The organism is Pseudanabaenaceae cyanobacterium SKYG29 (assembly GCA_025055675.1).
Taxonomy (GTDB): domain Bacteria; phylum Cyanobacteriota; class Cyanobacteriia; order Pseudanabaenales; family Pseudanabaenaceae; genus M5B4.
This window is the reverse complement of the sequence record JANWWT010000001.1, coordinates 171,992-229,662: the sequence shown is the minus strand read 5'-3', so window position 1 is coordinate 229,662 and position 57,671 is coordinate 171,992. Positions and strand designations below refer to the sequence as shown.

General features: G+C 46.4%; 40 protein-coding genes and 2 tRNA genes (2 of these 42 running past the window's edge). 25 read left to right on the top strand and 17 right to left on the bottom strand.

The genetic code is table 11. The annotated features are described in order from the left end of the window. On the bottom strand, window positions 1-65 hold the start of the coding sequence (csx18, locus tag NZM01_01070) for a CRISPR-associated protein Csx18 (GenBank protein ID MCS6958627.1). Its footprint begins 238 nt before the window's first position; only the first 65 of its 303 coding nucleotides appear in the window; the start codon lies at window positions 63-65; its stop codon lies beyond the left edge, outside the window. 96 nt (window positions 66-161) lie between these two features. Here csx18 and NZM01_01065 point away from each other — a divergent pair, with 96 nt between their 5' ends. The 11 genes from NZM01_01065 (at window position 162) to NZM01_01015 (ending at window position 10,171) form a co-directional block, all read left to right on the top strand. Next, complete coding sequence (locus tag NZM01_01065; GenBank protein MCS6958626.1) at window positions 162-1,292, top strand: putative CRISPR-associated protein; 1,131 nt, start codon at window positions 162-164, stop codon at window positions 1,290-1,292. After that, window positions 1,276-2,757, top strand: coding sequence for a CRISPR-associated protein Cmr2 (locus tag NZM01_01060; protein ID MCS6958625.1), 1,482 nt, complete (start codon window positions 1,276-1,278; stop codon window positions 2,755-2,757). Before NZM01_01065 ends, NZM01_01060 begins: the two co-directional genes overlap by 17 nt. Further along, window positions 2,742-3,680, top strand: coding sequence for a type III-B CRISPR module-associated protein Cmr3 (locus NZM01_01055; protein MCS6958624.1), 939 nt, complete (start codon window positions 2,742-2,744; stop codon window positions 3,678-3,680). The genes NZM01_01060 and NZM01_01055 overlap by 16 nt, the downstream gene beginning before the upstream one ends. A gap of 12 nt (window positions 3,681-3,692) precedes the next feature. Then, window positions 3,693-3,932 carry a hypothetical protein gene (locus NZM01_01050; GenBank protein ID MCS6958623.1) on the top strand — a complete coding sequence of 80 codons (240 nt, stop codon included), beginning with the start codon at window positions 3,693-3,695 and terminating at the stop codon, window positions 3,930-3,932. 18 nt (window positions 3,933-3,950) lie between these two features. After that, window positions 3,951-4,778, top strand: coding sequence for an RAMP superfamily CRISPR-associated protein (locus NZM01_01045; protein MCS6958622.1), 828 nt, complete (start codon window positions 3,951-3,953; stop codon window positions 4,776-4,778). Further along, window positions 4,765-5,163 carry a hypothetical protein gene (locus NZM01_01040; GenBank protein MCS6958621.1) on the top strand — a complete coding sequence of 133 codons (399 nt, stop codon included), beginning with the start codon at window positions 4,765-4,767 and terminating at the stop codon, window positions 5,161-5,163. Before NZM01_01045 ends, NZM01_01040 begins: the two co-directional genes overlap by 14 nt. Window positions 5,164-5,169: 6 nt before the next feature. Next, window positions 5,170-5,775: a hypothetical protein gene (locus NZM01_01035; GenBank protein ID MCS6958620.1), complete on the top strand. Its 606-nt coding sequence runs from the start codon at window positions 5,170-5,172 to the stop codon at window positions 5,773-5,775. Window positions 5,776-5,869: 94 nt separating this feature from the next. Further along, entirely contained in the window at window positions 5,870-6,973 is a 1,104-nt protein-coding gene (locus tag NZM01_01030) for a putative CRISPR-associated protein (GenBank protein ID MCS6958619.1), read from the top strand. 16 nt (window positions 6,974-6,989) lie between these two features. Further along, window positions 6,990-8,633, top strand: a complete 1,644-nt coding sequence (locus NZM01_01025; GenBank protein MCS6958618.1) for an RAMP superfamily protein — start codon at window positions 6,990-6,992, stop codon at window positions 8,631-8,633. Between the two features lie 45 nt (window positions 8,634-8,678). Next, entirely contained in the window at window positions 8,679-9,722 is a 1,044-nt protein-coding gene (gene tsaD / locus NZM01_01020) for a tRNA (adenosine(37)-N6)-threonylcarbamoyltransferase complex transferase subunit TsaD (GenBank protein MCS6958617.1), read from the top strand. A gap of 2 nt (window positions 9,723-9,724) precedes the next feature. Next, complete coding sequence (locus NZM01_01015) at window positions 9,725-10,171, top strand: GxxExxY protein (protein ID MCS6958616.1); 447 nt, start codon at window positions 9,725-9,727, stop codon at window positions 10,169-10,171. A gap of 5 nt (window positions 10,172-10,176) precedes the next feature. Here NZM01_01015 and msrA read toward each other — a convergent pair whose 3' ends face one another. Then, window positions 10,177-10,836, bottom strand: coding sequence for a peptide-methionine (S)-S-oxide reductase MsrA (gene msrA, locus NZM01_01010; GenBank protein MCS6958615.1), 660 nt, complete (start codon window positions 10,834-10,836; stop codon window positions 10,177-10,179). A gap of 156 nt (window positions 10,837-10,992) precedes the next feature. On the opposite strand from msrA, the gene moeB reads away from it, so the two are divergent. Together moeB and NZM01_01000 are read left to right on the top strand one after the other, a co-directional pair. Next, window positions 10,993-12,138, top strand: coding sequence for a molybdopterin-synthase adenylyltransferase MoeB (gene moeB, locus NZM01_01005; GenBank protein MCS6958614.1), 1,146 nt, complete (start codon window positions 10,993-10,995; stop codon window positions 12,136-12,138). 39 nt (window positions 12,139-12,177) lie between these two features. Beyond that, window positions 12,178-12,579 (top strand): SaoD/DsrE family protein, encoded by a 402-nt coding sequence (locus tag NZM01_01000; protein MCS6958613.1) that lies wholly within the window; start codon window positions 12,178-12,180, stop codon window positions 12,577-12,579. A 45-nt stretch (window positions 12,580-12,624) separates the two neighbouring features. Here the strand turns inward: NZM01_01000 and NZM01_00995 are convergent, their stop codons facing one another. Both NZM01_00995 and NZM01_00990 read right to left on the bottom strand, forming a co-directional pair. Continuing rightward, a complete protein-coding gene (locus tag NZM01_00995; GenBank protein MCS6958612.1) occupies window positions 12,625-13,341 on the bottom strand; it encodes a 15,16-dihydrobiliverdin:ferredoxin oxidoreductase in 717 nt (238 codons plus the stop codon). Window positions 13,342-13,416: 75 nt separating this feature from the next. After that, window positions 13,417-13,490 (bottom strand) — tRNA-Arg (locus tag NZM01_00990). Window positions 13,491-13,561: 71 nt separating this feature from the next. Between NZM01_00990 and pyk the strand changes: the two genes are divergently transcribed. Beyond that, window positions 13,562-15,316 carry a pyruvate kinase gene (pyk, locus tag NZM01_00985; protein ID MCS6958611.1) on the top strand — a complete coding sequence of 585 codons (1,755 nt, stop codon included), beginning with the start codon at window positions 13,562-13,564 and terminating at the stop codon, window positions 15,314-15,316. On the opposite strand, the gene rlmD is transcribed toward pyk, so the two are convergent. The 5 genes from rlmD to NZM01_00960 all read right to left on the bottom strand — a co-directional run bounded on the left by rlmD (window position 15,302) and on the right by NZM01_00960 (window position 21,929). Then, window positions 15,302-16,666, bottom strand: coding sequence for a 23S rRNA (uracil(1939)-C(5))-methyltransferase RlmD (gene rlmD / locus NZM01_00980; protein MCS6958610.1), 1,365 nt, complete (start codon window positions 16,664-16,666; stop codon window positions 15,302-15,304). The two genes, pyk and rlmD, sit on opposite strands and share 15 nt — an antisense overlap. A gap of 246 nt (window positions 16,667-16,912) precedes the next feature. Continuing rightward, the gene (locus NZM01_00975; GenBank protein ID MCS6958609.1) at window positions 16,913-18,352 is read right to left on the bottom strand and encodes a cobyric acid synthase; all 1,440 of its coding nucleotides are present in this window, start codon (window positions 18,350-18,352) and stop codon (window positions 16,913-16,915) included. Next, a complete protein-coding gene (locus NZM01_00970) occupies window positions 18,318-19,526 on the bottom strand; it encodes a bifunctional folylpolyglutamate synthase/dihydrofolate synthase (GenBank protein ID MCS6958608.1) in 1,209 nt (402 codons plus the stop codon). The genes NZM01_00975 and NZM01_00970 overlap by 35 nt, the downstream gene beginning before the upstream one ends. Continuing rightward, window positions 19,523-20,983 (bottom strand): ATP-binding protein, encoded by a 1,461-nt coding sequence (locus tag NZM01_00965; GenBank protein ID MCS6958607.1) that lies wholly within the window; start codon window positions 20,981-20,983, stop codon window positions 19,523-19,525. The genes NZM01_00970 and NZM01_00965 overlap by 4 nt, the downstream gene beginning before the upstream one ends. Window positions 20,984-21,038: 55 nt before the next feature. Continuing rightward, window positions 21,039-21,929, bottom strand: a complete 891-nt coding sequence (locus tag NZM01_00960; GenBank protein ID MCS6958606.1) for an alpha/beta fold hydrolase — start codon at window positions 21,927-21,929, stop codon at window positions 21,039-21,041. A gap of 117 nt (window positions 21,930-22,046) precedes the next feature. Here NZM01_00960 and NZM01_00955 point away from each other — a divergent pair. The 3 genes from NZM01_00955 to NZM01_00945 all read left to right on the top strand — a co-directional run bounded on the left by NZM01_00955 (window position 22,047) and on the right by NZM01_00945 (window position 24,294). Beyond that, a tRNA-Thr gene (locus NZM01_00955) sits at window positions 22,047-22,118 on the top strand. A gap of 420 nt (window positions 22,119-22,538) precedes the next feature. Further along, window positions 22,539-23,585 carry a serine/threonine protein kinase gene (locus tag NZM01_00950; GenBank protein ID MCS6958605.1) on the top strand — a complete coding sequence of 349 codons (1,047 nt, stop codon included), beginning with the start codon at window positions 22,539-22,541 and terminating at the stop codon, window positions 23,583-23,585. Continuing rightward, window positions 23,515-24,294 (top strand): substrate-binding domain-containing protein, encoded by a 780-nt coding sequence (locus NZM01_00945; protein MCS6958604.1) that lies wholly within the window; start codon window positions 23,515-23,517, stop codon window positions 24,292-24,294. Before NZM01_00950 ends, NZM01_00945 begins: the two co-directional genes overlap by 71 nt. A 51-nt stretch (window positions 24,295-24,345) precedes the next feature. Here the strand turns inward: NZM01_00945 and NZM01_00940 are convergent, their stop codons facing one another. From NZM01_00940 to NZM01_00930, 3 genes are all read right to left on the bottom strand, one after another. Further along, window positions 24,346-25,197 carry a DNA-formamidopyrimidine glycosylase gene (locus NZM01_00940; protein ID MCS6958603.1) on the bottom strand — a complete coding sequence of 284 codons (852 nt, stop codon included), beginning with the start codon at window positions 25,195-25,197 and terminating at the stop codon, window positions 24,346-24,348. A gap of 77 nt (window positions 25,198-25,274) precedes the next feature. Continuing rightward, window positions 25,275-25,469: a photosystem I reaction center subunit IV gene (locus NZM01_00935; GenBank protein ID MCS6958602.1), complete on the bottom strand. Its 195-nt coding sequence runs from the start codon at window positions 25,467-25,469 to the stop codon at window positions 25,275-25,277. Between the two features lie 56 nt (window positions 25,470-25,525). Next, on the bottom strand, window positions 25,526-27,085 hold the full coding sequence (locus tag NZM01_00930) for an NAD(P)H-quinone oxidoreductase subunit 4 (protein ID MCS6958601.1): 1,560 nt from the start codon (window positions 27,083-27,085) through the stop codon (window positions 25,526-25,528). A gap of 280 nt (window positions 27,086-27,365) precedes the next feature. On the opposite strand from NZM01_00930, the gene NZM01_00925 reads away from it, so the two are divergent. From NZM01_00925 to NZM01_00905, 5 genes are read left to right on the top strand one after another with little or no spacing between them, the layout of a single operon-like run. Further along, window positions 27,366-38,453 carry a DUF4347 domain-containing protein gene (locus tag NZM01_00925; GenBank protein ID MCS6958600.1) on the top strand — a complete coding sequence of 3,696 codons (11,088 nt, stop codon included), beginning with the start codon at window positions 27,366-27,368 and terminating at the stop codon, window positions 38,451-38,453. A 51-nt stretch (window positions 38,454-38,504) separates the two neighbouring features. Then, a complete protein-coding gene (locus tag NZM01_00920; protein ID MCS6958599.1) occupies window positions 38,505-39,131 on the top strand; it encodes a class I SAM-dependent methyltransferase in 627 nt (208 codons plus the stop codon). Window position 39,132: 1 nt separating this feature from the next. Next, window positions 39,133-40,644, top strand: coding sequence for a class I SAM-dependent methyltransferase (locus NZM01_00915; GenBank protein ID MCS6958598.1), 1,512 nt, complete (start codon window positions 39,133-39,135; stop codon window positions 40,642-40,644). A gap of 9 nt (window positions 40,645-40,653) precedes the next feature. Further along, window positions 40,654-41,346 (top strand): Uma2 family endonuclease, encoded by a 693-nt coding sequence (locus NZM01_00910; protein ID MCS6958597.1) that lies wholly within the window; start codon window positions 40,654-40,656, stop codon window positions 41,344-41,346. Between the two features lie 32 nt (window positions 41,347-41,378). Continuing rightward, window positions 41,379-50,813 (top strand): tetratricopeptide repeat protein, encoded by a 9,435-nt coding sequence (locus NZM01_00905; protein ID MCS6958596.1) that lies wholly within the window; start codon window positions 41,379-41,381, stop codon window positions 50,811-50,813. Here the strand turns inward: NZM01_00905 and mnmA are convergent. Together mnmA and NZM01_00895 are read right to left on the bottom strand one after the other, a co-directional pair. Then, a complete protein-coding gene (gene mnmA / locus NZM01_00900; GenBank protein MCS6958595.1) occupies window positions 50,800-51,855 on the bottom strand; it encodes a tRNA 2-thiouridine(34) synthase MnmA in 1,056 nt (351 codons plus the stop codon). The two genes, NZM01_00905 and mnmA, sit on opposite strands and share 14 nt — an antisense overlap. A 26-nt stretch (window positions 51,856-51,881) precedes the next feature. Next, window positions 51,882-52,694 (bottom strand): DUF4333 domain-containing protein, encoded by an 813-nt coding sequence (locus NZM01_00895; GenBank protein ID MCS6958594.1) that lies wholly within the window; start codon window positions 52,692-52,694, stop codon window positions 51,882-51,884. A gap of 61 nt (window positions 52,695-52,755) precedes the next feature. Here NZM01_00895 and NZM01_00890 point away from each other — a divergent pair, with 61 nt between their 5' ends. Then, window positions 52,756-54,372: a serine/threonine protein kinase gene (locus NZM01_00890; protein MCS6958593.1), complete on the top strand. Its 1,617-nt coding sequence runs from the start codon at window positions 52,756-52,758 to the stop codon at window positions 54,370-54,372. On the opposite strand, the gene NZM01_00885 is transcribed toward NZM01_00890, so the two are convergent. Then, window positions 54,365-55,534, bottom strand: a complete 1,170-nt coding sequence (locus NZM01_00885) for a glycosyltransferase family 4 protein (protein MCS6958592.1) — start codon at window positions 55,532-55,534, stop codon at window positions 54,365-54,367. The genes NZM01_00890 and NZM01_00885 overlap by 8 nt on opposite strands. Window positions 55,535-55,664: 130 nt before the next feature. On the opposite strand from NZM01_00885, the gene NZM01_00880 reads away from it, so the two are divergent. Next, window positions 55,665-56,612, top strand: coding sequence for a hypothetical protein (locus NZM01_00880; protein ID MCS6958591.1), 948 nt, complete (start codon window positions 55,665-55,667; stop codon window positions 56,610-56,612). Between the two features lie 6 nt (window positions 56,613-56,618). Next, on the top strand, window positions 56,619-56,891 hold the full coding sequence (locus NZM01_00875) for a DUF3288 family protein (GenBank protein MCS6958590.1): 273 nt from the start codon (window positions 56,619-56,621) through the stop codon (window positions 56,889-56,891). Here the strand turns inward: NZM01_00875 and NZM01_00870 are convergent, their stop codons facing one another. Then, the gene (locus NZM01_00870; protein MCS6958589.1) at window positions 56,892-57,239 is read right to left on the bottom strand and encodes a hypothetical protein; all 348 of its coding nucleotides are present in this window, start codon (window positions 57,237-57,239) and stop codon (window positions 56,892-56,894) included. Beyond that, on the bottom strand, window positions 57,236-57,671 hold the 3' portion of the coding sequence (locus NZM01_00865) for an LL-diaminopimelate aminotransferase (GenBank protein ID MCS6958588.1). The gene runs 737 nt beyond the window's last position; only the last 436 of its 1,173 coding nucleotides appear in the window; its start codon lies off the right edge, out of view; the stop codon is at window positions 57,236-57,238. The genes NZM01_00870 and NZM01_00865 overlap by 4 nt, the downstream gene beginning before the upstream one ends.

Genomic DNA, 57,671 nt, shown 5'->3' with positions numbered 1-57,671 from the left:
AGCGTAATGTTTCTTAACAAACACTGCTTGGCAGTAACCGCATAGAGAAAGTTCGATCGAGTCATAGAAATAAAGGGGTGGAAGTGAAGTAATTTAAGATTTTCTTCCACTAAATTATACAGCAAAATCAGTATTATTAAGTTATAGAGAAGTGAGAGCTTATGCGACAGCGACTTATATGTACTGTTGGTACAAGCTTGTTAAGTAACTTAAACAATAAAGTAGGACTAGAAACTGGGTCAATTAAGCAGCCAGAGAGTTGGCGAAACGTATCTCTTTTTCTACTGGAGAAATCTAATAAGGATAAAGTTTGTGGGGCAGAGATTAACTCGATCGCTAGTATATGCCAAAAAGGTTTCTTGGATAGATTAACAGAACTGACTTTTTTAGTGTCAGACACAGAGGAAGGAAAAGTTACGGGACAAATTCTGAAGCTATACTATGAAAATCAAGTAAATCCCATTAGATTTGATAACGTAGAGGTAATTACTCTAGCAGGTCTAAACGGCAAAAGTTTCAGAGAATTTCAGGTTAGGGGTCTGAAGAGTCTGGTTAAAGAAATTAGCAATAAAGCAAGAATTTTTACCCCTGAAACTATTGCCATCAATGCTACTGGGGGCTACAAGGCGCAGATTTCCTTTGCAGGGATCATCGGACAGGCGTTAGACATCCCTGTCTATTACATGTTTGAAGAATTTCCTGAAATTATTGCTTTACCTGCCCAGCCTGTAGATTTGAATCTTACTTTTTGGTTTGAACACTATCCCTTCTTTGAACAATTGTATGAGGAAGAAACCATAGCAAAAGATGACTTAGTTGATCCCTACCAAGGCGAATATTATGATGCTTTAGTTGATGAAGTAGTAGTAGATGGCAAATCTTTAGTTAGCCTAACTCCCATAGGACTGTTATTCCATGAGCGATGTAATTTACACTTTCAAAGAGACCAGTCTGTACTCATCCAACATATCCACAAAGACTATACTAAACCGAGCCAAAAGAGAATTTGTATTAGGCATGATCACGGAGAGGAAATCCTGGGGCAAGTAGCAAGAAAATTATGTCAATCACCCTATGTCAAAGAGATTATTAACTCTTTACCATTTAATACCAGGTGGGTTAATCCAATTAGAAGAATTTATGACAATGGTAAGTTGGAATTAGTTCTAACTAGAACAGATCAAGGCTTAGGTTTATGTGTACAAACAACAGGAAAAAATAAAGCAGAAACGGGAGCGATCGCTCGCTTATTAGTTGAGGAGTACTTACAGGACTATGTTCACGGCAATTAGTTTTGCACCTGTCCAAGGATTTATCGAAAGGTCGCGGAAGCTGCGGGACTTATACGGTGGTTCATTTATTCTCTCCTATCTAGCTAAGTCGATTTGTGAAAAGGCAAAAGAAAGGGGATGTGAAGTTGTTTCCCCCGCCTTGCTAAATGTGGTACAGGGAACGCCCAATCAAATTATCTTGCGCGGTAATTATCCCCGTCAATTAGCAAAGGAAGAATTCATCAACACATGGAAGACTATCTGTCGTGTCTGTCGGGAATGGATTGAGGCGCGTCTACCGCAGTATACTTATTCCTGGAAGCGGGACTGGGACTTGTGGGGAAATTATGCCTGGGAATTTTTCTGGGGACAGGGGGATACAATCAGTCAAGCACGACAAAACCTCACAGATAACAAGAGAAAAAGAGATTGGGTAGGGATTAACTGGAAGGGGGAGAGTTCAACTCTCTCGGGAGCAGACGCGATCGCTTGGTACGGTATGGGGAGTGTGTCTCCGACAAGCAGATTAGGAGAAATAAATGACAAGGTTGTGGTTTTCTACAAAAGATTGGCAGAGACTGCGCTAGGGGAGTCATTTATTGAACCAGAGGGGAGAGAACAACTGAGTATTCCCGAATTGATTAAACGCATGGTAACTTATTATCCGATCGCTAACAAATTAGGAATTGACAGATTAGATATACCCAGTTCTTTTGCTGATTTAAGTCGTTGGGAAGAGAATGTTTGGACAGGATGGTTTCAGGGAGATGGCGATCGCATCGGTGAGTTTTTGCAGAAAGGGATACCAAAAGATAGGGAAGCAGAAGGATTACATGAATTTAGTCAAGCCTTGATGGATTGGGGGGATAAAGTTCTACGTCCTAGCTTGGCTGAAGACCAGGGGAGAATTATTTACGCCGGTGGAGATGATTTTCTAGGAGTTATCTTCCCAGAAAAGACAAATAAAAAGGAAAGTAAATCCACAGATATTGGTAAAGTTGCTTTGACTTGGTTCTACGAATTTCCTAACCTCTGGCGCAAACACGGAAAGGATATTACTGTCAGTGTGGGTTTAGTAGTAGCAGCGGGAGGAGTACCCCAAAGAGATATTATCCAACATTGCCGAGAAACAGAAAAATATGCCAAAGACAAGGGGAAAGACCGCCTAGGAATCAGGGTGTTATTCAATGGGGGAAACTATTTACAGTGGCATTGCCCTTGGAACTTGCTGCAATCTACACTCACCAGTTATAGGGACAGACAGGGGGGAAAGAACTGGAACCATGTATATGAAGACATTGCAACTTTGGAGAGTCGTCATGCCTTCCAACGGGGAGGGGAGCAAATCAGCAAGGCACTACTTTCTGTCTATTTCCCTAATACAGATATTCTGTCACGAGTAGAAAAGCAAATTAAACCAGCAGATTTGACTGATTGGACAATTAATCTGGCAAAGGTAGGGTGGCATCTATGTTCAGATACATAATCTCAATAAATCCCCTAGGCTTCCTCTATGGTAGTCGGGGACGATTTCTCTCACCTGAAAATTTGGTAGGGAGGTCAGGGGCTGCCTTTCCCCCCCTTGCTGTAGCCATTACAGGTCTATTTGCCCACAGGGAGTCTATGGCTCTAAAAGATAGTAATTTTGCAGTGGCAGGTCCATTTTGGGCATACGATAATGATTTACAGAATTTCTTTGTGCCCACCCCTTTCCATTTATTGGTTGAAGGCAACAAGGTAGTCCATCGCTTGGTCTGGAATGGTACTAAATGGGTTGACAGTGAAGGGGCAAAAATCAGTGGTAAATTTACAGAAAATACATGGCTACCAATCAAACAATGGCAAAATCCACAAACAGTAGAAGCAGCTCCCTGGAAATTCATCCCTCATCTCCATCCTCGCTTGGCAGAAGAGGAGAGAACTGTTAGGCAAGATAATGAAGAGGGAAGTTTATTTTTAGAAAATGCAGTGCAAATGCCCCCTAATTGTCGTTTAATTTACCTTGCTACGGACAGGCTAGACAATGGCTGGTATCGGTTTGGGGGAGAAGGACATCTAGTAAATGTAGAATGTGTGGAAATTTCTGCCGCTGTGCAAGCAATTCTCGATCGTCCTGTGGGTGGTAATTTTGCTCTGATTACTGCGGCTGTGTGGGGGTCTAACCGCCAATCTTTACGCTATCCTGAAGAATGGGAAAGAAAGTTGGAAGCTTTGCTAACCGCTCGTCCTATCCCTTTTCGTTACCGCTTAGGAGGTAGATTATCTAGGGGGCATTACGCCACACCTCCAGGCACTGTGTATGTATTAAATGAAGGGTTAGAAAGTTGGTATGCATGGGATGAGAATATTTTCCCCAAATCTGCTTATAGTTACAAGCGATGGGGCTGCGGATTGGCATTGGCAGTTTAGGGGGAGATGATTATGGTTTATAGTGATTTTACCTTGGAGATGGTGATTAATAAATTTGAGTTAGAACTAAACGATCGCCCCCACCTGCTACGGGAAACACCACCCAAAGCATCCAGTCAATTTCTAGGCAATTTATTAGCAGAAACTACACCCCTAGCTCTTGCCAGTGATAGGGAAAGAGCCCGATCGGATGGGACGAATACTATGTTAACGAAGTTGACAAAATTCTGGACATCTTACATCAGTTTGTAAATTAGTTGGGAGGTACGTATGTATTACAAAGCCTACGGTATCATTGAAACTCTCGCCCCTTTGCACGTGGGAGCAAGCGCAGGGGAGGAAACAGGCAACCTTAATCTCATCTTTTGTGATCAATTTACACGCACGGGGATTATTCCTGGCAGTTCTATTCGCGGTAGATTTAGGGCTGATATGCGCAATGGGGATAACAAAGGTCATGTCAACAAATGGTATGGCAGCGAGGCAGGGAATGAGCAAACTACGGAAGCACTGGTGAAGTTTGAATATGCATCTTTGGTGTGGTTACCTGTGTTTTGTCCTGGTCAACCTGTGGTGTGGATTTCCTGTCCTCGGTTGCTAGCAAGATATAAAGCGATCGTGGGTATTAGAGCAGAAATTCCCCCACCCTACTGTGCCGCACGTAGCTTAAGGGCAAGACAGATCGATACCCAAGGTCAAAACAGAAGAAAAATTCTCTTTTTTAACTTGGGCTTCCTGGAAATTGAGCACGAAAGTTCTCTACAAGAATGGATTCCCCCAGGCACAAACCTAGCAGAAGGTAGCCTGGTTGTAGTAGGAGACAATGACATCGCTTTGCTCCATGACATGGCTCTTTATCGCCAGAGTCGAGTGAAATTAGCAGACAGTGAGAAAAAAGTGGAAGGGGGAGCATTTTTCAATGTGGAAGCAATTCCCGAAGGGAGCGTCTTTGTTTTCCCTATAGCTATCAAAGAAAAGGGATGGGAACCGTTCATTGACACCAATACCTGTGAAATGTACTTCGGTGGTTTAGAGTCAGTCGGTTTTGGTAGATGTAAAGTTACTCTAGGAGGAGAATACTACAATGGCATGGCGTAGTTACGAACTCGATCGGAGGGCACAAAAACTGGTTTTGGATGCCAAGCAGAGAGACCCTGACAGTCTTAATCAAGCCTACAAGATGCGGATGACCACTGCCTATGGCTTAGAAAGGTTTTGGGGTGAACATTTGCGTTTGCAGGGGCATCATGGGACGCAAGCAAAAGCCACTTTTTGGAGGGAAACATGGACAGCCTTAGTGGAAATTATGAGACAAGCTGGGATCACTGTTCCGAATGACCAAGTACAACCAAACAACACTACAAGTATCAGGAATATGGCACAAAGGTTGTGGTCTTTAAGTTTAGATGACCAGCGAGTAACTTTGGCAGTGCTTACCCAACTGTGTGATGCGATCGTGTGGTGGACGCAAAGATATAAGTAGCTAGATATGAAGATTCTTGACCAAAACAGTACCTACACTTTTCGCTCCTACTTTGAACTGCCAAACGACACCGATGAAATTTTGGCAGAGTTTAATTACAGGCTAGTGAAAACTAGAGTGAAGCTGCCTAAAACTAATCGACATCTTGAGAATATTGAGCAACTTAAACATAATCTGGAGGAAACTTTGCCCTATGTAATGCTCAACAGTGAATTAGCAAGGAGGGAAATTTTAGTCGCTCCCATACTGAGTCGAGTAGCTGTAATTTGTCAAAAGATACTGCGTATAGAATATCCCCTAAAAGTTAATAACCTTTTACAAGGTAGTTTAGATTATTTGCTCAGGGGTGAGAACACCTTGATTGTAGTGGAGGCAAAGCGGGATGATTTAACACGGGGGTTTACTCAATTAGCAGTGGAAATGATTGCCTTATCCATGTGGGAAGAGAATAATAGAGTGATATATGGAGCAGTAACACTAGGTAGTGCCTGGCTATTCGGAATTTTAGATGCCCACAATCAAACAATTACAGAGGATATCTCTATTTACACCGTGCCCGATAATGTGATAGAGTTAGTAAAAATTCTGGTCGGTATTTTGGAGGGAGCATGATTCAATGACTTGCCGAACCAAACTACAGGTCAGATTTCAAATTCAACGCCTCAACTCTCACCATCAGGGTAAATAACAGGAGGAGGAAATTAGTATGAAACCAAGGTTTATAATTTCTCCCTGTGGTACTAGCATCCTCACAAATGGTGCTACAGAAGAACAAAGACGACTATGTATTTGCCATGCCAATGTTAGGAAACCAGAAGAAGTATCAGAAACCGATCGGCAGGTTCTCCTCAGTAGAATAGACGAAGTGCAACAGAAGTTGATTGGAGCAGATGTAGAGACAGCAGCAAAAATGTCAGCTGAATTAAATGGTATCATCACTTTCTACAGCAGAAAGGTAGAGCAAAAGCAAGACTTTCACTACTTAGTCTGTACTGACACATGGCTAGGGGAAGTTACAGCAGAACTTGTACAGACATGGCTGTTGGATAAAGTTACATCCCAAGTGCAGATTTATCGCCAAAAGGATTTACGCACTGCCAATCTACTAGAGTTTCAATTTGCACTGTCTGAGTTAGTGGGATGGATAGATGAAACGGTCACAGGCTATAGAAACAGTAATTATCAGATAGTCTTTAATCTTACAGGTGGGTTCAAGAGTGTACAAGGATTTCTCCAGGCTTTAGCAAACTTCTATGCCGACGAGACAATCTACATTTTTGAGAATGCCACTGAACTCCTGCGCATACCGCGCATGCCTGTACGAATGATCGTTGAGGAAGAGATAAAAAACAACCTGCAGACTTTCAGACGCTTAGCAGAAAATTTACCAGTGACAGAACAGGAGGTAAGCAGTATCCCCGATATACTTCTATTAGAAATAGACGGCAGGTATGGTTTCTCTGCGTGGGGGGAGCTACAATGGCGACAAATCAAAGATTCTATTTACAGTCAAGAAATACTACCTTCACCCAGTCCCAAGATCAGGTATGGAGATAGATTTTTAGACAGTACAAAAGGTTTGATGACCGATCGGTATGTCATTCTCAATTGCAGGATAGATCAACTAGCTTGTTATTTAGAAAGACCAGATCAGCCTAATCCAAATTCTTTGGATTTCAAACTTATCAAAAATCCCTATCCCCCTTCTACCCATGAAATGGATGCTTGGTCAGACCTAGATGCTAAGCGTCTATATGGACACTTTGAAGATAACGTTTTTGTCCTAGACAGACTTGATAAACACTTGTAGTAAATGTGGAGGCAATATGCCAGTACCTGATCCCTTGAACAAAATCCCGATGGCTTACCGAGCCCAAGTGCAAGGTAGATGTCAAATTCAGCGCCTTGACCCCCACCGCCAGGGTAAACAAGATGCAGAATTGTGGGCAGAGGAACTGATAAGGGAAATACATCCGCAACCGCCAGCGTTCCCAAACCTACAAACCCGTACGTATCAGATTACCTGGCGATTTGTAACTAATTCAGGGCAAGACGAAGGTGTTATTCGTCCTGTGCTTGGTGCGCGGGGCTATCCTTTCTACCCTGGCAGTAGTATGAAAGGGGCGTTCAGAAGAGCTTGTACTAGGGAACAAGCAGTGCGTTATTGTGGTAGTCCAGCCAATAGTAGAGAGTTGCATCCAGGTATTTTGCGATTTCACGGGGGCTATCCTACCAGTAATAATTGGAGAAATAAGTTAGTTGATATTGTCCATCCTCAACAACAGAGACAAGTAATTAGCAGGAATCAAAGTCAAGGGAGTTCAGCTTTTGTCCAAATCTCTCTTTATCAACCAGAGTTACGGTTTGCTATCTCTAGCACAGAACCTCTGAGTGATGAAGAATGGGAAACTATTTGGAAGATATGGGAAAAAGCTTTTGCTAAAGGAATTGGTTGTCGTGTCAGTGCAGGTTATGGTCATGCTAAAGCCGTGGCAGGAGAGAGGCTGTATGTTGTGCATTCACTTAAGGGTCAGGGGATGGCCAGTAAGTTGCTAAGTGGAGAGGGAGAATTTCGTCCCAACATGTTCCGTGCAGCTCTGCGGGGTCATGCCATGCGCATATTTGGTGGGCTAACAGATGAAAGAACTGCTACCAGGGAAGTGGAAAGACTCTTTGGCGGTGTCAGCGGTCATGGGACGGTGGGACTCCTACTGATGAACTTCACAACTCATAGATTAGAGATGGGGAGATTTGGCAGTGGTAATTGGGAAGTCCCTACCTACAAGGTAGAAGGTGACCTGGAATGGTTGTTAGCTAAGTCGGTGGATGATCCTAGGAAGAGAAACGTCTTGCAACAACTAATTGAACAGCTCAATATATTTGCTGTAACCTTTGGTGGATTTGGCAAGTCCTGGCGCAGAGCTGACCATCGCTTGTTTTACAAAGAATACTATCAAGCTAACAATAGACCTCTAATCGGTTGTCATTGGCAGTGGTTGGAAAATCCCCTCAAAAGTAAGTTAGCTAGATCGGGTCTGGCGACAATCACTAACTTTTTGGACACATTACAAAACACAGCGAGGGAATGGTTGAGTATGTACAATGTCCAGTTTAGTAACAGTTGCAATTGGCGGGAAGCATGGCGTAGGGGCAATGTGCGGGTTTGGGGTAGATTGGCAGAAAATAGAGAAGATTCTCTGGCTATTGATTGGCTGCATAGAGAGTATGCCAGAGGCAAGTCAATTAAAAGAACTTTTCTTACTGGCAGGATGGGCACGATCGGGCGGCTGTGGCATCGGATGTTTCCGGTTATAGACATGGTGGACGGCAAACGACAAACCCTCAAGTTGAATGGTCAGAGCGTGGAATACATCGAACTCCTAACTATTTTCCCTGATAACTCGCCTGAATGCCGTGATTTTTTGCAGTTTCTGACCGATCGGCGGGAGTTCCAAAAATTGTGGGGATAGTTGTCCGTCTTGATAATATAAGGTACGACCCTTGCAGAAGTTTTGATGGCAGTCATATTGGGTATAGAAACCAGTTGTGACGAAACCGCTGTAGCTGTGGTTAGCGATCGGGTTTGCCTTAGCAATGTAGTAGCATCCCAGATTGACATCCACCGCGAGTTTGGGGGAGTGGTGCCGGAGTTAGCTTCTCGCCGTCACCTAGAGTTAATCAACCCCGTTTTGGACCAAGCCCTGGCACAAAGTGGGTTGCCGTGGTCAGCCATTGATGCTATTGCTGTTACCGTTGCGCCGGGGTTAATTGGCGCTCTTATGGTGGGGGTAACTTGCGCCAAGACTCTGGCTCTGATCTATAGAAAACCCCTAATTGGTATTCATCACCTGGAAGGGCACATTTGTTCCTGTTTTTTGGAGGAACCAAATTTAGAACCACCGTTTTTATGTTTGATGGTTTCGGGCGGACACAGCAGCTTGATTGTAGTGCAAAACTATAGCAACTACCAAATTGTGGGCAGAACTAGGGATGATGCGGCAGGGGAAGCCTTTGACAAGGTAGCACGACTGCTCAACCTCGGTTACCCCGGTGGACCAATTATCGATCGTGTAGCCCAAACAGGTAATCCCCATGCCTACACTCTACCCCAGGGCAAAATTAGTGATGCTCCCTACGATTTTAGTTTCAGCGGACTAAAAACAGCTGTCCTGCGTCTAGTGGAAAAACTGCCTGCTCCTCTGCCCATTCCTAACATTGCTGCTAGTTTTCAACTCACAGTGGCTGAAACCCTGGTTTCCCGCACCCTTGCCTGTGCCCTGGAATACGGTATGAAAACAATTGTAGCAGTGGGGGGAGTAGCTGCTAACAGTCTCCTACGCCAGCGTTTGATCAGCCAGGGGCAACAACACCAGATTAAGGTAATATTCCCTCCCCTTCGCTATTGCACTGATAATGCCGCTATGATTGCCTGTGCTGGTGGTATAAGATTGCGCCAAGGATGCCTTTCCCCACTGACGATCGAGGCACGTTCTCGCCTTAGTTTAGAGGAATGCGAACAACTTTACTATAATGGGGCGGAAGAAGTACTAGAGGCATAGCTGTGGATAGTACAGAAATAGCTGCTTGGCGAGACCTAATACAGGAACTGGCAAATGAGGTTTACAGTCATCTAGGAGCAGGTTTTGATGAAGCTATTTACCAGAGCGCTCTGGCGTACGAAATGAGAAAAAGACAGGTGAGTTTTCAAAGAGAGATTAATATCGAAATTGTTTACAAGGGGGTAGCCCTTGGTTTAGACCGACCTGATTTCGTCATCAGACCCTGTAAGTTAGGGGAAATAGTTTTATCTACTCCCATCGTACTAGAGTTAAAGACGGTGGACTCTTTATCTGAGAACCACAGAAACCAGGTCAAAGCCTATCTTGTTTCTATGAAGCACTCTGCCGACCCCCAACTGCAATCCTGCAAAGTTGGCTTTCTAATAAACTTTCCCAAGAAAGAGGGCAAAACACCCGTCTTGGAAGTAGTTCCTGCTGCGAGTGATTAGCACCTCTAGGAGACCACTACAGCCTCCTCTGGCAAACCAACACCACACCCCCCTAACCCACAGTAGCCATTGGGATGCTTGGCAAGATATTGCTGATGGTAGGTTTCGGCGTAGTAAAACTCAGGTGCAGGCAGAATCTCCGTCGTAATTTTCCCGTAACCAGCCTGGGTGAGAACTGCTTGATAGGCATCTTTTGTTTTTTCTGCTAGTTCTCGCTGCGCCTCCGAATAGTAGTAGATACCCGATCGATATTGCGTGCCCACGTCATTTCCTTGGCGCATACCCTGGGTGGGGTTATGATTTTCCCAGAATACTTTCAGCAACTGCCCATAGGCAATCTTTTGCGGGTCAAACACCACTAACACAACTTCATTGTGACCAGTCAAACCCGTGCAGACTTCCTCATAGAGAGGATTAGGGGTATAACCCCCTGCGTAGCCAACCGCCGTCACATAGACACCAGCCAACTGCCAAAACTTGCGTTCTGCACCCCAGAAACAACCCATACCGAACATAGCTTGCTCCATCTGGGGGGGGAAGGGGGGCTTGATGCGATTGCCATTGACATAATGAAAATCAGTAACGGGAATTGGGTTTGGTCTACCAGGTAGCGCCTCCTGGGGAGAAGGCATAGTTAATTTTTTACCAAAGCCAAACAAGCCCATACATTTCCCTCTTGCCTACACTTCTAGGATAACGAATAATCCGCAGCTGCCCTTACACCTCCAGGGGGACAATGCCAAAGTTTATCTGTAGTTAAGTCTACTCACCCTGCCAATCGGTTAAACTAAAACACCAGCAATTATTACAGTTATTAAGTAATGGACGCAGTAACCCTCAGCAAAGACGAGTACGAAAGGTATTCCCGCCACATCATCCTGCCCGAAGTTGGTTTAGAAGGACAGAAGCAACTGAAAGCAGCTAAAGTTTTGTGTATTGGCACAGGGGGGCTGGGTTCTCCCCTCTTGCTCTACCTGGCAGCGGCTGGGGTGGGGCGCATAGGCATTGTCGATTTTGATGTTGTCGATGCTTCCAACCTGCAAAGGCAGATTATTCATGGCACTTCCTGGGTGGGTAAACCTAAGATTCAATCGGCTAAGCAACGTATCCTGGACATCAATCCCTATTGTCAAGTTGACCTCTACGAAACTCGCCTTACTGCTGCTAATGCCCTCGATATTATTGCTCCCTACGACATTGTAGTCGATGGCACTGATAACTTCCCCACCCGCTATCTGGTTAACGATGCCTGTGTGCTCCTGGGTAAACCAAATGTCTACGGCTCTATCTTCCGCTTCGAGGGGCAGGCTACAGTCTTTAACTACCAGGACGGACCTAACTACCGCGATCTCTATCCCGATCCACCCCCCCCTGGTCTTGTGCCTTCCTGTGCCGAAGGTGGCGTGTTGGGCGTGCTGCCTGGAGTAATTGGTACTATCCAAGCTACGGAAACGATCAAAATCATTCTAGGCAAAGGTACAACCCTGAGCGGTCGCCTCCTCCTCTACGATGCGCTGCAGATGAAGTTCCGCGAGCTAAAATTGCGTCCCAACCCTGTCCGCCCCGTGATAGAAAAACTGATAGATTATGAACAGTTCTGCGGTATTCCCCAAATGCAACAGTCCTCTAGCGATGTCCCTGAAATAACGGTGCGGGAACTCAAGGAGATTCTCGATCGCAATACGGGCGAATATGTCCTAGTGGATGTCCGTAATCCCAATGAATATGAAATTGCGGCGATTCCTGGTGCCATTCTTGTCCCTCTGCCAGAAATTGAACAGGGTCCTGGCATCGAAAAAATCCGCTCCCTCGCTGCGGGTCACAAATTGCTCGTCCATTGCAAAGCAGGAGGACGATCGGCTAAGGCAGTTAAAATCCTGCAACAGGCAGGCATCCCAGGCATAAATGTCAAAGGTGGTATCCTAGCTTGGGCGCAAGAGATTGACCCCTCTGTACCCCGCTACTAAAATTGATAACGATTATCATCCTCTTGAGGAAAGGTAGGGATGAAAGTAGCCTATGTCTTCACTCACCCCCGCTGTGGGACATACAAGTTGGGGCAGATGATCCTACCTCAGTTAGAGGCAGGGGTGCATGGGGTGCAGGTGGTGGGGATGTTTTTCTTTGATGACAACTGCTTTGTCCTGCGCCGGGGAGACCCGATCGGGGAGCGTCTGGCTAAAGTGGCTAAGGAGCAAAACATCCTGTTGATGATGTGCGATATGTGTGCTTTAGAGCGCAAATTAGCAGTGGGTGAACCCCGTTGGTGTAATCCTGATGGGACGGGGCGCCAAGAACCAGCTACTTGTACAGTCAAAGACGTGGTGGAGGGGGTGACAGTGGGTTGTTTTCCCGATCTATACACAGCATTGGCGGCTAATCCCCCCGATCAAGTGATCTCTCTGTAGGCTAGCTTGGGGCAAAAGTCCGTTAATTACAACCCCTGCAGCTAATCAGCGGGAGACAGATAAGGCTCTGGCATCTTCGAACAAAAATTCGTAGAGGAACCTTTCTGCCCACTCGTGCCCAAAATAACTACTAAATAGCCCAGAGGCAGGGTCCCGATCGGCGCTGTATTGGTCGTAATCTCTCTGGGCTTGCATCACAACGGCGGGGTTGGGGACTGGTTCTGCCCGCTCAACTAATTCCCAGTAGAGAGCTAAGTAGTCCTGGAATGCTTGAAACACTCTGCTCTGCACCGTTTCCCGATCGGTTTTGGCAAACAACAAGTACTTAGAAAAGTACTGATTGGCATCGTAGAACTTCATCTCTAAATTTTGGCACAGGTCGGGATAGCGATCGTGGAGGGTTTTGAGGGGAGAGATATATTTTTCCAGGTATTCGGGGGTTTGAAAAAGGGGTTGAAAATCCATCACCACTAAGTTTTTTACCTGCCCAAAGGAGAGGAAATCAATTCCTAAAAGAGGGAGGTCGTAGCGATAATCAGGATAGATGACACTGTTAAAAATTTGGGCGCTTGCCCCCGCATCAATATAGGTATAGCGAATTTTGCGCAACTGGTCACACGTGTAGCACCAGCTTTTAATCGTAGCCGGGTGGCGACCCCGCTCGCTCCTTTTTTCCTCCAACCCAGGGGGAATAGGACGTTGGCGTAACTGGAATCGACTAAACAGAGAGGATTCTAAAAAAGCTAAAAAGGGCTGGTACATACTAAAAAACATTTGCTATTCCCTCCAGCTTAAAGGATGTCCGCCTGGGATAGCACAATCATTAAGATTCTTTAACGTCTCTGGCAGGGCTCGAACCTGCAACCGTTCGCTTAGAAGGCGAATGCTCTATCCAATTGAGCTACAGAGACCCGTCCCCACACAAATTTTCATCATAACACAGAAGATGTTAAAATGCCCCCTACACCCTCCATGTCCCACTATGACTAAGCTGAAGCAATTTCGTCGCGCTAAAATTGTTGCCACCCTTGGTCCTGCCACTAGCAGCCCCGACATGATCCGTAAGTTGATTGAAGCGGGAGCTACTACCTTACGCCTGAACTTTTCCCACGGCACCCACGCTGACCACCACCGCAATATCTGCAATATTCGCCAAATCTCTACCGAGTTGAACCAGCCAGTGGGTATTCTCCAAGACCTGCAGGGGCCAAAAATCCGCTTGGGTAAATTTGCCAATGGGTCAGTACAGTTGCGTCGCGGCGATCGCTTGATTCTCACTAGCCGCCCCCAGGAATGTACCCAGGAAATTTGTTACGTATCCTATGACAAGTTGGCAGAGGACGTACCAGAGGGAGCCACTATCTTACTGGATGATGGCAAGGTGGAGCTGCTGGTAGAAGCAGTAAATCGGGCTGAGGATGCCCTGGAGTGCCGCGTAGTCATTCCTGGGGTTTTATCGAACAGCAAAGGTGTGAATTTCCCCAATGTGCATCTGTCCGTTAAAGCCATGACGGAAAAGGATAAAGAAGACCTCAAATTCGGACTGTCCGAGGGGGTAGACTGGGTGGCTTTAAGTTTTGTCTGCTATCGGGAAGATATTTTAGAGTTAAAGGAATTGATTGCTCAGTCAGGCAGAAATGTAGGGGTAATTGCCAAAATTGAAAAGCACGAGGCAGTTGCCAACATGGAGGAAATTTTGTCAGTCTGCGATGGGGTAATGGTAGCCAGGGGGGACTTGGGGGTAGAAATCCCTGCTGAAGATGTACCGATCGTGCAGAAAAAACTCATTCAAACTGCCAACCGCTTGGGTATTCCCGTCATTACTGCTACCCAGATGTTAGACAGCATGGTTAACAATCCCCGACCAACCCGTGCAGAAATTTCTGATGTAGCAAATGCAATTTTAGATGGTACGGATGCCGTCATGCTCTCTAACGAAACAGCGGTAGGCAAGTATCCGATCGAAGCAGTAGAAACGATGGCAAGAATTGCTATGCGCATTGAACAGGAATACAAATACACTAGAAATTTTGCTCCTAGCCGCTCTATTCCCAATGCTATTAGTCAAGCGGTGGGGACAATTGCCGAACAACTCAATGCCAGTGCCATTATCACCTTGACTAAGACGGGAGCCACTGCCCGCAATGTGTCAAAATTTCGTCATTCTACGCCTATTTTAGCGGTGACTTCTTCTGTGGGCGTAGCCCGTCAGTTACAGTTAGTGTGGGGGGTGCAGCCTTTGACTCTATTGGATTTACCCTCAGCAAAACAGAATTTTGAAGCAGCTATCAATCTGGCCCAAGAACACAATCTAGTTGCACCAGGAGACATTGTGGTGATGACAGCAGGTACAGTACAAGGCGTAGCCGGTTCTACGGATTTGATCAAGGTGGAATGTGTGTCAGCAGAGGTGGGCAAAGGATTGGCAATCGGGCAAGGTTTAGTCACAGGTAGAGCCAGAGTCGCTAAGCATTTCTTGGATGTGAAGGATTTTCATGCGGGCGAAATTTTGGTTGTAGAACAGACGAATGCGGATTTTGTGGAGATTATGCGCAAAGCTGCTGCGGTGGTGACCGAAGAGGACCGTCTCGATTCCCATGCTGTCATAATTGGCAGGAAGTTAAATATTCCTCTGTTAATTGGCGTGAAAGAAGCAACCAAGCAAATCCGTGATGGTGACCCCCTCACTGTCAATTTCGATCGGGGTATTGTCTATGCGGGGTTACGATCGGACTAACAAAACCATCGTCTCGACATGGGCCGTCTGGGGAAAGAAATCGATCGGTTGAATTTTTTCTAGGGAATAACTGCCACTACTACACAACAACTGTAAATCTCGTGCTAAAGTAGCGGGGTTACAACTGATGTAAATGATACGCTCGATCCTACTTTCCTCTATGAATTGAATCACTTCTGGCTCACAACCTTTGCGGGGGGGGTCAAGCAGGAGAATGTCGGGATTAATTTGCAACTGTGGCAATACTGCTTCCACTTTGCCTGGGATGAATTTTACCCGATCGGTTAGATTGTTGATGGTAGCATTTCTTTGCGCCTGTTGCACAGCTTGGGGCTGAATTTCGATACCATAGCACTGACGCACAAGTTGAGCTAGGGGCAGAGTAAACGTACCAATACCGCAGTAGGCATCCACAATGATTTCTGTCCCCTGTAACTGCAGGGTATCTAACAGGATTTTTACTAGCTGCTCAGCTTGCTCAGTGTAAATTTGGAAAAAAGTATCAGCAGTTAGATGTAACTCCAAATTAGTAAATTTTTCTCGCACATAGTCCCTGCCAGCTATACAGCGGGATGCTTCCCCTAAAATCACATTATTATGCTGGGCATTGCGATTCAAAACTACCCCCACTACCCCTGGTAATTCTAACCATGATTGTCCTACCTGTTCTACCCCCGGCAAAGCCCAAGACTGCGTCACAATGGTGATTAAAATCTCCCCTGTATGTCTACCAATCCGAAATCCTATGTGGCGTAAATTACCTTGGTGGGTCGCCTCATTATAAATTGACCAGCCCGATCGGTCTAAATCCTGTTTGACAGTTTTCAATAGAGCGTCAAGGCGTTCATCCTGGACAGGACACTGGTTTAGATTGATGACTTTGTGGGTATTGCGCTGATAATAACCGACCTTAATTTTACCTGCTTGATTAGTAGTGATAGGGTAGATTACTTTATTACGATAATGAAAAGCTTGGGGAGCAGGGATAATAGGTTGTAACTTTGCTATGACTTGGGATTCGGGGAACTTACCTATCCTGACGAGAGCTTGTAAAACTTGATTTTGTTTCGCCTGTAACTGATAGTTATAAGAAGCAAACTGCCATTGACAACCGCCACATTTATCCGCTACAATACAACGAGGACGCACACGGTGGGGGGAGGGAGTAATAATTTCTACTAACCTAGCCTCGGCCCAATTACGCTTCAATAAAATAACTTGCACTAATACTTCATCCCCTGGTACAGCATTGGGGACAAAAATAACAAAACCCCGATCGCGCCCTACACCGCAACCATTATCAGCTAGATCAGAGATAGTAAGTTGGATTTTGTCTCCGGGTTTTAACATTAGTTCTCCTCAAAGTAACAAACCCTAGCCAGATGGGATAGTGGAAGTTAGCCTCGATCGTTTATGCAACTGTAGAGCCCAAAACGATTACATAACTAGTTTAGCTGCTGCGGAAGACAAATAGGTTATGTTGGGGGTAGCCTTGTGGCACGGTGTTTCTGCCAACATTTTCTGGGAGTAAAAACCTGAACAGGGGAGAACTGGATAGCTCCAACAACCAGCTAGCGTTATTCTATGATAGTCAAGTCAATGGCAATTTTCTACGTAAGCCCAAATCGGTTCTAGGTCTAAATAGTATTCTATAAAACTTGCCATCCGATCGTAAAGTTCTGCCTGTTGTTTTTGCCAAGGCTGGGGGTGCGCTCGATAGTTCTCAAGGTGAGCTAAATGAGCAATAGTAGTACGCAAATGCGGAGATTCAAATAAGCCATGGATGTAGGTACCCCAGACTCGCTGATTATGGGTGTAGATTTTTTGATTGCACTCCCGCAGACATTCCATATCCGCTAATGGGTAAGTTTCTCCCATGTGAATTTCATAAGCTTGCCAGTGATCAGATTTATACTCTATTTCCACTTGTTTGACTATTTTATGTTTGTGAAATACAGTGCGTACTGGTAGTAACCCCAACCCTGCTATTTCTCCTGCTACACCGCCATTGCCTGTGGGGTCGGATATTATCTGTCCCAACATTTGATAGCCACCACAGATACCAATAATTACCGCACCATTCTGATAGGCTGCCATAATTGCTTGGTCTAAGTTTGTTGCCCGCAGCCACAGTAAATCAGCGATCGTGTCTTTTGTTCCTGGCAGAATTATTACTTTAGCATTTTGCAGTTGGTTTGGTGATTGTACCCAAACAGTTTTTACTCCCTGATCTTGTCGCCAGGGCAAAATATCTTGGGAATTAGAAAGATAAGGAAACCGCACACAGGCGATGATTTCTCCATTCCCTCCCACTTCCTGGTCATAACATAGACTATCTTCACTTTCTGGCTGCAAATCCTTAGCAAAGGGTATAACGCCTAAATACTTGGTAGGGATATATTGGGCAAAGTAGTCTTTTGCTTCCCTAAATAATCTGAGATCACCCCTAAACTTATTGACAACTACACCCAATCCCTCAGCTTGGACACGAGCAGGCAACAAGTAATATGTCCCAATTAGCTGGGCAAATACTCCTCCCCTTTCAATATCCCCTACCAATAGCCATTTTCCCTGTAAGTAAACGATCGGGCGTAGGTTGACAATATCCCTTGTCATCAAATTTAACTCCACAGGACTGCCTGCTCCCTCTAACAGTAAAACATCGCATTCTTGTCGCCAAAACTCTAAGCAATCCACTACAACTTGCCATAGTTCAGGAATTTGTGCGTAATAATCAACCGCTGTGAAATGACCCTGGGCTGACCCTAAAACTACCAATTGGGACTTGCCCTGACTGGGTTTTAGTAGGATAGGATTCATCGCCACGATCGGTCTTAATCCACAGGCTTGGGCTTGTACAGCTTGTGCTCTGCCAATTTCTCCTCCTTCTAGTGTGACATAGGAATTATTGGACATATTTTGCGCTTTGAAGGGAGCAACTCTAATGCCCTGTCGCCGCAACCAGGCTGCCAAAGCTGTCACTAACCAACTTTTGCCTACATTAGAAGCCGTGCCTAACACCCCGATCGCTTTCACGCTTAAACTCTCCCAACAGATACAAAGAACCACAAATTACAATAGGAAAATCTAGAGTGATTGCCCGATCGAGACTTGCCCATAAGTTTGCTTGGATTTCATATTGAATTGGTACAGATACGGCAGCAACTAATTCGGCGGGACTAACACTATGATGCCCTGGAATTTCTATAGGGAATAAGTAGTCTCCTGACCGCACTAAAGTGTGTAAAATACTACTATAATCCTTGGTTGCAAGAATGCCAATAATCCAAGCAACAGATCGCTGGCAGTAAATTTGGTCTAGGTAATGGCGCAATGTTTCTGCTCCTGCCACGTTATGTGCTCCATCTAATAATATTTGTTTACCTTTGTAAGTTGTCCATTCTAGTCTGCCCTGCCATTTTGTATGTGCCAGACCTTGATAGATAGCTGCTTCTGTGATATGCCAACCCCTCAATTGTTGTACTACAGCCACGGCAATAGCAGCATTTAAGCGTTGGTGAACACCAGGCAAAGCCACATCATAAGTATCTGGTAATGGAACGGTAACTTCTGTAATCGGACATAGAAGGGCTTGGGCACGGGCAAGGATGACAGACCGGGCTACCTCCGGTAATTTACCAATTACAACGGGGCAATTGGCTTTAATAATACCTGCTTTTTCTGTAGCAATTTGAGCTAAACTATCCCCTAATCTTTGCCAGTGATCGCGACTAATAGAAGTAATTGCTGCTACTAGTGGCGTATCACAAACATTAGTAGCATCTAACCTTCCTCCTAAGCCTGTTTCTATGACAGCAATATCTACCCGTTGTTGGGCAAAATACCACCACATAGCACAGGTAATCACTTCAAATTGGGTGGGCATACATTGAGGCTCAATAACTGCTTGAACAACCTGAATTGCTTCCAGTAAATCCGCTGGCGTAATCAATCTATTGTTAATAGAAATGCGTTCACACCAGTCAACCAAATGGGGCGACGTATATCTGCCTGTGCGGTAACCTGCTTTTGTCAAAATTGTACTCAAAAAAGCGCAGACTGACCCCTTACCATTGGTACCCGCCACGTGGATAATGGGAACTATATTTTGGGGATTGCCTATTTTTTTCAGGAGATAAAGAACTCGATCGAGGGTGAGATCAATACCAAAGCGGGCATAGGTCGCCAACAAATTGTCCACAACGTTCATGATTCTGCATCGATAATCGGTAGTAACAAAGTAAAGATAGACCCCTTGCCCAATTCACTTTCAACCACAATTTTGCCCCCTAACATTTCACTGAATCTCTGGGAAATCGCCAAACCTAAACCAATGCCACCATGTTTGCGAGTAGTTGATTCATCTACCATTGTAAAGGGCTGAAAAATCCATTGTATCTGCTCTGCTGACATCCCAACTCCCGTATCGGCAACAGAGAATAACATAGTGGGTCTAACTTCATTGTTGAAACAGAACTTTTCTTCTCGCCGCACAGTTAGTCTCACTATTCCCTTGTAGGTAAATTTGCTAGCGTTGTTGAGGAGGTTAACCAAAATTTGGCGCAGTTTGTATAAGTCCGAGCGGATATACTTGATTTCGCTAGAGCAATAGAGAATAAACTCATTCCTGTTAGCTGCCAGCAGTGGTCTGTTAATTTCTACAACTTCTTTGATCAACTGTGGTATATCAACATTTTCCCAATAAACTGGAATCCTTTGATTTTCCAAACGGGCAAAGTCTAAAATATCATTAATAATGCCCAATAGTTGCTTGCCGGCATTTTTAATCTTAGCTAAATCCTGTTTGAATTCTTCATAACCCCACTCTGTGGCTTCCTCTTCTAAAATTTCACTATAACCAATAATGGCATTGAGGGGAGTGCGCAACTCATGGCTCATATTAGACACAAATCGACTCTTAACTTGACTGGCAGCTTCTGCTTTCTCTTTGGCTTCCCTCAACTCCATTTCCGCTACTTTGGCCAGCGTAATATCCCGACTTACCCATACTACTCTCTCCTCATCAAGAGCAGAAAAATAGCCGCTATACCAACTATCCTGCCCCGGAGTTTGGTAGTCAATTATCACTGTCTCCCTTGTACTTAACGCCCTGCGAATAGCTGCAATAATATTTTGGGCATGGGGAGCGGTATAGACATCCCTTACATTCATACCCAGCAAATAATGAAACTCTTTGCTACTGAGAGTCGGTGCAATCTGTAGATAGCTACCTTTTTGATCGACAATTACAATTAAGTCGGTCATGGCATTAAAGACTGCTCTTAGCTCTTGTTCTAGGACTGCCCGCGCCTGTTTTTCCTGCTGGTGTTCTAATTCTGTCAGCATTTCCCCTGTCACATCCCGCGCTGTCCACAGTACCTGCTCACTTTGCAAGGGAGTTATCTTCGCTTCAAACCATTTGTCCCGCAGTTGATAGCGCCATACTGCTACTTTTTGTTCATCCACAACTCTAGCAATTGTTGTTTCTACCTCCTGCCCCACAGGCAATAGGCTGGTCAGGGAATGCCCTAGCAGCTCTTGGGGACTACCTGGACAAAAATTACCGTAACAACTGACCACATCCGTGATCCTGCCTTCCCGATTGAGAATGAATATTTGATCCGAGAGAGCGTTAACAATTTCCTGTAATACCTCTGGTTCTGCCAAAGCCTCCCCCCCTTACCCCTACATCTAATGTTTGAGAATATAGCACCTCAGTCTCTCAAGCAGGAGAAAATTTCTGTAGCCAATCTAAAAGGAGGGGATTCACTAGTTCTGGACGTTCGTCGTGGGGGCAATGACCTGTTTGCGGTAAGGGAATTACTGTAATGTCTTTGCTCTTTGCCCACTGGCGATAAACCTGTGCGCCTTTGAGGGGAGTCCAGGGGTCAGCTTCTCCCCAAAGTACAAGTAGGGGTACGCGGAGATTAGGTAATAATGCTTCGGGGCGGGGACCGGGCGGGGCGGTCAAAACACGGCTGAATACTATTCTTGCCCCTGGGTCTAAGCTAGGAGTATGAAGCATTTCTACCAGTTCGTCTGTAATTGCCTGTTTGTGACAATAAACTTGTGCCAGAGTTGCACGAATGCGGTGCTTTTGCCTCACCCAGTTAAATACCCATTCCCCTGTGGTGGGAGAGCTAACCAAATAGGTAAAAACTGCCATTATTTGCTTCAAAGGAAAGTGTAACTCCTCAGGACGATGGTTCAAGCCCCCTGCAGCATTTAGTAAAACTCCCCCCATCGCCATGCTGGGGTTTTGGGTTACTACCATCAGCGCTAGAAGAGCTCCGATCGAGTTGCCTATCCATACCGCCGGTGTGTGAATGTGTGCTGCCCAAAAATCCTGTACTAGCTCCTGCCATAGTTCCATGGAGTAGGGTACATCGGGTTTTGCTGAAGCCCCAAATCCCAGTAAATCCAAGGCGTAAACACGATAACCGTGCCTAGCTAAAACGGGTATATTCTTGCGCCAATGCCCGATCGAGGCTCCGAAACCATGCAAAAGAACGATCGGTAATTCTGCGGTTGCACAACCTTGCACTGTGTAAGCGATTTTGTGCCCATGCCAGTGCCAAAAGGACTTGTTAAGAAGTGGTTGGGTTAGAGTCATGTTTCCGTCTGCATCTGTTTAGCTGTATGTTGTCGTCTGCGCCTAGTGGCAGCAACGTTCTTAGGGGGGAATTCGGTTTACCAACTCCTGTCCGTATGCTAGTATGTGTTACTGGGTGCTGGTGTAGCTCAGGGGTAGAGCTGCTGATTTGTAATCAGCCGGTCGGGGGTTCGAATCCCTTCACCAGCTTAGATTGTGTGACCTGAAACTAAGTTGCCCATTAGAGGTTCCCATTGATACACAGCTCTAGGTGCCTGGGCAAGTCATGGTATCTACTTTCCTGGAACCAGACTGCTGGGGGCAAATTATAGCCAATTATCTTAGAAAGTAGCAAAATGGTTAAAATTAATACAATAATGTCACAAAATCCTTGGCAGTGGGGTGCTGCAACGGAAGAATTACATATTTGAATTACCAACAATTTCTACTGCGAAATCCATCTCTGTCAGTGCCAAAATTTATTAACTCATTTTCGGTGCCGTTCTGTCGAGTGGACTTGCTTTACTGTTCAAGGTTTGGCTAACAAAAATAGGGGACTCTAACCCACAGCTCAAACGCTATGCCTCGACACAAATTAGCTATTATTAAACTAAAGTGGAAAAGGAAAAAATGATCGGCAAACTACTAGACGGTAGGTATCAGGTCATTAAACTTTTGGGTAGGGGTGGTTTCGGTCATACCTATTTGGCAACAGACACCAAAAGACCAGGCAATCCTCCCTGTGTGGTTAAGCATCTTCGCCCCCAAAGTACTGACCCTGAATTCCTAGCAGTTGCTCGCCGTCTTTTTAAGACTGAAGCAGAAACCCTGGAAAGACTGGGGAGTTTAGAACAGGTACCTACTCTCTATGCCTACTTTGAGGAGGACAAGGAATTTTATCTTGTGCAAGAATTTATTGACGGACATCCCCTCAGCAATGAACTAGTACCAAATCAGCCTTGGGAAGAACCCCAGGTAATTGAATTTTTACAGAATATTCTCCCTGTATTAGCAGAACTTCACGATCGGGGAGTCATCCACCGCGACATTAAACCCGATAACATCATCAGAAGAAAGGGCGACCGCAAATTGGTGTTAATCGACTTTGGCGCAGTTAAACAAGTGATGCAGGATACGGGTAAAAGTCACCTGTCTGTGGCGATCGGTACTCCTGGTTATATTGCTCCTGAACAGGCAATCGGTAAGCCCAAATTTGCCAGTGGTGTTTATGCGGTGGGGATGGTGGCAATTCAAGCCTTGAGGGGTGTGCCCCCCGATCACTTTGGCGACACAGAAGCAGGAGAGGTGCATTGGCATATCTGTGTTGATACTAACTTAATCAGTCCCCGTCTAATAGTCAAGCGGAATTACCGCCAGCGTTATAGGAATGCCAGGGAAGTTTTGTCGGCTTTGCAAGGGGGGAATACAGATATACAAATACAGCATAGGTATAACTCTACCAAAAATCGGACAGAAGAGAAAGTAGTTTTGTTATCATCTCTGTTTTTGTCTTCAGTAATTTTTATTCTTCTGTGGTCGCTACTTGCTAGAAAGACTTGTACAACCTTCGCGGATGTGTCAAATGTGCCAGCAGGAGTCTTTAACTATGGTGGTTCTACAACCTGGGACAACATTCGCAGGGAAATGGCAAGTTCCCGCCTTCCTACTATCTCCTGATTTTCGTATTCGCTACACCAACCCTACTCCTGATGAAGGACCACGGGGTTCCCATACTGGTATTCAAATGCTGTTAAACAATCGTTTAAGTTTTGCTGAGTCGAGTCGCCCTCTGCGACAAATAGAAAAAATAACTGCACAACAAAAAGGCTACAACCTGGAGCAAACTTTAGTAGCAGTCGATCCCACTGTCTTTATTGTCCATCCCAGCTTGTCTAATCTTCCTGGTCTAACTCGCAGCCAAATTAAAGATATTTACACTGGCAAAGTGACAAACTGGAAAGAACTAGGCGGTCCCGATCGGGCTATCACTCCCTATGCCCACCCCAGCGCCCGTACAGGTTGGTTCAGTGATTATATTTTGCAAGCGGAAAAACATCACCCGCGAGTAGTGTTTGTCAGTGGGACACCGGCAGCCCTCGATCGGGTAGCGGCTGACCCTGGGGGAATTTTTGATGCCTCTGCTGCCCAAGTTCTCCCTCGCTGTGATGTCCGTCCTTTGCCCGTGAGTGATGGTGGGAAGTTTGTTGCTCCCTATGAAGGCGAATTGACATTCGGTAAAGGTTGTAGGCGGCAAGCCAATGAGAAAGCTTTTCGGAACCTGGTTTATCCCTTTTATCGTGAGTTATATGTAGTCTACAAAGACTATCCTGGTAACAATAACCCAGATATGGTAACTTGCTTCTCACTGATGAAGGACAATCACTAATCGCCAGATCAGGATTTGTGCCAATTCGTACTCCTAAGGGTTGTCAAGCCATCAAATAGATGACAAGTCTTGATGTATGGGCTGACAAGTAGGGCAAAGGTGAGATGAACGACCACCAATTTTTAAGCGCTCGATCGGTGTGCCACAGACACGGCAGGGTTGTCCTGTCCGACGAAATACCCAAGCTACTGTTAAATAATTGCCCCGCTCTCCATTGCTGTCTAGGTAACTACTAAAAGTTGTCCCCCCATACCTAAGACCCGCCTGCAGAGATTGGATGATAGCTTGATGGAGTTTAACTATTTCTGCTGCCGTGAGAGAATGACAGGCTCGCTGGGGATGAATCCCTGCTAAAAACAAAGATTCGTCAGCATAGATGTTGCCAATCCCTGCCACGATCGTTTGATCGAGAAGAGCACTCTTGATTGCTTGTTGTTTATTTTGTAGTTTCCGCTGGAGATACTCAACTGTAAAATCAGTGCCCAGAGGCTCTACTCCTAAACTCTGCCAGGCAGTGACAATACTGGAGATCGACCGATCGGGAGGCACCCACCACATTTGCCCAAAAGTCCGCTGGTCATCAAAACGCAGTTCCTTACCGCCTACAAACCAAAAGCGCACCCGTGTATGCTTAGAGACTGGCTGTTCTTGGCAATTCCACTTCAACTGTCCCGTCATCCGTAAGTGAATAACTAAAATCCCCGCAGATAACTGGCAGTAAAGATATTTACCCCGCCTGCGCCAGGCACCAAATACCTGTCCTGCTAATGCCTCCTGAAAAGTTATAACATCGGGAAAAGCGATCGTTCTTGCTAACAAAACCGCACAGCTTTCTACAGAGCAATTAGTGGTAGTACGCGCCAGACCCGATCGGATAGTTTCTACTTCTGGCAATTCAGGCATTTTGCATCATTGTTGGCTGTAAGGACAAAAAAAGGAACCGAGGGTATCCCCGATTCCTGCTGGGGCAATAATATGGATTAGCCAGAGACTTCCTCTACTTCATCAATGGCAAAATTGTTGGTGGCAACGTTGTAGTAGTTGACCTTGTCAAAGCGCACGATCACAGGATAGATGATGCCGCTCTTGTCCACGGAAACCACTGTACCGATGTCACGATACCAGTAGGACTCCTTGCGCAAAATACGCACCTTAGAACCACGTTGAATAGCCATAAGTCACCCTCTAGTAAACGGAATGATTCCAGAGTAATACGTCAGCGTGATAGTGTCTATTTGCCCAATGTAAAGTTTTGTGTCACTACTCCCACCTGCGCCAAATTGGGGACGGCAGCCCGCATTATCCGCACTACTTGGGTAGTTGTAGCGTCATACATCTGAGTTAGGAGTTTGGGATAGAGACCAATGCCGATAATGGGCACCAGCAGACAGGCAATGATGAATACCTCCCTGGGTTCCGCATCTACTAGCTCCTCATGGGCTACCAACTCCTTATTCTCCTCGCCGTAGAAAATTTCCCGCAGCATAGACAGGAGATAAATAGGAGTCAGAATCACACCCACCGCCGCCAGTAGAATGATTACCAGCTTGAAAGCCCCACTGTAGGCATCACTAGTAGCAAAGCCGACAAATACCATTACTTCCGCCGCGAACCCGCTCATCCCAGGTAACGCCAGGGAAGCTAGAGAACAAGCCGTAAACATGGAGAAAATCTTGGGCATCCGCTGTCCCACCCCCCCCATCTCATCCAGGAGCAAGGTATGCGTCCGATCGTAGGTAGCCCCTACTAGGAAGAACAGACTCGCTCCAATCAAGCCGTGGGAGACCATCTGCAACATCGCCCCACTTGCCCCCAGGTCTGTATAGGCAGCCAAACCAATCAGCACAAAGCCCATGTGGGAGATAGAGGAATAAGCAATTTTGCGCTTGAGGTTCCGTTGGGCAAAGGAAGTGAGAGCAGCATAGATGATGTTTACTACCCCCAGAATCAACAGTAGAGGGGCAAAGATACGGTGCGCCTCCGGCAACATAGCGGCATTCATGCGGAAAAGGGCATAGCCCCCCATCTTCAAGAGAATCCCTGCTAGGAGCATATGCACAGGAGCGGTCGCTTCCCCGTGGGCATCGGGCAGCCACGTATGGAGAGGAAAAATGGGCAATTTCACCCCATAGGCAATGAGGAGCGCACCATAGGCAACCAACTGGAAGGGCAGCGAGAAATCCTTAGCCGCAATCTCCTGGAAATCAAAGGTAGTGTTACCGCCGTAAAAAGCCATGGCTAAGCCCGCCAGGAGAATAAACAACGACCCCCCCGCCGTATAGAGAATGAACTTAGTGGCAGCATACTGGCGTTTTTTACCCCCCCAAATTGATAGGAGCAGATAGACAGGAATCAATTCCAGTTCCCACATCAAAAAGAAGAGGAGCATATCCTGCACCGCAAACACCCCAATCTGCCCCCCATACATCGCCAGCATTAAAAAGTAAAATAGCTTCGGTTTGAGGGAGACAGGCCAAGCGGCAATAATTGCCAGGGTTGTAATAAAAGCCGTCAGCAAAATCAAGGGCATGGACAAGCCATCTGCCCCCATTGACCAATTCAGACCCAGCTGCGGTACCCAGGCAAACTTTTCCACCATCTGCAGATTGGGATTGCCCAGCTCATACTCTTGACAGAAGCCATAAACTAGGGCAATAAAATCTAACAGAGCTACGACTAGGGCATACCACCGTACTGTTCTGCCATCTCCTTTGTCGGGCACTAAAGGCACAAACAGCGCCATCACCACTGGAAAGACTATGGCAAATGTCAGCCAAGGAAAATCCTGCATAATTCCAATTTTGTCACTGCTAAGTAATATTAACCATTCTTATCCCCTTTTGCCCCTAACTTAACTAATCCTTAACACAGCTTGCGACTTAACTAATCCTCAAAATAATTCGGATACCCTTGACGAAATCTAAGGGATTCCTGCCAGTCATATTAAGGTTAAAGGGAAGTTAAGACAGAAATCTGATAATTTTGCGAAAAATTCGCGGAGTTAGAGGTTGCTTTGGGTCAAGTCTTGGTATAAGCTTGGATCGGAGATTCTATGTTGAGGTAGTGGGTCTATGTCTTTTTATCTCGAAAGTAATGCGGTTTACACCCAAACAGGTAGTGAGTTGTACATTATCGATCGGGGCATTGCGAATTACCAAACGATCGTGCAAGCACTGCCCTCTGGGGCACCTGTCCTTTACATAGACCCAGACCAGAATGGTATTTCCACCATTACGGAAGCTTTAAGCAAATTTAACAACCTCAACAGTGTTCATATTTTCTCCCACGGGGATAATGGCTCCGTCCAGTTGGGTAATACATTTCTTAACACAAACACGATTAGAACTTACTCTCCCCTCCTGGAATCTTGGGCAAGGGCTTTAGGTGCCGATGCTGACATTCTGTTTTACGGCTGTAATCTGGCAAGCACTACCTCTGGCAAGGAACTGATTGACAGTATTGCTCGGCTCACTGGTGCTGATGTAGCCGCTTCCGATGACCTCACGGGTAACTCTGTCCTGGGTGGTAACTGGGTACTGGAGTATCAAACGGGCCCGATCGAGACAGGAGCGATCGAGGTGGTTAATTTCCAGGAGACTCTGTTCATTGTCAATCTGGGCTTTGGGGGAATGCCCTTTGACTGGAACCCTCCTGGAGCAGGTACTCAGACCTTCATGGATGTAGGTGGTTCAGGTGTTGATGTTGAGATCAGCATTGTTGCGGTTGGTGGGGCAACTGCAGCAACGATCGATGATACAGGGATGTTTACTGGTGGTATTGGCGCAACTCCACTTGTTGCCAGTTTTCTGCCACCTCAAGACGGTGTGGCGAATCCCGCTGCTGGTTTGGACATCAAAGTCAGTTTCTTTGTTACTGGCACTATGACCCCCATCAATGTAAATGAGACAAATTTCATTTTGACCAACATTGATGCCAACTATACAGTGCCTCTCTCTGACCCATTGCAACAGTTCCAAGATGATGTCATGGTAAAGGCAGCATCCAATATCAGTGCTATAGGTGATTCTGCCGTAATGATTCAAAACTCCGGCACTATGAATGTGCGATTGTTCGCTGGAGAGGACACTGCTAGTCCTATGACTGGTGTGATGCCTACTGGGACAGAGAGTGCGGGTGCCAACGCTACGCTCAGCTTTACTAGTATTGTAACTGACTTTACGATCGAGTTTAGAGATGGTCCTGTGCCTGCTGACCAATCCCACGGCGTGGGCTTCTTAGCTGGGTTCATGTTTGATGCCCCTGAACTTCGTATACTTGGGAATTCGGGTAGCGTACCTGAAGGGAACATGGCACCTCCGAATGTGATTATTTACACTGTTGGGTTAACGTTCTCGAATGGGATGGCCGCCAGTTCCCCCCTGCCCACTACCATCACCTATGGCTTCATGGACATCACTGCTATGGGTGGCACTGACTTTAATAACACTTCAACAACTGTAATTATTCCTGCTAATCAGACCTCTGCTACTTTTGCTGTTACTATCATCCCTGACACAGACCCCGAAAATGATGAAACATTTGAAGTGACCTTCATGGACTCTACGTTCATGTTTGGTACGGGTCAGCCGACCGTTTTCACTAACACGATCGTTAACGATGATGCTCCTATAATTGGCTTCTCCAACGGCTTCAGTAACAACGAGGGTAACACGAGTACAATGACGAACTTTTTATTTACTGTTACCCTTAGTCAAACGGCTCCATTCCCAATCACAGCAAGTTTCAGCACAATGGATGTGACTGCTACGGGAAATGTTGACTACCAAGCAAGCGCAGGAACAGTCTCTTTTGCTCCAGGTGTATCTGTAACGGTGATAACTGTTGTTGTCAGCGGTGACAATGCCCTAGAGCCTGACGAAACCTTTAAGGTACAGCTGAGCAACCCCAGCACAATTCCTGGGGGCATTACGGCGATTATCGATTCTACAGCTAGTCAGACCATAGGCACGATCGTTGATGATGACACTAACCCTGCCGTCACCTTGTTAGGACCCACCTCCTTCCTGGAACAAACTGGTGGGATGAATGTGCAGAACTATACTCTCAGTCTTTCTGGCACTACGTCAAGTCCTACCCTAGTCACCCTTGACATCACGAACATGACAACAAATGCTGCGGACTTTGATCTTAGCACTAGCTTTTTACAGACAGTTACTATCACTGCCAACACTCTAACAGCAGTAGTACCGATTACTATTGAAACTGACTCGATCCCTGAAGCCAATGAAACTTTCAGTGTTTCCATCATGGCTGACCAAACCTTGGGTACAACATCCATTCAGGCAACGATCGGGAATGATGATTTTGTGACAGTATCGCTGCAGGGTTCGTTGTCTTCCTTGGAGGGCAATGTTGCTGGTTCTCCCACTTTTGTTTACACGATTTCCCTGAGCAGTGGTGCCAACAACACAGCGGCAGAGCCTATCACTGTCAACTATGCCACAGCTGATGGTTCAGCGATGGCTGGGGATGGTGACTACAACATGTTGACAGGTATGGTTGTGTTTGACCCTGGTCAGTCTACAGCACTGATTACGGTGACTGCCAACGGGGACACGATGGCTGAGCCAAATGAAGATTTCTTTGTAGAACTGACGGGTGTGGACAGCCCTGACATGCTGGCAAGTATTTCCACAACCAACAGTCAGGCAACCGCTGTACTGGTTAACGATGACCCCTCTCAAGTTAACATTTTGGGAGTCAGTCAGATTGAGACCACTAGTGGCAACACCAACTTTGTCTTCACTTTGAGTCTGGATGCTACGAACACTGTGGATACAACGGTTACCTACAGCACAATGGATGGCACTGCTACCACTGGAAATAACGATTATCAGCAAGTCATGGATGCTGTAGCAGTGATTCCTGCTGGGATGATAACTGGGCTGGTTACTGTAACGGTATCTGGGGACAACATTCCTGAAGCGAATGAGACTTTCTTGGTGCAGATTACTGGTACCAGCGGCAGTCCTGGCATGACTGAGGCAACGGGCACAATCGTTAATGATGATTTTGTGACGGTATCGTTGCAAGGGTTAGTTACTCAGGCGGAGGGGACGACTGGTGATAGTCCACTCTTCGTGTACATAATTTCCCTGAATCAAACTTCTTCCACAGACATCACAGTTACTTACTCAACAGCAGATGGTACGGTGGCGATGATGAATGCTACCACTGGTGACAGTGACTACATGCAAGTCATAAACGCCACTACTGTAATTTCCGCGGGAAGTCAGACAGCACTGATTACGGTAACGGGGATTGGAGACAACAATCCTGAAGATGATGAGGATTTCTTTGTTCGTTTGGTTGGTGCAGACAGCCCCTCGATGCTGGCAAGTCTGGATTCCACAAACACCCAAGCGACCGCTAGATTGATCAACGACGATCGTCCGCCTGTCAGTGTGGTAGGGCTATCTCAAGTTGAAGGTAACAGCGCGAACAACTTCATCGTAACTTTCACAATCCCAGAATCTAGTACTTTGCCTATTACCGTTACCTATTCCACCCAGGCGGGCACGGCGATGGATACACCGACCAATGACTTTGCCCCGATCAACATGGCAACGGCTGTGATTCCTCCAGGATTGACCAGTATCACCGTACCTGTTACTGTCTCTGGGGAGACTATTCCAGAGAACGATGAGGTATTCAATGTAGTTATCGATGCTTCAGATGCACCGATCGCTAATACTACAGGTTTTGTCACGATCGTTAATGATGACTTCCTGGGTGTTTCCATTATGGGAAGCATTTCCCAGCTTGAGAACGTAGCAGGGGCAACCACCTACATCTACACCGTCAGCTTGAGCAGTAGTTCCGAAGTTCCTGTTGTAGTTAGCTATGCAACAGCAGGTGCTGGAGCAATGCCTGCTGACAACATGGATTTTGTAGACAACAGTAGCTTGCTAATTTTTGCTCCTGGCACAACCTCTCAAGTAGTAACTGTAACTGTTAACCCTGATTCGGATGTTGAACCAGATGAAACCTTTACGGTGACAATACCCAGTGTAGTCAGTGGGCCGTCTGGAGCGATGGGATCGGCAGCAACGATCGTGACTGGTGCTAGTGTTGCCACTGGAGTGATTATCAATGATGATGCGATCGTGGGTATTACACCAGCCCAATCTGTAGCTGTAGAGGATGCTGGTCCAATGACACCGACCAACTACGTCTTCACGATCACCTTGTCAACTACTTTACCTATTCCCACAACAATTAGCTACACCACCAATGATGGCACTGCTGAGGCAGGAATGGATCACCAAGACAATGATGGATTGGTCACGATCCCTGCGAATACCAGTACAGCTGTCATTACAGTCACCTCAATTCCTGATGGCATTCCGGAATTCAACGAAGACTTTACTGTAAAAATTAACAACAATGGCAACAACAATATCACTGTCGATCAAGGCACAGCTACAGGAGTATTACTGGATAATGACTTTGCGGGTGTAAACCTCATTGGTCCGGGGTTGCTGCCTGAAGGGACAACAATGGCTACTGACTTCATTTTCACTATCTTTCTAGGTCAGGGTCAAACTGCTGCTGATCCAGTTACTGTTACCTACGCAATCTCTAACGGAACTACCGATAATACAGACTTTGTAGGTGGTATGTTACCTACTCCTGGTGTAGTGACTATTGGTACTGGTCAGTCTCAAGCTCTTGTTACGGTTACAGTTTCTGGAGATACAACGATCGAGTCTGATGAAACTTTCTCAGTACAACTCACTGCTGCGAGTAACAACACTGTAATCAACCCACAGCTGAGTCAGGCAACGGCAACGATCGGTAATGATGACTTCCCCACTGTGGACATCCTACCGAATATCAGTCAGATGGAGAGTATGACGGCTTTTGTCTACACCATCAGTCTGCAACAAACCGCTCCCTTCCCCACAGTTGTTACCTATCAAACAACAGGCGGCAGTGCTACACCAGGCATGGACTTCACACCCATTCCGCCAACAGTAGTGGCGATCGGGGCAGGACAAACTACAGCACTTGTCACAGTTACAGTAGTCGATGACAGCAATCCCGAAGGGAACGAAGACTTCACAGTGAACTTGATTGCCTCCAATGCCATGATTGGGCAAGGAACAGCTACAGGGACAATTGAGGATGACGATGGCTTTGTTCCAGTTGGTATCAGTGGTACCATCACGGCTTTGGAAGGAAACAGTGGTATCAATACTACTAGCTTCATCTACTCCGTCACCCTTGGTCAAACAGCCTCAGAGCCGATTACAGTTACATACCAGACTGCCAATGGTAGTGCTCTATCCACAGAAGACTATGTCGCGAATATGGGCACTGTGGTCATTCCAGCAGGTGCACTGGTAAGTAACCCGATCACAGTTACTGTCAGCGGTGACACAATGATCGAGCCTGATGAGAACTTCTTTGTCCAGCTTATCGGTATGCCAGTTAGTGCTCCTGGATTGCTAGTTTCCTTCACCACTCAAACTCAGGCTGCAGGGGTAATCATCAATGATGATTTGCCAGGCATATCGATCGTGCCTAGCCCTGTAACACAACCAGAGAGTATGACCGCCTTTGTCTACTCGATCGTTTTGGATCAAACAAACTCTAATCCAGTAGTTGTTACCTATCAAACCGGAGCAGTGGGCAGTGCTACACCAGGCACAGACTTCATGGTGATTCCACCTACCGCCCTAACCATTGATCCTGGTCAAAGCTTGGCTTTAGTTACTGTTACAGTTGTTGATGACAATCTACCTGAAGGAGATGAGGAATTCACGATTAACCTGATTGGTTCCAATGCCATGATTAATCAGGGTACGGCAACGGGAATCATTCAAGACAATGACCCTGTAGGTGTTGGACTCAGCGGACTAATATCTGCTGTGGAACTAAACAGTCCAGCTCAAGACACTATGAGCTTTGTCTACTCTGTAACTTTGACCAAGCAAGCAGCAGAGCCCATAACAGTGAGCTTCTCTACCGCTGATGGGATGGCAACTGCAGGGATGGATTATGTCACCAGTATGGGGACAGTAGTGATTCCTGCTAATAACCTCGGAACATTGCTGACTATTACGGCACTGGGAGATGACGTAATTGAAGGCAACGAAGACTTCTTTGTGAATCTAACTGGAACTCCTCTAAGTGTAATGGGCTTGAATGTTACTTTTACGCCTGAAACACAGGCTACAGGTGTGATTGTTGACAACGATAGCCCTGGGGTCAATCTCATTCCTATCACGGTATCCCAGCTTGAGAGCAACACTGCCTTTGTTTACACGATCACTCTTAACCAGCCAGCCGCTGGTGATGTCACAGTGACCTATCAGGTAATCAACGGTACAGCGATTGGCGGACCCGACTTTGAACCAAATCCCTTAGCGATAGTTGTGATTCCCCAGGGACAGGTTGCTGTTCCTATCACTGTGACTGTAATTGATGACAACCAACTGGAGCCAGATGAAACCTTCACAGTCAGGATTATTGGAGCCAGTGTGCCGCCTGGAATTACACAGGCACAGGGGGTAATTAGAGATAATGACACACCGATCGTTAACCTATTGCCTGGGACTGTATCGCAACTAGAAAGTAACACTGCCTTTGTCTACAACGTAAGTCTGAGTCAAACTGCTAACGTCCCGATCGTTGTTACCTACCAGACCAATTCTGGGACAGCGATGGCAGGGGTAGACTTTAATGACATTCCCAGTGGAGTAATTACCTTTGCACCTGGTCAATCCGTACTACCTGTGACTGTGACTGTTATCAATGACTCTATCCCTGAAGGCACAGAAAACTTCACAGTCCAACTCAATGGCACTAACGCCATGCTGGGTACAACCTTGGCAACTGGTATCATTCAAGACAATGACCCCTTGGGTGTTGGTCTAAGTGGTCTGATCTCTGCTACTGAACTCGATAGTGGCACGGATAGCACTAGCTTTGTCTACTCCATTACTCTGACCCAGACAGCTGCCCAACCCGTAACTGTCAGCTTCACTACTGCAAGTGGTACGGCTATGGTAAGTGAAGACTTCCTGCCTAATACTGGTACGGTAGTGATTCCTGCAGGCTCGATCGGTGCTCCTGTGACGGTTACTGCTTCTGGCGATACGGTGCCTGAATTTGATGAAAACTTCTTTGTCAATCTGACTGGTACACCGATTAGTGCTCCTGGTTTGGCTGTGACCTTTACCACTCAAACCCAGGCTACGGGTGTGATTGTAGACAATGACTTCATACCTGTGGGAGTTGGTCTGAGCGGTTTGATTAGTGCTCTTGAAGGCAATAGTGGAGTAAATACCAGTAGCTTTATCTACTCTGTAACCTTGACTCAGACGGTAGCTCAACCCGTAACTGTCAGCTTCAGTACCAGTGATGGCATGGGCAATCCTGCCAGCTCCACTCAGGACTACGTAGCAAATAGTGGTACTGTGGTCATCCCTGCAGGTAGTATTGGTAGCTCGCCTATCACGGTAACAGTGAGTGGAGACACGATTGCTGAACCGAATGAAAACTTCCTGGTGAACTTGCTAGGTGTGCCTACCAGTGGTTTGGGAGTGCAACCGACATTTACACTACAAACCCAAGCAACAGGGGTAATTATCAATGATGATGCTGGTGTAACGATTGTGCCTGGGGTGCTGACTTTACCAGAAAGCACAAGTAGTTTTGTTTACACCATCAGTCTGGATGGGCCAGTTGTTCAGCCGGTGGTTGTAACATATCAAACCCAGACAGGTACAGCAGGTGCAAATGACTTTACCCCTGTAACTGCCACTGTAACGATCGCTCCTGGTCAAACGATCGCGTTAGTAACCGTAACAGTAACCAATGATGGCATTCCAGAGGGGAATGAAAACTTCACAGTCAACATCACCGGAGCAAATGTACCTGTAGGACAGTCAGTAGCAACTGGGGTTATTCAGGATGATGATGCAGTAGGAGTTGGTATTAGTGGTTCTATTACTGCTGTTGAGGGCAATAGTGGCACCAATACCTCTAGTTTCATTTACTCCGTAACTCTAACTCAGACTGCAGCTCAGCCAATTACTATTACCTACAATGTGGCAAATGGTTCTGCTACAGGTGGGTCTGACTTTGTGGCTAACAGCGGTACTGTTGTGATCCCTGCTGGAAGCCTGGCAAGTAACCCAATTACAGTCACAGTGAATGGAGATACTGAGATTGAACCAGACGAAAACTTCTTCGTGAGGATTACAGGTACTCCAGTAACTGTTCCTGGCTTACAGGCTACTTTGACAGCACAAACTCAAGCGATTGGTGTAATTGTTAACGATGATCTAGCCACACCTACTCCCACACCGACTCCTACGCCTACGCCAACACCTACTCCCGCGCCGACTCCTGCACCTACCCCAGCACCTACTCCCACACCGACTCCTACTCCCACACCAACTCCTACGCCTACGCCAACACCTACTCCCAGTACTGTAGTGACCCCGATCGCTACGCCTACACCTACACCTGCTCCGTTTATCCCACCGTTGGATATTCCGCCTACTGCTCTTCAACTTGATCCCAGACCTGAAGGAGGAACTACAGCTCCCAATGGTGCTACCTTTGTGGACTACTACTTTGACCCCCGCCTGGTCAATCTTCTGAACCTAGACATCTTTGTGCAGAATCAGTTCGATCGGGATGGCATTCTCACTAATGGTCTGAATACGATCGTGGACTTCTTCGATGTGGTGTTCTACCTGAAGAACAACCCTGATGTGGCTGCTCTATTCCCTGATCTGGCAAGGCAGCTAGGGATTGTTTTCCCGCAGGCATCGATCGATGGACGTTTCACTGATCCCTTGGATCACTTCTTGAAGGTGGGACAATTCCAGAACAGAATGCCCAGCAACCTCTTTGATCCCGAAGTCTTTGCTCTCTACAACCCTGATGCGGTAGAAGCAGTGCGGAGAGGTGAATTCCGATCTTTGTTTGAGTTCTTCATCCAGAAGGGTCAGTATGACTGGCGTGATCCCCGTCAGCTGCTGTTTGACCCTGGCTTCTACACTTTCCGCAACTCCGTGGTAGAAGAGGCAATCAAGAGAGGTGAATTCCGCACACCCTTTGACCACTACATGGAGGTAGGGCAATTCGAGGGGCGCAACCCAAGCCTGTTGTTTGACCAAGACTACTACTTGTTACGGAATCCACAGGTACGTGACGAGTTGGCATCAGGTCGGTTCAAGTCTGCCTTTGAACACTTCATCAAGGTGGGATTGCTAGCAGGTCTAGATGCTACGCCTCTGTTTGATAGTGGCAAGTACCTAGCTGCTAACCCTGATGTAGCTGAGTTGATCAGACAAGGTAAATTCCGCAGTGCCTTTGAACACTACCTGCGTCGTGGTCAGTTTGAATTCCGTCCACCGCGCCTGCAGCTCTATGATGAGGGCTACTACCTAATGACTAACCCTGATGTGAAGACGGCTGTAGAGCAAGGTAGATTTGTCAACGGCTTGGAGCACTTCACTCGCTTTGGGCAGTTTGAAGGCAGACGACCCAGTCCGTTCTTCGATCCCAAGTTCTACCTGGAACGCTATCCCGATGTTGCTGCTGCCGTTAGAAGAGGGGAATATCGCAGTGCCTTTGACCACTTTGTGCGGGTGGGTCGCTTTGAAGACCGTCTCACTCTTGATCCCAATCAGCCTGTAACGGTACTCAACGAGGTGGACTTCCGTGTGATTCCACCCAATACGCAGGTGACCTACAACATCACCACAGTCAACAACAGTAATGAAGTGGCACGGGATGTGAAGGTACAAACAATTGTTCCCCCTGGTTTGACTAATGTCAGGGTGTCTAACAATGGGTTCTATGACCCTGTCACTGGTATCGTCACGTTCCCTGTGATTGCTAGCTTGAACCCACGGACTATCTTCTCGGCAACGGTCAACTTCACTAGCCCCAGCACACCTAACATTGTCTCGGGGGCATTTGCTACACCGTTCCCCACAGACACAAGGAACATTAGCTATGGTGGCCCTTACAGTGCTAACTTGGGTACGGTATCCTTCACAACTCCTGGCAATCGTCAGTTGCTGACCACAACTCTCGTTACTGTCAATAACTCCATCCCGATCGTGACTGCTGTGGCTCCTGAGCGCATTGTGCCGCCGATTATCCTCCCGCTAGATCAGGCTCTCCAGAATGGTACGAGAAGTGGTCTGAACACAGTGTCTGATTATGTGGACAGTGCCTTCTACCTCAGCCGCAACCCTGATGTTGCCAGTGCTATTCGTAGGGGTGAGTTCCGCGATGCGGAAGACCACTACCTGAAGGTGGGGCAGTTTAGAGGTCTACAGCCTAGCTTGCTCTACGATGAGGAGGTTTACAGGCAGTACAATCCCCAAGCGGTAGCAGCAGTACAGCGTGGTCAGTTTAGCTCCCTGTTTGATCACTTCATCAAGGTGGGGCAGTACCAAAATGCTGATCCGCGTCTGCTACTGTTTGATGAGGGCTACTACCTGTATCGCAACTCGATCGTCAAGGAACTCATTCAGCAAGGGCGGTTCAAGAGTGCCTTCGAACACTTCATCCTAGTGGGGCAATTTGAGAACCGTGCTCCCAGCGAACTGTTTGACCCAGCATTCTACCTGAGACAGAATCCGAGTGCAGCGCAAGCAGTATCCTCTGGACAGTTCCGATCGGCGTTTGACCACTTCATCAAGGTTGGATTACAGGCGGGCTTGCAGCCATCCCCGAACTTTATTGCCAGCGAGTACCTGCGCATTAATCCTGGGGTAGAGCAAGAAATCCGTGATGGTGGTTTCCGCAGTCCCTTCGAGCACTTTATCCGTAAGGGTATGTTCGAGCAACGGCGACCCAAGGCAGAGAATCCACCTCTACCAGCTTTTGATGAGGGCTACTACCTGCAAAATAACCCCGATGTGAGGGCAGCTGTGGCTAGAGGGGAGTTCAAGAATGGGTTAGAGCACTTTACTAAGATCGGGCAGTTTGAAAACCGTGACCCAGGACCGATGTTCGACACCCAATTCTATCTCTCCCTCTATCCTGATGTGGCAACAGCCATTGCTAGGGGTGAATTCCGCAGTGCCTTTGATCACTATGTGAGAATTGGGCGTTCCCAAGAGCGGGTCACCATTCCCACTAGAGGTACGGGAATTAGCTAGGTAAGTTAAACTAGAGCCAGGGGTTAACCTCTGGCTCTTTTTCCTAGGAAAATGGCGATGAAACTTAAACCGATCGATATTCAAAAGTTGGAAAGTTTCCTTGACAAGATAGCGCAGCAAACCTATCCAGAACCGCCCACACAATTGCACTCCCAAATTACCAGACAAATGTGGGAGAGGGTGAAGATAGAAGCTGAAGTAGCAGCAGACTGGAAGATTTTGGACGTGGGATGCGGGCAGGGGGTAGCCTTAGAAATTTTTCAGGCAGAAGGGCTAACAGCCGTAGGCATAACCTTAAATCCTGAGGACGTAAAAGTTTGTCAAGAAAGAGGTTTTGATGTCCGCTCAATGGATCAGTCCTTCTTGGACTTTGCAGACGGGGAATTTCAGTTGATCTGGTGTCGCCGTTGTTTAGAACATAGTATATTTCCTTTCTTTACTCTTAGTGAATTCTACAGAGTTCTAAAACCTCAAGGCTTTCTATATGTGGAAGTGCCAGCTCCTAACACCAGTTGTCACCATGAAAATAACCCCAACCACTACAGTGTTTTGGATAAGTCTATGTGGGTTTCTCTGATTAACCGATCGGGATTTGTTATCAAGAACGTATATGATGTAAATCTGGCTACAATGGCTGGACCAGACACCTACTGGGCGTTCACCGCAACCAAAATTTGATATGCAGTACCGCACGGACATTGAATACATAGCCTCTTTTAATGCGCGGCAGGCTCCTCCTGTAATGAATTACACAGCGGCATTGGCAGGCTTTGACCCGATCGATCTATCTCAGCCTTTCCGTTACTGTGATCTGGGATGCGGTCCTGGGTTGACTCTGTTGACACTAGCAGCAGCTTTTCCCCATGCAGAGTTTGTGGGTGTGGATTTCAATAGCAATCATATCCGCATGGCACAAGCACGGGCAGAAGCAACAGGGCTACAGAATGTCAAACTTGTTCATAGTAATTTCACAGAATTAAAAGACAGAAACCTACCTCAATTTCATTTCATTGCTATAAGTGGGACTTTATCTTGGTTGGCAGATGCTCCCAGGGATGCGGTTTTAGATTTTATGGGGAATAACTTGGTGGAGGGGGGATTAGCTTACCTGCACTACATGGTAATGCCTGGTCATGCTATTCAGCCCCCCCTTTGTCGTCTTGCCAGTGATTACTACAACCAGCTAGAGGGAGAGCCAGAAGAGAAAGTGCTTTTGACAAAAGAGTTTTTGAAGGGCTTTCTGAATACCCAAAAGCGATATTTTGAAATTTCCCCCACAGCCAAAGACTTTCTCCAGAACATGATCAACTCTTCTACTTCTCTCTTCCTCCATGACTATCTCAGTAATGTTAGAAAAGCCTACTATTTTGCGGACATGAATCAACTCCTAGAGCAGAGAGGACTGCGCTATGCGGGGAGTGCAGAGCCTTTCTACAATCACCTCCAGCTGGTTGTGCCAATCGAATCGCGGGAATTGTTTCGTGGTGTGAGAGAAAGAGCTAGCGTAGAAGCAATTAAGGACTATATTTGTGTCAATGGGGGTAGGACTGATGTTTTTTGTAAGACCAACCGATCGGCGGGGAGTGAGAAGCCCTTGGAGTCAGTATTAGTGGTGGCTTTACCGGGACAAGACCAGAACCAAGTCATCAATTTTGCAGGTACAGCAGTGAGGTTAAATGTTGATCCGATGGCAACTGTACTCAGGGTCTTACAAACACCTAGCACACTGGAGAAGCTATACCAGCATCCTGAGCTATCGGCTTATCCCCGCCACGAAATTCGCAAAGCTCTGACCTACGCAGTGGCAGCCAGAAGAGTAATCCCGATCGTTACTCCCCCTAGCCCCGTGACATCAATTTCTGCCTACAATCGTGATGCCCTTAGTCAGGTAGTCACCACTGCTCCTGATCTTTTGCCCTCAGTGACATTAGCTTCTCCTGTGATGGGCAGTGGTCATTGTATTGGTTGGGTAGATGCGGTTATGCTGTGGAGTATTGTCAACCATGGTATCGAGGCTCCCCAAAAGGCGTTAGAAATTATGCAGAAGCGTAATCTAGCTCTTAAGGTACAGACCAAAGATGAAAAAGAGTTGACACCCCAGGAAACAATGAAACTGGCAATTCAAAATAGTGCGAGACAGTTTAATGTGCTTCTGCCTTTTATGGGTATCAGTCCGAATTTAACTGTTTAGGCGATGCAGATGGTTAGAACAGATTGCACTGCAGAAACATATCTAAATTGGGAAAGGGAGGCACTCGATCGGCATGAATATCTTAATGGCATAATTAGACCGATGCCAGGGGGAACACCTACTTACAATCAGATTCTCCTCAATTTGGCAATATCATTAAAGCTGAAATTACCCAAGGGAATCTATCAGGTCTTTGTCGCAGATCAGGGACTAGCTATACCTACCTACAACGAATTTACTTATCCTGGCGTTATGGTTGCTAGGAAACCGATTCAAATGTACCAAGATATAAAAGACACTATAGTTAATCCAATTCTAGTTGCTGAAGTTCTGTTCCCATCAACAGCAGATTACGATCGGTCAGACAAGTTCCAATTCTATCAAAGTATACCTACCCTCAAGGAATATCTGTTAATTGAACAAGGCTTTATTCGAGTAGAACGATGTTGCCAACATGATGCCGACCAATGGTTAAGCAAAACTTTTGCTGACAGAGAACAGAAAATGAATATCGATTCTTTAGACATAACTTTGGGTATAGAAGAAATTTACACTGACGTTGAATTGGAGGATGAGCCGAGGTTGACAGTTACTGAGTATTTTAATTTGGATAACAACTCTATAGAGTGGCATGAATACATTAACTGTAAATCCCAAATTTTTAGTGGGAAATCTGTATATGTTACTGAGAAATGCACTTAGTTACAGTTCTAAATTTAGGTGGGGTATAAGCAATGAGTAATCAACACTGGGAATTGGCAATTAAGCACCATCAACAGCAAGAATGGTTAGAATGTTTGCGGCAATTAGAGCAATTAATTAGTATCAACCCAAATCATGTGGAAGGAATCAGACTCAAAGCAAATGTCCTAGAACAATTGGGTAGAAATGATCAAGCAGTAGCTACTTACCAACAAGCATTAGACCTAGCACCTCAGTGTTTTGAAATTAACCATGAACTGGGTAGACTTCTGTGGAAAGTAGGCAAACATGGGGAAGCCCTGCCTTTGCTAGAGCATGCTACCCACTTGCAACCACAATCCTATCAAGCCTGGGCAGATTTAGGTGTGACCTATTACGTTCTCAAAAACTTTTCACAAGCAATTACATGTCTGACTAAGTCCCTGGAAATTGATCCCGATCGTGCCGATACTCTAGCTAGTTTGGCAGTGGTTTATGCTGAGCAAAAAGAAACAGAGCTGGCGATTAAGTATTTTGAAAAATCCCTATCTTTGCAACCTGATAATCCCCAAACTCTTTGCAACTACGGAGCACTACTTTCTCAGGCAGGTAAACATGAGGAAGCTATTGCACAATACAGAAAAGCGATCGAAATTCAGCCCAACCTTGCCCATGCCTACAGTAACTTAGGGGTTTTACTAAGGGAAATAGGTAAACTGGATGAAGGCATAGAACAGTGTAGGAAGGCGATTGAAATTAATCCCAATCTTGCGGATGCTTATGGTAACTTGGCTCTATTGCTGAAAGAAAAGGGTGAACTAGATGAGGCAATTGCTCTATGTCATAAAGCGTTAGAGTTAGACCCTGATAATCTAAATGCGCTTAACAATCTCGGTAATGCTCTGCAAGATAAGAATGAATTAGAGACAGCCATTGATGTTTACAACAGACTCCTCAAAGAAGACCCCAACAATGCCAAAGCTTTGGCTAACCTGGCTAATGCCCTCCAGAAACAAGAAGCCCTAGAAGAAGCGATCGAGTCCTACAAAAAAGCCCTAGCAGTGCAGCCTGGTTACGCTCTTGCTCACAATAACTTGGGGAATGCTTACCTGCGCAAGGGGGATGTGGATGCTGCGATCGAAAACTATCAAAAAGCAGCAGAGAATGACGCTAATTATCCTGAAGCGAGATTCCACTTGGGCATGGCCTACTTACTGAAGGGGCGGATAAAAGAGGGATTTCAGTACTACGAATATCGTTGGGAGATGAAAGAATTTATAGAAAAAAATGGGAAGCCCAGCTACGACGAACCACGATGGGACGGCAGAGAACTGTCAGGAGAAACAGTTTTATTACTCAATGAACAAGGGATAGGCGATCGCATTCAGTTCATCCGCTATGCCAGTTTGATCAAAGCTAGAGGTGGCAGAGTTATGTATGAATGTCCCAAGATACTGCATCGTCTTTTTGCCACCTACAAAGATATTGACATTTTGATTAGCGAAGGCTTTCCCCGCCCCAAATTTGATTACTGGATTCCTCTACAATCTGTCCCCGCAGCCGTTGGTACAAGCCTGGAGACAATTCCTAATTCCGTTCCCTATTTGTTCCCCCTTGATGACCCCAACTCTCCTATCCCAGATTTGATTGCAACCCATGGCAAGAATAAACTAAAGGTAGGGATAGTCTGGGCCAGTAGTCTCACCCATAAAACATCACCTAAACGATCGATTCCTCTGACTTTTCTGCGGGAGTTATTTGAGTTGGATCACATCCAGTTTTTTAGCCTCCAAAAAGACATGAAGGAGGAGGATGCTGAGTTACTGAAGACTTTGAATTTAGTTGATTTACGAGAAGAATTGAAGGACTTTGCTGATACGGCTACTGCTATCCAACATTTAGATTTGGTAATTTCCGTTGATACAGCGGTGGCACATCTAGCAGGTGCAATGGCAAAAGAAGTATGGGTTTTATTACCTTTTATGCCCGACTGGCGGTGGATGCTCGATCGGACAGACTCACCCTGGTATCCCACTGCTAGGTTGTTTCGGCAAGCCCAGTCTAAGGATTGGCTAGGGGTAATTGCCCAAGTGAAAGATAGTCTTTTATCGTTCACTCCTACACCCTACATATTCAGTACAAAGTTAAAACGATCGAGTGTAGAAATTCGCCAAATTATAGAGGCATTGAATGAGCAGCAGGAAGCATTGAAACTAGCACAGAAAGCATTGCAGGCTTACGAAGAAGGCAACTATCAAGAGGCAGTAGAGCAAGGTAGCAAAGTCTTAGAAATTGCCCCTGACTATGCAGAGGTACTGAATATGATGGGAGTCTCGGTTTATAAATTGGGGGATGCAGCTAAAGGGGCAGAATACTTACAGAAGGCATTAGAATTAGCACCAAAGCATAAAGACATACCTGCCAATTTAGGTTTAATACTCGATCGTTTGGGGCAAATTCCCGCAGCTATAGAGTGTTTTCGCAGGGCACTAGAGATAAAGCCCACACCAGAAGTGCACAACAATTTAGGTAACGCCTATCAGAAACTAGGAGATAATGAAAAAGCAATTGAGCAATATCGACTAGCTATTAGTTATGGCAAAAAAGACCCCAAGCACTATTTCAATCTAGGCAATGCCCTCAAAGCTATCAATGACTGGGAAGGAGCACTAGAAAATTTCCAACAGGCTATAGAAATTAAGCCCGATTATGCCCGTGCCTACGACGGCATTGGTTTGGTATATTCTGCCCAAGGGAAGTTAGAGGAAGCAATAGAAAACTATCGCAAGGCAATTGCGATCGACCCCAACAACAGTAATTATCACCTGCATCTGGGAAATGCCTACGCTCGCAAGAAAGACTATGAATCAGCACAAATAGAATTAAATCGTGCCCTAGAGCTAAACGAAAATTGTGTAGAGGCATTAAGGAGTCTAGCGGGAATTGCCATAGAGCACAAACAGGGAGAAACAGCAGTCAAAATTCTACGGAGAGCATTAGAATTGACCCCCCACTGCCCTGATACAAGAATAAATCTTGCCGTTGCCCTAATTCAGGTAGAACAGTTTGCAGAAGCAGAAAAATTTCTGCGAGAAGCATTAGAAATAAAACCTGGTTACCCTGAAGCTTACATCAATCTAGGTGTGATTGCAAATAAAAGAGAAGAATATGAACTTGCCTGTGATTATTTCCGCCAAGCTATAGAAAGGAAACCTGATGCCGTAGGCGCATATTTGAACTATGGTCTTGCTCTGGCAATGCAGGAAAAACTAGAGGAAGCGATCGAGGCTTTTCGCGCCATCTTGCGGTATCAACCTAATCATCCAGATGCCCACATGAACATAGGCATAGCCACTATGAGCTTAGGGAAATTAAAAGAGGGGTGGGCGGAGTATGAATGGCGACATCACATTCAAGAGTACAATTCCCGTATCCATAGACTGTCACAACCCCTGTGGGATGGCAAACCATTTCCTAATAAAACTCTACTAATTTACACTGAACAGGGATTGGGAGACTGCATTCAGTTTTCCCGCTATATCCCCCTGGTGAAAAAGATGGGCGGTAGGGTAATCGTGGAGTGCAATCAGGAACCACTGCGCAACATCATGAAGACAGTAGAAGGTGCAGATGCAGTTTATGTCATTGGAGATGAACTCCCCCACTTTGACTACCACTACCCCCTTATGAGCCTACCCCATCTATTGGGAATTGACTTACACAAAATACCACACAACTTACCGCATTTCCGTATAGACAAAAGCTTGCACCAATTACCCCAAAAGCGCCCTAGTAACTTAAAGGTAGGTATAGTGTGGACAGCTAATCTGGGTAACCCTACTACAGGCAAGAAAAGAACAATTCCTCTACCAGAATTTTTACCTTTGTTAGATGTGCAAGGGGTTGATTTTTACATTCTGCAAAAAGATGTATTTGAGGAAGAAAAGCCGCTGCTAGAAAAATATAACGATCGGGTGGTTAGTCTTTGTCCTCTCTTGCAGGATTTAGTTGATACGGCTGCTCTAGTGCAACACCTAGACCTAGTCGTGACAGTTGACACGATGATTGGGCATTTAGCAGGTACTTTCAATGTGCCCACCTGGATCATCCTTCCCTTTGCCCCTGATTGGCGTTGGTTGCTGAAGCGGCAAGATACCCCTTGGTACAAGTCTGTGCGGCTGTTCCGTCGTTTTGCCAAAGAAACGTGGCAACCAGTGATTAGAAGAGTAAAACAACAACTGGAATTGTATCAACAACACTACGCTCTCTGCAAAGAGAGAGAGAAGTACAGAAGGATGATGCAAAAACGACCAAACTACGGCGAAGCATATAACAACTTAGGAACATTGGAAATAGTTCTAGGAGACTATGCGGCGGCAGAAACTACATTAAGAAAGTCTGTGGAACTATGTCCCAATTTAACCGAAGCCAAACTCAACTTAGCTACTGCTCTCCTCAGTGCAGGCAAACTGCAGGAAGGATTTAGTTATTATCTTTATCGGTGGCAGGTGGAAGGTTTTTGTAGTCATAACCAAAAGCCAAATTATCGACAGCCTAAGTGGGATGGTCGTGAGGATATGTCCAACAAAATTCTATACATTCATCCCGAGCAAGGCTTTGGTGATCAAATTCAATTTGTGCGTTATTTGTCACTGATTAAGTCAAGGGTAAAGGCACTCTACTACGGTTGCCATAAAAGCTTAGTGCGACTATTCCAGGAAGTTTCATCCATCGATCGTTTGGTAACTGATGGTGATCAATACCCCGAATTTGATTATTACATTCCCCTAGGTGACATCCCCAGTTTCTTTTCCTATATCCCCTTCACTTCTTCTTACCTGATCGTACCAACTAACTACAAGTGGCAAGAATATTTTATCGGTGTAGACAAGTTAAAAATAGGCGTTACTTGGGAAACAGCTTCCACCCATCCCACTGCCAAAGAACGATCGATCGGTCTCCCCTACTTGCATCAGCTGTTTTATCGTGATGACTGTCAATTTTATATCATTCAGCCCCAGATTTCTGCAGAGGACAGAAAGATTCTCCAGTTACATGGGGATACAGTCATAGATTTGAGTACACATATTACTGATTTTCGGGACACAGCAGAGATTATCAATTATTTAGATTTGGTAATTACTATTGATAGTGCTGTGGCTCACTTGGCGGGGGCAATGGGTAAAAAAACCTGGATTTTACTACCCCATGTATTTGACTGGCGCTGGCAATATAACTGGTATGACTCTGCTAGATTATTTGTGCAACCTAAGCTTAGTGATTGGCAAAGTGTTGTCGATAGTGTGAGTGATGCCATAGATACTTTGCTGCTAGGTGAAGTGGATGTGGAGAGTTTAGCTAGTCAGTCGGCAATTGCCTATCAAAATGGTCAAATAGACTTAGCAATTACTACTTTGCAACAGGCAGTGAAATTATCCCCCACACGACATGACCTGGTATTTGCTCTTGGTAATATGCTGGGTCAGACTAGTCGTTTGGAAGAAGCAATTGCAGTTTTCCAAAGAATTTATCAAAGTAATCCCGATTACCCTGGTTTGAAAGAAGCTATGGCTAAAGCCTACTTTAATTGGGGTAATGCTCTCAATGAGCAAGAAGACCACAGGGGAGCAATTAATCTCTATCTCCAAGCCCTGGCATACAATCCTAATTTCGCCAAAGCCCACACTAATTTAGGTATCGCTTATGGTAAGTTAGGAGACTTAGAATCGTCTATTTACCACTACAAGGAAGCTATCAAACTCCATCCTAACCATGCTCAGATTTACACCAATTTTGCTACTACTTTGCAACAAAATGATCGTTATGATGAGGCTAGGGAAATGTTTGAACAGGCGTTAGCTGTCAATCCTAAATCAGCAGAAGCCCATAGCGGTTTGGCATCAATTTATAGGGACACAGGGGAGTTAGAAAGGGCGTTGATTCATCATTCCGCAGCAATTGAAATTGACCCTACCTACGCCAATGCTAGATTTAACTTAGCTCAGACTTTACTATTAGCAGGTCACTTCTCAGAGGGGTGGCGAGAATACGAATGGCGATTCAAGAGTAAACAGTTTTTGGAACAGGGATTTGTTGCTCCCCAATTCAAGGAACCGCAGTGGGATGGTTCTGATATATTCGGCAAGAAAATTTTGATTCTGACAGAGCAGGGCATAGGAGATCAAATTCAATTTATTCGTTATGCCAAGGTATTGAAAGATAGGGGAGCTAGAGCTGTATTTTATGCCTGCCCAGAACCATTGTTGGAATTATTAAAATGCATACCTTGGATTGACAAGTTAATTCCTCCTGGTGAGGCTTGCCCTACTTTTGATTGCTGGGTATCCCTGCTCAGCTTGCCCTATTTGTGCGGCACTACTTTAGATAGTATTCCCTGTCCTGTTCCTTACCTGAGTGTGCCCTTTGATTTTACAGAGAGGAATGCCGATGCAAGAGCGTGGGTAGGGATTTGTTGGGCTTCCCGATCGGCTAGTTTGAGTGCCAAGAGGCGTTCTAGTTCTCTCTCGGAATTTGCCCAACTCTTTGATGTGCCTGGAGTTAAGTTTATATCCCTGCAGAAGGAAATAACAGAGGAGGAGGCAGAAATACTCTCTCAACACGGTGTCGTAGATACAAGCGACAAGTTGACCAATTTCTACGAAACAGCCAAGATCGTCCAGAACCTTGACCTGGTAATCACCATAGATACATCAGTGGCTCATATTGCTGCTGCTATGGGTAAACCCACATGGATTTTACTTAACTTTTCTCCTGATTGGCGATGGATGACCGATCGGGTTGATTCTCCTTGGTATCCCTCAGTGCGACTGTTTCGCCAAAAATCTCATCTAACCAATGATTGGCAGGATGTAATTAGGGAAATAAAAGTTGCTTTGCAGTTTATTTTTACGCCCCTGTCTCCCTTGGAGCAGTTTAATCAGGCTGTGACCTGTTACCGATCGGGTAATATACAGCAAGCAGAAAGTATATGTCAGGAGTTAATAGATAGCGGTCAAGACATTGTCTCTGCTAATCATTTGTTAGGAGTAATCAAAGTACAAGAAAAACAACCAGAAATTGCTCTGAGTTACCTATACAAAGCTCTGACTTACTATCCCTTGGAGGGGGGAATACATCATGCGGTGGGAGGGACTCTTCTCTATCTTAGACACCTAGAATTGGCTCTGTTTTACCTACACCGATCGTTACAGATAGAACCAAATTCGATCGAGACCTGGAACAATTTAGGTAGTGCCTACGGTTACTTAAATGAGATAGATAAAAGCATCAGAACCTATCAGCAGAGTATTCAGGTACGAGACAATGGGGAAGCAAGGTTTGGCATTGCTGTTAATCTACTGAAGCAGGGGAATTACGCAGTTGGGTTTAGGGAGTATGAATGGCGCTGGCAACAGATCAAATTTCAATTCTCTAATCCTATTCCCGCTTTTACCCAACCCCGCTGGCATGGTCGTGATTTGACAGACAAAACAATCTTAGTGTGGACAGAGCAGGGAGCAGGGGACCAAATTCAATTCTGGCGCTTTCTACCACTTCTAAAACAAAAAGGCGCAAAGAGAGTGATCTACGCTTGCTCTGATGAATTATTACCCTTGGCTCGATCGTTGTCTAGTGTAGATGATGTCCTCCAGAATGGTCAGCCATTACCCGCATTTGATTACTGGATTCCGCTCATGAGCTTGCCCCATTTATTAGGGATTACCCTGGACAATCTACCCAAAGCACATAAGTATTTGACTGCCCCGCCTTTACCTACCACTCTGATGAATTTCTTTTCTGAGACGAATAAACTAAAGGTAGGCTTGGTGTGGGCATGTAAGAAAGACCATGAGACTTTTATCGATCGTTCTATTCCTTTCCATCTGTTGCAACCCTTGTTGGCAATTGTTGATGTCCAGTATTACTTGCTCCAGAAAGATATACCAGAGGGAGATCAAGAATTTATCGATCGTTATCCCAATTTAATCAACTTGCAACCTTATTTGACAGACTTTGGTGTGACAGCAGCCATCATCGATCGGTTGGATGTAGTAATTACAGTTGATACAGCAGTTGCTCATTTATCAGGGGCGCTGGGGAAACCAACCTGGGTATTACTGCCTTTCTCGGCTGATTGGCGTTGGTTGTTAGAAGGCTTTGACACACCCTGGTATCCCACCATAACTCTGTTGAGGCAAAAGAGGCGAAAGTATTGGGCAGATGTCATATCAGCAGCAGCCAGTAAGCTAGATGAATATAAAAAACAACCAAGACAACCACAATTTTCACAAAGAAGAGAGAAAAAGAAGATAGCGATCGGGTGGTCTTTGGGTCTAAATACGGGCTGGGGCGTGTTTGGTACTAACTTGGCTCTGCAACTGCTCTTTCATCCCCACTATCAGCCAGTCCTTTTATCAGCTGCTGGTTTGGACAGTGGTCACTACAACCCCCTGATGCAAAAACTAATTGCACCGCTTCTGGCAGAATGGTATCGATTACACCAATTGTTAGGTCAGAACCCCCAAGGTGTATTCCAGTTGGACGTGCCTGTAGTGCATGCTCTGGGTAATGGTATTTCCTGTGGCAGCCGAGATAAGTTTGTTGGTTCAAGGAACATTGGTTTTATCTTTTTTGAGAACACTCTAATTACAGAGGAAGACAAACAAAGAGCAAAGCAGTATGATCTAATTCTAGCGGGGTCTAGCTGGAATACCAGGATTCTCAAGCAAAATGGCATTGATCACGTCTACACTGTCCTGCAAGGCATTGACCCCACTCTCTTTCATCCTGCGCCCAAGTCAGGCTTGTTTAGCGATCGGTTTGTCATTTTTTCTGGTGGTAAGATTGAATTTCGTAAGGGTCAGGATATTGTTGTAGCAGCCTTCAAACGATTTTACCAGAAGCACCCTGACGCTCTGTTGGTGTTTGCTTGGCATAATTTCTGGTCACAGTTCATGTTGGGCATGGATCAAACAGGCAATGTTAAGGGGCTACCGCAGTTGCAGGCAGATAAGCAACGATTGGATATTACCAGTTGGTTGATAGAGAATGGTCTGCCCCCGGAATCTTTCTACGATGTGGGGTTAGTACCGAACTATTTGATGCCTTTGGTCTATCGGGAAGCAGATGTGGCACTATTTCCCAATCGCTGTGAGGGGGGAACTAATCTGGTAGCTATGGAATGTCTTGCCTGCGGTGTACCTACTATTTTGTCTGCTAACACTGGTCATTTAGATTTAATCGATGAAAGTCATTGTTATCCCCTTACGAAACAAGCACCTGTACCCTCCCATCCGATCTTTCCTGGTACCCAGGACTGGGGTGAATCAGACATAGAGGAAATACTAGAAGTTATGGAAAGAGTGTATAACGATCGAGTCACCGCCCAGCAGAAGGGGCAGCAAGCAGCACTATTTATGCAAAATCTTACCTGGGAAAAACAGGTCCGGCTTCTGATTGCCGCCTTAGAAGAGACTAGGATGAGCTAGCTATTATGCCTCCCCCCAGTAAGAGGTCATCGTCGTACCAGACAGCCGCTTGTCCAGGGGTAATGCCAAATTGCGGTTCATCAAATTCAATCTTCACCTCCGTTTCCCCCATCGGTGTGAGTGTTGCAGGGGCAGGGTTAGACCGATAGCGAATTTGCACCTCCGCCCGAAATTGTTTATCCGTGGGTACTTGAGACACCCAGTTTACTTCCCTGACCTGACAGCGGGGTTGCTCCGCTTCCCATCTTTCCCCCACAATGACCTGATTGCGACCCACATCGATGCCCAGGACATACAGGGGACTAGAGTGAGCAATACCTAAACCCTTGCGTTGACCGATCGTGTAATGATGAATGCCATTGTGTTCCCCTAGCACCCTACCTTGACGATCGACAATTTGCCCCTTCGTGCCATAGATGTACTGGTTGAGAAAATTGGCCATAGAGCCGTGGGCTTCAATCAAACAGAGGTCTTGGCTATCAGGTTTATCGGCAGTAGCTAGTCCCAGCGATTGGGCAATCTCTCTGGTTTGGGCTTTCGTCAATTCCCCCAGGGGAAACAGACAGTGACGGAGAGAACTCTGGGGCACCTCATAGAGGAAATAGGATTGGTCTTTACTGCGATCGATGGCACGGCGGAGTTCGTAACGATCGGTTTTGGAGTTATAGCTGATGCGGCAATAGTGTCCCGTGGCAATTTTATCAATCCCCCGTTTTTGGGCATACTCCAGCATGGGGACAAACTTTACTGACTTATTACAGCGGGAACAGGGCAAAGGAGTAATTCCCTGTCTGTAACCACTGATGAGGTAATCAACAATATTTTCCTTGAACGTCTCCCGACTATCAACCACATCATGGGGAATGCCTAGCTGGTCACAAATTCTGGCGGCATCGACTAGACCTTCTGAGCAACACTGTCCCTTGCCCCGCATCAACCAAAAAGTCAAACCAAATACCTGATAGCCTTGTTGCTGCAGCAATGCCGCTGCTACCGAACTATCTACACCGCCTGAAAGACCAACAACTACAGAAGTAGCCATAGAGAATTATGTGACTGATCTTCATTTTACTCATAGATTGCCCAGCGCACTGTCCCTTCATTATCGATTACAGTGACTTCAATTTGTTTCTTTTGACCATCGGCAAATAGGGATTGGCAGAGGAATTTATCTCCCTGGCTGGCAATCTTAAACAACTGACCACCACAACTAATCTGGCTAGCCTGTCCTGTCTGTTGTTGCAGATTATCCCGAATACCCCGTTCCAGAATGCTTAAAGATAATAAGCCCTCCTTAGCTCGCCAGGCAACGTTTTCCGCCCCATCCGTCGAGGTGACCACCACATCGAGGGTGCTACCATCAGTAGCCGTGAGCCGACAGCTAAACTCGTTGCCAATTCTGGGTGCCACAGCGATCGGGCAGGTTACGCCATGGACAGGAATTTTCGTCTGTTCTTCAAAGCTCTGCTTCAAGAGACGTTCTACTTTACCGGCAAAGGTATTGGGGTCTTGGAAGCGATGGGGGGGTAGAGTGGCGATTATGGCTTGCTTATCAGCACCGCGATTGTACTGAATACCATTGAGGGTCATCGACCAACCGCTGCCTAGCTGTTGGGGGGGCTGGGTGATTTGGTAGGTTTGTCTTCGCCAGCCCTTGACGACTGTGATCTCCTGCCCCTGCAACTGTAGACTACCACCCTTGATTTCCTGGCGGGAAGTTTTGATGTCTGCCACGCCGTCAAGGTAAATGTGAATATAAGTGCCATCAGCGGCTGTCCAGCGTCCTGCGTATACAGTTTGGTCGGGGGCAAGGGGTGTCTGTTTAGCTGTGCAACCACACAGGATGAGCGCGGCTGTCAGTGCTGTAAACCGCCTAGACATGGTTAAACTGGGAACGCTTCAAGGTTAGGATATACTGATTACAGGTTTTTTGCATATTTCCATGAGCCAGGGATCAAATAGTTTGATCGGGCAAACTATTGGCAGTGGTAACTCCCAGCGCTACCTTATTGAAGAACTAATTGGCAGTGGGGGTACGGGGGAGGTGTATGTAGCCCTCGATAAACAATTAGGTAAGCGGGTAGCTTTGAAATTATTGCGCACTCACTTTAGCCATGACAGCAAAATGCGCCGTTGCTTTGAGCGGGAAGTGTCTCTATGTACTGCTATCAAAAGTGAACACGTGGTAATGGTTACAGACTTTGGGATTACTGAGGGAGGTCAACCGTTCTATGTCATGGAGTTGTTAAGGGGCTACACGCTAAGGCAGTTACTGAAACAAAAAGGGCGCTTGAGTGTAGAGGAAACAAAAAAGTTAGCCATACAAATTTGCGATGGACTGGAGCATGCTCACACAGGGGTAAATGTTTGGAGCAATCAGACGCAAGCCACAGAATTAGTGCAAGTCATTCATTGTGACCTCAAACCGGACAATATTTTTCTTGTACCCACAGTGTTTGGTGACTTGGTCAAAATTCTGGATTTCGGTATCGCCAAACTGCGCTTTCAAGAACAGAAGGATAACAGTGCCCCTATTTCAGGGGGTTTTTGGGGAACTTGCCGCTATGCTGCCCCTGAACAACTAGAGGAAAATCCCAGTATTGACGAACGGGCAGACATCTACAGCTTGGGCATGATGCTCTACGAAATGCTTACAGGTACTGACCCCTTCGGTCTCTCCCACAGTGATGACACCACCATTATGACCTGGGCGATCGCCCATACCACGAAACCTCCCATCCCTCTCAAACGCCAACCCTACACGGAACACATCCCTAGGGAGATGGAAACGATCGTGATGCGCTGTATTGAAAAAGACCCCGACAAACGCATCCCCTCCGTGGTAGACCTCAAAGCAGCATTGCTCACTGTCCCCGATCGTCCCCTCTCCACTTCCAAGCAGAGATTACGGGTAGTGTGGATGATTGCTGGTACTGCTCTGCTCTCTATTCTGGGAGCGATAGTGACGGTGCGTTGGCTGGATGTGCAAAAACACAGTCAGGTGTTGGCAAAGTTTTTTCGCGAGTTTCGCTACGAAGAATGTGTGAACTATAGTACTAATCTTCCCTACAAGTCCTTACCTGAATCGCTGCGGCGCTGGCAAAACCGCTGTTTGTTGGAATGGGGGGGGGAACTAGGAGGGAGTGGTTTGTTCCAGGAAGCCTTCGATAAGTTGCAGCAGGTGAGTGTTGCCGATTTCAAGGCAGAAGCCCTGAGTAAGATTGACCTATTTGCTGAGGAAATTCTGCGCAAGGGGGAACGGGATTTTCAGGAGGGCAAAGGGGAACTAGCAATTGTGGATGCTAAAGTAATTCCCCCAGTCAGTGCCCACTACCAAGCAGCCCAAGTCCGTATCGCCAAGTGGCAGCAGGAAACCGATCGTGCCCTAGAACTCCTGCCCCAAATCAAAACTGCCTACCAACAGGAAAACTGGTCTCGCGTCATCGAGTTAGCCCGTTGTTTTCCCGCTATCGAGCACTGGCAGCAGGAGATCAAGCCCTTAGTAACAACTGCTCAACGGAATCTCAGTCTCACTAAACTACCGCCCTGTGCTAGCTAAGGCATTTTTGGTAGGTCTCGATCGTTTGCTGCGCTAGCATATGCCAGTTAAACTTGACATCGAGGACGGCTCTAGCGTTGGCCACAAGGGTTTGGGCAAGGTCAGCATCTTGGAGCACCCGCAAAATTCCTTCTGCTAGGGATTGGGAGTTATTCACCTTCGTGACAATCCCCGTCACCCCGTCTTCCACCACTTCAGGCAAGCCCCCCGTATTGGAAACTACCACAGGCACACCCGCCGCGAAACTCTCTAGGGCAACGATACCAAAGGGTTCGTATAAACTAGGGAAGACAGCACAATCCGCCACCGATCGTAACTTTGGCAAATCCTCATCCGCCATAAACCCCGTAAAAATGACTTTATCTTTGATCCCCAGCTGCTCCGCTTGCCTTTTGAGAAACAACTCATGCCCTGGATGTCCTGCCCCCACAATCAGACAACGGACTTTGCCTGCCATCCCCTGTAACACCCTAGGCATAGCATTTAGGAGAACGAAAATCCCCTTCTCATGGGACAAACGCCCGTTGTAATAGATTATCTTGGTATCAGGGGGAGCAAATTGGGCACGCCACTCCTCCCGATCGAAGGGGGGAACGTAAGCTTGTTCAGGGTTAATGCCGTTATAGATGACATCCACTTTGTGGGGGGGACAACCAAGCGCCCACCCTACTTCCCGCAGCATATACTGAGAGCAGACAATTACTCGGCAGGCAGCACTAGCTAGGCGACGTTCCTGGTCACTGACATAGCGCTGACTATCGTTGTGAATACCATTGTGGCGGCCATACTCTGTGGCATGGATAGTAGCTACCAGAGGCAATCCAGTTTGTGCCGCTAGTTGGACAGCCGCTTCCCCCACCAACCAGTCGTGGGCGTGGAGTAAATCGAAGGGTTGTTCATTGATTAGCTTGTGTCCCCACTCCACCATGACCTGATTCATGCCCTTGACCCACTGGAAAAAGTCCCGCTGTTCGGGGATGGGCAGGCGATGGACATGGATGCCTTTGACTACCTCATAGCTGGGGGTATTGGCTGTTGCCACGGTCAATAAATGGACAGTTTGACCCCTTTGCACTACTGCAGGAAATAAACCTGCTACATGTCTAGCAATCCCGCCAACAATACGGGGGGGAAATTCCCAAGCTAGTACCAAAATCCTCATTACAACAAAGCACAAATTGATGTTAGTTTAAGCGTTTTTTTCTCCCTTGCACTCATAAAGTTACACTGCTTGCTGCGAATTACCTATCCCTTGCTAAAATCTGACAGTAATTCTGTATTATAGCGCGACTATGAATAATAAACTACAGGAAAAACTGGGGCATTGGGGACAACAATTTGTATTATTTTTACGTCGTTTTTTAAGTAAAATCAACCCCACCTTAGCACAGTGGCAACAGCAATTGAGTCCAGGGGAACCCAGCGAGGGTTGGCAACAAAAACTGCGGGCTATTTTGGCTAGTTTCCTGGCACAGGTGCTGAATTTGACCCAAAAATGGCAGGCAGAACCCGATGATCAACCCCTCCTCCCCCCCCAAGTGCAACAGGAACTGGGGACGGCTTGGGAATTTACTCGCACTAAGGTTTTCCCCCGTATTGTCAGCTTTTTCCAGTGGTTAGTGGATAGCCTCGATCCTAAACTACAGCAGTTCTATACCTGGCTGGGGAGTCAAAAACCCCTGACTGACTGGCAAGCCAGCCCCCTCTATGCCCGTGTCCTCACTGCGGTTACTCCCATCGATCGCTTTATCCAAACTGGTGCCCCCGAACCCCTCAAACCGATTGTGGCAAAACGATCGGCTACCTACACTCTGGTCATTCTACTGTTGCTATTCCTGCTGTTCAAACCCTCAGGGCAAAAAGCAGTGGCGGTGACAAAAGCCAAATCCCTCCCAGTAGCGGTGGATGCCCCTGTGCGGGGTAAGGGCGTGATTCCCCCCGATCGGATTCTGGTGAGCGATGTGCAAAACCAAGTCGCTAAAATTGCCCAGTTGTTTGGGGAAGGACTGATTCACAGCGTACAAGCAAATTACAAGCTGGGTAAACTAGTAGTATTGGTGACCGACGACTGGTATCAGCTCACTCCCTTCCAACAGGACCAAATGATGGACAATTTGCTGGAACAGTCCGTCACCCTGGGGTTCAAAAAGCTGTACCTAGCAGACACCCATCAGACAATCATTGCCCGTAACCCCGATGTGGGCATTAAAATGGTCGTCCTTAATCGCCAACCCCGCTGAGCACCTATGGAGCAGCAACACCCCCAGTACGCCACCGATCGGGAATTGCTCAACACTCTACTCATATCCCAGCCTACGGACCGGCACTTGGCTGACCTAGCGCGGTTACTCATTCGCTATGAGGGGTTCCCTGGTGCTAGGGATATTCAGAGGGATTTGCAGCAGCTCCTGCAGTCCTGGGGACATACAGAAGAGTCTCTGTTTGCCTACACCAGGGCACTCCACTGGCGGGAGCGCGTCTATAACACCAATCAAGACGGCAGAGACGATTGGGCATAATTATAGCCTGACAAGCTGGGGGTATTGGCGGAGAGTATCAGGGGTGAGAGTTTGCAACCTAGCAATGATGCCAGCCGACAATTCTGGAACTGTTCCCTGCCATAGACAAGCAACATACCCCTCCCCCTGGTTTACTAACAAGATTTTTTCGCTTTGTAGCTCCAGATAGGCATATTGCAGGGGTGGCAGTTGGAGAATCTCCCCTAGGCATTCCTGGAAATGTAAAGCTTGAAAACTCTTTTCCGTCCAGTGAATACTATGTTCTCGCGTGGTGAACAGTACCTGGGGTAGCCCCCTAGCGTCATAGAAGACTACGCCCTGGAGATGACTGACTATATCCCCTGTCATTGGTAGCGAATACCTGCTTGTGCCATCCGCTCAAAGGCGGTTAAAATCCGTTCCTCCTCCACCGTCAAGGCAATGCGGAAAAATCCTTCCCCCGCACTCCCATAGCCATTTCCTGGCGGCACAATGATACCGCACTTCTCCAACAACAGGGTGACAAATTCTGTCGAAGTATAGCCCTGGGGCACTGGCACCCATACATACAGGGTCGCTTTGGGGGGAGTCAAATGCCAACCCAGTTTATTCAGTCCCTCTACTACCAGGTCGCGCCGCCGTTGGTAGACCGCCATCAAATTCTGTAAGTCCTCTTCCCTGGTCTCAAAGGCAACGATCGCTGCTTCCTGGATTGCCTTGAATACCCCCGAATCCACATTAGTCTTCACTTGTCCTAGCCCCTTGATGCCCGTTGTACAGCCAGCTACAAAACCTACCCGC

What these genes read in the sequence shown, in the direction of transcription:
- NZM01_01065 (MCS6958626.1), top strand. Translation starts at nt 162, where the DNA reads ATGCGACAGCGACTTATATGTACTGTTGGTACAAGCTTGTTAAGTAAC.
- NZM01_01060 (MCS6958625.1), top strand. Translation starts at nt 1,276, where the DNA reads ATGTTCACGGCAATTAGTTTTGCACCTGTCCAAGGATTTATCGAAAGG.
- NZM01_01055 (MCS6958624.1), top strand. Translation starts at nt 2,742, where the DNA reads ATGTTCAGATACATAATCTCAATAAATCCCCTAGGCTTCCTCTATGGT.
- NZM01_01050 (MCS6958623.1), top strand. Translation starts at nt 3,693, where the DNA reads ATGGTTTATAGTGATTTTACCTTGGAGATGGTGATTAATAAATTTGAG.
- NZM01_01045 (MCS6958622.1), top strand. Translation starts at nt 3,951, where the DNA reads ATGTATTACAAAGCCTACGGTATCATTGAAACTCTCGCCCCTTTGCAC.
- NZM01_01040 (MCS6958621.1), top strand. Translation starts at nt 4,765, where the DNA reads ATGGCATGGCGTAGTTACGAACTCGATCGGAGGGCACAAAAACTGGTT.
- NZM01_01035 (MCS6958620.1), top strand. Translation starts at nt 5,170, where the DNA reads ATGAAGATTCTTGACCAAAACAGTACCTACACTTTTCGCTCCTACTTT.
- NZM01_01030 (MCS6958619.1), top strand. Translation starts at nt 5,870, where the DNA reads ATGAAACCAAGGTTTATAATTTCTCCCTGTGGTACTAGCATCCTCACA.
- NZM01_01025 (MCS6958618.1), top strand. Translation starts at nt 6,990, where the DNA reads ATGCCAGTACCTGATCCCTTGAACAAAATCCCGATGGCTTACCGAGCC.
- tsaD (MCS6958617.1), top strand. Translation starts at nt 8,679, where the DNA reads ATGGCAGTCATATTGGGTATAGAAACCAGTTGTGACGAAACCGCTGTA.
- msrA (MCS6958615.1), bottom strand. Translation starts at nt 10,836, where the DNA reads ATGGGCTTGTTTGGCTTTGGTAAAAAATTAACTATGCCTTCTCCCCAG.
- moeB (MCS6958614.1), top strand. Translation starts at nt 10,993, where the DNA reads ATGGACGCAGTAACCCTCAGCAAAGACGAGTACGAAAGGTATTCCCGC.
- NZM01_01000 (MCS6958613.1), top strand. Translation starts at nt 12,178, where the DNA reads ATGAAAGTAGCCTATGTCTTCACTCACCCCCGCTGTGGGACATACAAG.
- NZM01_00995 (MCS6958612.1), bottom strand. Translation starts at nt 13,341, where the DNA reads ATGTACCAGCCCTTTTTAGCTTTTTTAGAATCCTCTCTGTTTAGTCGA.
- pyk (MCS6958611.1), top strand. Translation starts at nt 13,562, where the DNA reads ATGACTAAGCTGAAGCAATTTCGTCGCGCTAAAATTGTTGCCACCCTT.
- rlmD (MCS6958610.1), bottom strand. Translation starts at nt 16,666, where the DNA reads ATGTTAAAACCCGGAGACAAAATCCAACTTACTATCTCTGATCTAGCT.
- NZM01_00970 (MCS6958608.1), bottom strand. Translation starts at nt 19,526, where the DNA reads ATGAACGTTGTGGACAATTTGTTGGCGACCTATGCCCGCTTTGGTATT.
- NZM01_00960 (MCS6958606.1), bottom strand. Translation starts at nt 21,929, where the DNA reads ATGACTCTAACCCAACCACTTCTTAACAAGTCCTTTTGGCACTGGCAT.
- NZM01_00950 (MCS6958605.1), top strand. Translation starts at nt 22,539, where the DNA reads ATGATCGGCAAACTACTAGACGGTAGGTATCAGGTCATTAAACTTTTG.
- NZM01_00945 (MCS6958604.1), top strand. Translation starts at nt 23,515, where the DNA reads ATGGTGGTTCTACAACCTGGGACAACATTCGCAGGGAAATGGCAAGTT.
- NZM01_00940 (MCS6958603.1), bottom strand. Translation starts at nt 25,197, where the DNA reads ATGCCTGAATTGCCAGAAGTAGAAACTATCCGATCGGGTCTGGCGCGT.
- NZM01_00935 (MCS6958602.1), bottom strand. Translation starts at nt 25,469, where the DNA reads ATGGCTATTCAACGTGGTTCTAAGGTGCGTATTTTGCGCAAGGAGTCC.
- NZM01_00930 (MCS6958601.1), bottom strand. Translation starts at nt 27,085, where the DNA reads ATGCAGGATTTTCCTTGGCTGACATTTGCCATAGTCTTTCCAGTGGTG.
- NZM01_00925 (MCS6958600.1), top strand. Translation starts at nt 27,366, where the DNA reads ATGTCTTTTTATCTCGAAAGTAATGCGGTTTACACCCAAACAGGTAGT.
- NZM01_00920 (MCS6958599.1), top strand. Translation starts at nt 38,505, where the DNA reads ATGGCGATGAAACTTAAACCGATCGATATTCAAAAGTTGGAAAGTTTC.
- NZM01_00915 (MCS6958598.1), top strand. Translation starts at nt 39,133, where the DNA reads ATGCAGTACCGCACGGACATTGAATACATAGCCTCTTTTAATGCGCGG.
- NZM01_00910 (MCS6958597.1), top strand. Translation starts at nt 40,654, where the DNA reads ATGGTTAGAACAGATTGCACTGCAGAAACATATCTAAATTGGGAAAGG.
- NZM01_00905 (MCS6958596.1), top strand. Translation starts at nt 41,379, where the DNA reads ATGAGTAATCAACACTGGGAATTGGCAATTAAGCACCATCAACAGCAA.
- mnmA (MCS6958595.1), bottom strand. Translation starts at nt 51,855, where the DNA reads ATGGCTACTTCTGTAGTTGTTGGTCTTTCAGGCGGTGTAGATAGTTCG.
- NZM01_00895 (MCS6958594.1), bottom strand. Translation starts at nt 52,694, where the DNA reads ATGTCTAGGCGGTTTACAGCACTGACAGCCGCGCTCATCCTGTGTGGT.
- NZM01_00890 (MCS6958593.1), top strand. Translation starts at nt 52,756, where the DNA reads ATGAGCCAGGGATCAAATAGTTTGATCGGGCAAACTATTGGCAGTGGT.
- NZM01_00885 (MCS6958592.1), bottom strand. Translation starts at nt 55,534, where the DNA reads ATGAGGATTTTGGTACTAGCTTGGGAATTTCCCCCCCGTATTGTTGGC.
- NZM01_00880 (MCS6958591.1), top strand. Translation starts at nt 55,665, where the DNA reads ATGAATAATAAACTACAGGAAAAACTGGGGCATTGGGGACAACAATTT.
- NZM01_00875 (MCS6958590.1), top strand. Translation starts at nt 56,619, where the DNA reads ATGGAGCAGCAACACCCCCAGTACGCCACCGATCGGGAATTGCTCAAC.
- NZM01_00870 (MCS6958589.1), bottom strand. Translation starts at nt 57,239, where the DNA reads ATGACAGGGGATATAGTCAGTCATCTCCAGGGCGTAGTCTTCTATGAC.